The organism is Streptomyces sp. NPDC001606 (assembly GCF_053596835.1).
Genome location: NZ_JBSFHC010000012.1, coordinates 1 through 57,671 on the forward strand (window position 1 = coordinate 1; position 57,671 = coordinate 57,671).

37 protein-coding genes (1 of these 37 running past the window's edge) are annotated in these 57,671 nt (G+C 73.5%); 26 read left to right on the forward strand and 11 right to left on the reverse strand.

Annotated features, from left to right (window positions below):
- Positions 1-89 precede the first annotated feature (89 nt).
- From ACWCV9_RS21840 to ACWCV9_RS21870, 7 genes are read right to left on the reverse strand one after another with little or no spacing between them, the layout of a single operon-like run.
- Entirely contained in the window at positions 90-860 is a 771-nt protein-coding gene (locus ACWCV9_RS21840; protein ID WP_450788769.1) for a 2,3-dihydro-2,3-dihydroxybenzoate dehydrogenase, read from the reverse strand.
- Positions 861-886: 26 nt separating this feature from the next.
- Positions 887-2,071 carry a 3-deoxy-7-phosphoheptulonate synthase gene (locus ACWCV9_RS21845; RefSeq protein WP_450789107.1) on the reverse strand — a complete coding sequence of 395 codons (1,185 nt, stop codon included), beginning with the start codon at positions 2,069-2,071 and terminating at the stop codon, positions 887-889.
- Positions 2,072-2,120: 49 nt separating this feature from the next.
- Positions 2,121-2,903 carry a 3-oxoacyl-[acyl-carrier-protein] reductase gene (fabG, locus tag ACWCV9_RS21850; protein ID WP_450788770.1) on the reverse strand — a complete coding sequence of 261 codons (783 nt, stop codon included), beginning with the start codon at positions 2,901-2,903 and terminating at the stop codon, positions 2,121-2,123.
- Positions 2,900-3,160: an acyl carrier protein gene (locus tag ACWCV9_RS21855; RefSeq protein ID WP_450788771.1), complete on the reverse strand. Its 261-nt coding sequence runs from the start codon at positions 3,158-3,160 to the stop codon at positions 2,900-2,902. The genes fabG and ACWCV9_RS21855 overlap by 4 nt, the downstream gene beginning before the upstream one ends.
- 31 nt (positions 3,161-3,191) lie before the next feature.
- Entirely contained in the window at positions 3,192-4,163 is a 972-nt protein-coding gene (locus ACWCV9_RS21860; RefSeq protein WP_450788773.1) for a beta-ketoacyl synthase N-terminal-like domain-containing protein, read from the reverse strand.
- 31 nt (positions 4,164-4,194) lie between these two features.
- On the reverse strand, positions 4,195-5,322 hold the full coding sequence (locus ACWCV9_RS21865; protein ID WP_385842235.1) for a beta-ketoacyl synthase N-terminal-like domain-containing protein: 1,128 nt from the start codon (positions 5,320-5,322) through the stop codon (positions 4,195-4,197).
- Entirely contained in the window at positions 5,319-7,091 is a 1,773-nt protein-coding gene (locus tag ACWCV9_RS21870; protein ID WP_450788774.1) for an AMP-binding protein, read from the reverse strand. The genes ACWCV9_RS21865 and ACWCV9_RS21870 overlap by 4 nt, the downstream gene beginning before the upstream one ends.
- Positions 7,092-7,424: 333 nt before the next feature.
- Between ACWCV9_RS21870 and ACWCV9_RS21875 the strand changes: the two genes are divergently transcribed.
- The 7 genes from ACWCV9_RS21875 (at position 7,425) to ACWCV9_RS21905 (ending at position 16,521) form a co-directional block, all read left to right on the forward strand.
- A complete protein-coding gene (locus ACWCV9_RS21875) occupies positions 7,425-8,981 on the forward strand; it encodes a class I adenylate-forming enzyme family protein (RefSeq protein WP_450788776.1) in 1,557 nt (518 codons plus the stop codon).
- Positions 8,978-9,439: a PaaI family thioesterase gene (locus tag ACWCV9_RS21880; RefSeq protein ID WP_450788777.1), complete on the forward strand. Its 462-nt coding sequence runs from the start codon at positions 8,978-8,980 to the stop codon at positions 9,437-9,439. The genes ACWCV9_RS21875 and ACWCV9_RS21880 overlap by 4 nt, the downstream gene beginning before the upstream one ends.
- Positions 9,436-10,911 (forward strand): MFS transporter, encoded by a 1,476-nt coding sequence (locus ACWCV9_RS21885; RefSeq protein ID WP_450788778.1) that lies wholly within the window; start codon positions 9,436-9,438, stop codon positions 10,909-10,911. The genes ACWCV9_RS21880 and ACWCV9_RS21885 overlap by 4 nt, the downstream gene beginning before the upstream one ends.
- A gap of 270 nt (positions 10,912-11,181) precedes the next feature.
- The gene (locus ACWCV9_RS21890; protein WP_450788780.1) at positions 11,182-12,993 is read left to right on the forward strand and encodes a LuxR C-terminal-related transcriptional regulator; all 1,812 of its coding nucleotides are present in this window, start codon (positions 11,182-11,184) and stop codon (positions 12,991-12,993) included.
- A 230-nt stretch (positions 12,994-13,223) separates the two neighbouring features.
- A complete protein-coding gene (locus ACWCV9_RS21895; protein ID WP_450788782.1) occupies positions 13,224-14,144 on the forward strand; it encodes an AfsR/SARP family transcriptional regulator in 921 nt (306 codons plus the stop codon).
- A 68-nt stretch (positions 14,145-14,212) separates the two neighbouring features.
- Positions 14,213-16,333 carry a carbon starvation CstA family protein gene (locus ACWCV9_RS21900; RefSeq protein WP_450788783.1) on the forward strand — a complete coding sequence of 707 codons (2,121 nt, stop codon included), beginning with the start codon at positions 14,213-14,215 and terminating at the stop codon, positions 16,331-16,333.
- Positions 16,330-16,521, forward strand: a complete 192-nt coding sequence (locus ACWCV9_RS21905; protein WP_450788785.1) for a hypothetical protein — start codon at positions 16,330-16,332, stop codon at positions 16,519-16,521. The genes ACWCV9_RS21900 and ACWCV9_RS21905 overlap by 4 nt, the downstream gene beginning before the upstream one ends.
- 47 nt (positions 16,522-16,568) lie before the next feature.
- Here ACWCV9_RS21905 and ACWCV9_RS21910 read toward each other — a convergent pair whose 3' ends face one another.
- A complete protein-coding gene (locus tag ACWCV9_RS21910; RefSeq protein ID WP_450788786.1) occupies positions 16,569-17,339 on the reverse strand; it encodes a thioesterase II family protein in 771 nt (256 codons plus the stop codon).
- A 794-nt stretch (positions 17,340-18,133) separates the two neighbouring features.
- On the opposite strand from ACWCV9_RS21910, the gene ACWCV9_RS21915 reads away from it, so the two are divergent.
- From ACWCV9_RS21915 to ACWCV9_RS21970, 12 genes are all read left to right on the forward strand, one after another.
- A complete protein-coding gene (locus tag ACWCV9_RS21915; RefSeq protein ID WP_450788788.1) occupies positions 18,134-19,360 on the forward strand; it encodes an MFS transporter in 1,227 nt (408 codons plus the stop codon).
- Positions 19,361-19,533: 173 nt separating this feature from the next.
- Positions 19,534-26,082, forward strand: coding sequence for an amino acid adenylation domain-containing protein (locus ACWCV9_RS21920; RefSeq protein ID WP_450788790.1), 6,549 nt, complete (start codon positions 19,534-19,536; stop codon positions 26,080-26,082).
- Positions 26,082-26,807, forward strand: coding sequence for a thioesterase II family protein (locus ACWCV9_RS21925; protein ID WP_450788792.1), 726 nt, complete (start codon positions 26,082-26,084; stop codon positions 26,805-26,807). Before ACWCV9_RS21920 ends, ACWCV9_RS21925 begins: the two co-directional genes overlap by 1 nt.
- A complete protein-coding gene (locus ACWCV9_RS21930) occupies positions 26,804-28,471 on the forward strand; it encodes an acyl-CoA dehydrogenase family protein (RefSeq protein WP_450788793.1) in 1,668 nt (555 codons plus the stop codon). Before ACWCV9_RS21925 ends, ACWCV9_RS21930 begins: the two co-directional genes overlap by 4 nt.
- 35 nt (positions 28,472-28,506) lie before the next feature.
- On the forward strand, positions 28,507-29,841 hold the full coding sequence (ccrA, locus tag ACWCV9_RS21935) for a crotonyl-CoA carboxylase/reductase (protein WP_450788794.1): 1,335 nt from the start codon (positions 28,507-28,509) through the stop codon (positions 29,839-29,841).
- Positions 29,842-29,861: 20 nt separating this feature from the next.
- The gene (gene ccrA, locus ACWCV9_RS21940) at positions 29,862-31,208 is read left to right on the forward strand and encodes a crotonyl-CoA carboxylase/reductase (RefSeq protein ID WP_450789109.1); all 1,347 of its coding nucleotides are present in this window, start codon (positions 29,862-29,864) and stop codon (positions 31,206-31,208) included.
- 107 nt (positions 31,209-31,315) lie between these two features.
- Positions 31,316-32,185 (forward strand): hypothetical protein, encoded by an 870-nt coding sequence (locus tag ACWCV9_RS21945; RefSeq protein WP_450788796.1) that lies wholly within the window; start codon positions 31,316-31,318, stop codon positions 32,183-32,185.
- A gap of 142 nt (positions 32,186-32,327) precedes the next feature.
- Complete coding sequence (locus ACWCV9_RS21950) at positions 32,328-32,792, forward strand: acyl-CoA thioesterase (protein WP_450788798.1); 465 nt, start codon at positions 32,328-32,330, stop codon at positions 32,790-32,792.
- A 21-nt stretch (positions 32,793-32,813) separates the two neighbouring features.
- Entirely contained in the window at positions 32,814-34,367 is a 1,554-nt protein-coding gene (locus ACWCV9_RS21955) for a class I adenylate-forming enzyme family protein (protein WP_450788800.1), read from the forward strand.
- 107 nt (positions 34,368-34,474) lie between these two features.
- Positions 34,475-35,692, forward strand: a complete 1,218-nt coding sequence (locus tag ACWCV9_RS21960) for an MFS transporter (RefSeq protein ID WP_450788802.1) — start codon at positions 34,475-34,477, stop codon at positions 35,690-35,692.
- A 44-nt stretch (positions 35,693-35,736) separates the two neighbouring features.
- Entirely contained in the window at positions 35,737-36,372 is a 636-nt protein-coding gene (locus tag ACWCV9_RS21965; protein WP_450788803.1) for a mycothiol-dependent nitroreductase Rv2466c family protein, read from the forward strand.
- Between the two features lie 353 nt (positions 36,373-36,725).
- Positions 36,726-37,727 carry a LysR family transcriptional regulator gene (locus ACWCV9_RS21970; protein ID WP_450788804.1) on the forward strand — a complete coding sequence of 334 codons (1,002 nt, stop codon included), beginning with the start codon at positions 36,726-36,728 and terminating at the stop codon, positions 37,725-37,727.
- A 29-nt stretch (positions 37,728-37,756) separates the two neighbouring features.
- Here ACWCV9_RS21970 and ACWCV9_RS21975 read toward each other — a convergent pair whose 3' ends face one another.
- Together ACWCV9_RS21975 and ACWCV9_RS21980 are read right to left on the reverse strand one after the other, a co-directional pair.
- Complete coding sequence (locus tag ACWCV9_RS21975; protein WP_450788806.1) at positions 37,757-38,248, reverse strand: flavin reductase family protein; 492 nt, start codon at positions 38,246-38,248, stop codon at positions 37,757-37,759.
- A gap of 78 nt (positions 38,249-38,326) precedes the next feature.
- Positions 38,327-39,397: an LLM class flavin-dependent oxidoreductase gene (locus ACWCV9_RS21980; protein ID WP_450788807.1), complete on the reverse strand. Its 1,071-nt coding sequence runs from the start codon at positions 39,395-39,397 to the stop codon at positions 38,327-38,329.
- A 319-nt stretch (positions 39,398-39,716) separates the two neighbouring features.
- Here ACWCV9_RS21980 and nadC point away from each other — a divergent pair, with 319 nt between their 5' ends.
- From nadC to ACWCV9_RS22005, 5 genes are all read left to right on the forward strand, one after another.
- Positions 39,717-40,640, forward strand: coding sequence for a carboxylating nicotinate-nucleotide diphosphorylase (nadC, locus tag ACWCV9_RS21985; protein WP_450788808.1), 924 nt, complete (start codon positions 39,717-39,719; stop codon positions 40,638-40,640).
- Between the two features lie 201 nt (positions 40,641-40,841).
- Positions 40,842-42,470 carry an AMP-binding protein gene (locus tag ACWCV9_RS21990; protein WP_450788810.1) on the forward strand — a complete coding sequence of 543 codons (1,629 nt, stop codon included), beginning with the start codon at positions 40,842-40,844 and terminating at the stop codon, positions 42,468-42,470.
- Positions 42,471-42,555: 85 nt separating this feature from the next.
- Positions 42,556-44,787, forward strand: coding sequence for an anthranilate synthase component I (locus tag ACWCV9_RS21995; RefSeq protein ID WP_450788812.1), 2,232 nt, complete (start codon positions 42,556-42,558; stop codon positions 44,785-44,787).
- A gap of 205 nt (positions 44,788-44,992) precedes the next feature.
- Entirely contained in the window at positions 44,993-46,000 is a 1,008-nt protein-coding gene (locus ACWCV9_RS22000) for a 3-deoxy-7-phosphoheptulonate synthase (RefSeq protein WP_450788814.1), read from the forward strand.
- Positions 46,001-46,039: 39 nt separating this feature from the next.
- On the forward strand, positions 46,040-46,459 hold the full coding sequence (locus tag ACWCV9_RS22005) for a MarR family winged helix-turn-helix transcriptional regulator (protein ID WP_450788816.1): 420 nt from the start codon (positions 46,040-46,042) through the stop codon (positions 46,457-46,459).
- 12 nt (positions 46,460-46,471) lie between these two features.
- On the opposite strand, the gene ACWCV9_RS22010 is transcribed toward ACWCV9_RS22005, so the two are convergent.
- On the reverse strand, positions 46,472-47,299 hold the full coding sequence (locus ACWCV9_RS22010; protein ID WP_450788817.1) for a methyltransferase domain-containing protein: 828 nt from the start codon (positions 47,297-47,299) through the stop codon (positions 46,472-46,474).
- A 393-nt stretch (positions 47,300-47,692) separates the two neighbouring features.
- Here ACWCV9_RS22010 and ACWCV9_RS22015 point away from each other — a divergent pair, with 393 nt between their 5' ends.
- Together ACWCV9_RS22015 and ACWCV9_RS22020 are read left to right on the forward strand one after the other, a co-directional pair.
- On the forward strand, positions 47,693-55,477 hold the full coding sequence (locus ACWCV9_RS22015; RefSeq protein WP_450788819.1) for a type I polyketide synthase: 7,785 nt from the start codon (positions 47,693-47,695) through the stop codon (positions 55,475-55,477).
- An 83-nt stretch (positions 55,478-55,560) separates the two neighbouring features.
- On the forward strand, positions 55,561-57,671 hold the 5' portion of the coding sequence (locus ACWCV9_RS22020; protein WP_450789111.1) for an SDR family NAD(P)-dependent oxidoreductase. The gene runs 9,691 nt beyond the window's last position; the window shows 2,111 of its 11,802 coding nt (coding positions 1-2,111); its start codon is at positions 55,561-55,563; its stop codon lies beyond the right edge, outside the window.

Below are 57,671 nucleotides of genomic sequence, written 5' to 3' on the forward strand. Positions count from 1 at the left end.
CCTCCGCCTTGCATCTGCACGCACCAGAGCCCGCTCGGGGTGGCCAGAAGGCGCCGGCGCCGCAGCCGACCTGATCCGAAAGAAAGGCCCTAGGCGCCGAGGCTGGCTCCGCCGTCGACCGTCAGGTCGTGCAGCGTGATGTGCGCGGCGGCGTCGGACAGCAGGAACAGCACGGCGTCGGCGATGTTCTCGGGCCGGGCGATGCGGCCCAGCGGGATGCCGAGTCGGTAGGTCTCCGGGCGGCCGCGCAGGGTGGCCTCGCGGTCCGACTCGTCCCGCCACATCGAGGTGAGCATCGGCGTGTCGGTGGAGCCCGGGCCCACCACGTTGCAGCGGATGCCGTACGGCGCCAGCTCGACGCCGAGCGACTTGGTGAAGTGGGCGGCGGCCGCCTTGGAGGCGGCGTAGGCGGCCATCTCGGCGCGCGGGGTGCGGGCCGCGTTGGAGGCCACGGTCACGATCGCGCCCGAGCGGCGGGGCACCATCCGCTCGGCCACCGTACGGGACATGAGGAAGACACCGGTGGCGTTCACGGCGAACGTGCGGGCCCACTCCTCGTCGCCGTATCCGACGACGGGTCCCAGGTGCAGCACCCCGGCGGCGTTGACGAGGAAGTCCACGGCGCCCAGGGTGCGTTCGACGGCGTCGACCAGGTCGCGGACGGCGCCGGAATCGGTGACGTCCGCGGGGTACGGCGTGACCGTGCCCGGTCCCCCGGTCACCTCGTCGGCGCACTTGCGCAGCCGGTCGGCCTCGCGGTCGACGGCGGCGACACGGACGCCGGCCCGGACCAGGGCGGCGACGACCGCGCCGCCGATCCCGCCCGCGGCTCCGGTGACGATGGCTGTCTTGTCCTGCATGCTCTTCCTTTCGCTGCCGGGATGTCTCAGGGCCGCCAGGCGGCCACGACTTCCAGCGCCTGGGCGGGGTTGAGCCGGGGGTCGCACAGGCTGGTGTACGGGCCGCGGGCCGGCGCGCCGGGGGCGGTGTACGGGCCGCCGGGCAGGCATTCCAGGACGTCGTCCGGGGTGGTCTCCAGGTGCAGCCCGCCGGCCACACCGCCCGCCTCGCGCACGGCCGTCTGGAACGCCTCGATCTCCCGCCGGATGGTGTCCGTGTGCCGCCGTTTGCGCCCGTCGGGGCCGGTGACGGTGTTGCCGTGCATGGGGTCGGTGAGCCAGATCGCCGGGTGCCCCTCGGCCCGGACGGCGGCGACCAGGCGGGGCAGCACGGCCGCGGCCCGGTCGGCGCCGGTGCGGGCGATGAGGGTGAGCCGGCCCGGCTGGCGCAGCGGGTCGAGCCGCTCGCACAGGGCGACCAGCTCGTCGGGGGTCATGCCCGGACCGACCTTGCAGGCCACCGGGTTGACCACTTCGGCGAGCAGGGCGACATGGGCGCCGTCGAGCCCGCGGGTGCGTTCGCCGATCCACGGGAAGTGCGTGGAGGCGAGCAGCAGGGCGCCGTCCTCGGTGCGGCGCAGCAGGGGCAGTTCGTAGTCGAGCAGCAGCGCCTCGTGGCTGGTCCACACCACGGCCTCGGCGCCGCCGGCCGGCCGCGGGCCCGCCGTCCAGCCGAGGTGCCCCATGATGTCGGCGGCGGCCATGTACCCGGTGAGCAGGCGCAGCGGATCCGGGCGGCGGCTCTCCGGGTCGGGTTCCGGTCCGTTGACCAAGTGACCCCGGTACACGGGCAGTTCCCGTCCGGCGACGATCTCGGTGGGCTGCGAGCGGGGCTTGGCGAACTGTCCCGCCAGCCGCCCCACCCGGATCACGGGCCGGCCGGTGGTGAGTTTCAGCGCACCGGCCAGCAGATCGAGGACGGCGCTCTTGCGGGCGACGTGCCGGGCCGTGCAGTCGTCGGGGTCCTCGGCGCAGTCGCCGGCCTGGACGACCTCGGCCTTGCCCGCGGCGACGTCGGCGAGCAGCCCGCGCAGGACGGCGACGTCCTCGGCGCGGACCAGGGCGGGGCGCTGGGCGAGGGCCCGGCGCACCCGCGCCAGCTGGGCCAGGTCCTCCCAGGGCGGCTGCTGCCGGGCCTCCTGGTGACGGAGGTCGAGCAGGGCGTTGTCCACTGATGTCTCTCCCATGCGAGGTGCGGGCGTACGACGGTCGGGGGGCCGGTCACACGACCAGTCCGCCGTCGACGCCGAGGACCTGGCCGGTGATGTACGCGGCGCGGTCGGAGGCGAGGAAGGCGACGAGGTGGGCGACGTCGTCGGGCCGGCCGAACCGGGCGAGCGGGATCCGCTCCCGGAGCCGCTCGCGCACCGTGTCCGTCAGCGCCGCGGTCATGTCGGTGTCGATGAAGCCCGGCGCCACGACGTTGGCGCGGACGCCGTAGGGGCCGCACTCCTTGGCCAGGGCCCGGGTGAAGCCGATGATCCCGGCCTTCGACGCCGAGTAGTTGGTCTGGTGGGCGTTGCCGTGGACCCCGGCGACCGAGGACAGCGTGATGACGCAGCCGGCCTTGCGGCGCATCATCCGGGTGATCACGGCGCGGCAGACCGCGTAGGTGCCGTCCAGGTTGGTGGACAGCACGTCGTGCCACTCGTCGTCGGACATGAGGGCGAGGGGCCGGTCCCGGGTGATGCCGGCGGCGCTGACGAGCGTGCGCACCGGGCCGAGTTCGCGTTCGGTCTCGGTCACGAACCGCCGGACCTGCTCGGGGTCGGCGATATCGACGGTGCGGTGCAGCACGCGGGCGCCGGCCTCGGCCGCGGCGTCCGCCGCCTCCTTCGCGGCGGACTCGTTGGAGCGGTGGCAGAAGGCCACGTCGTGTCCCTCCCGGGCGAGCCGTGCCACGACGGCGCGCCCGATGCCGCGGGAGCCGCCGGTGACCAGGGCGACGGGCCGGCCGGTGCCCTCCGGGGCGGCCGGGGAGGTGGGGGTGGTCGGCGCGCTCATGCGGCGGCGAGTTTCTGCCGGACCAGCTCGTGCACGCCGGCCAGGGTGTTGATGGTCTTCAGCTCGTCGTCGGTGACGTCGATGCCGTAGCGGTCCTCGAGCCGGGTGGCGATCTCCAGCGTGATGAGGGAGTCCATGCCCAGGTCCTGGGTGAAGTGGGCGTCGTCGGTGACCTCCTCGGGCGACAGCTCGAAGGTGACGGCCATCAGGGCGCGCAGCTCTTCCAGGTCGACGGAGACGGAGGTGGTGTCGGGCACGGTCGTGTTCCTTTCTCGGGATGCTGTGGGGTCACAGGGCGGTGCGGGCCGCCGCCGGGGGCGGCAGGAGGGCCACCGCGGCGGACGCGTCCGTGCCGTGGGCCGTGGCCAGCACCAGGCCGTCGCCGCCGCCGTCGTAGTAGGCGACCGCGGCGGCGCACTGGAGCACGCCGAGGGCTCCGCCGCACTCCCCCAACCGGTCGGCCAGGCAGGCGAGCCTGGCCCGTTCGGGCAGGTGCGGCCGGTCTTCCTGGGGGGCTCCGGTCAGCCACAGGCCGATCGGCTCGGCCCGCAGGTCGGCCGCGGCGCGCAGCACCTCCGCGTGGTCGTGCCCGCGGTCGTATCCCCGCCACCGGGCGCGGACCCGGGCGCCCCGCCCGGCCGCGTGCGCGGCGGACTCCAGGACGACCGTGGCGGCGCCGTCCACGGGGTCGGCGCCCAGCAGCTTGGCCACGACCTCGTTGGCCGGTTCGACGCCGGTCACGACGACGGTGTCGGCGCGGCCCGCGGCGATCAGGTTGCGGCCCCAGTGCAGGGCGTCGAGTCCGCTCGTCGCTCCGTTGCACAGGGTGACCGCGGGCCCGCGCAGCCCGTAGCCGGCCGCGATCCAGCCCGCGATGGCGCTGGTGGACGTCTGCGGCAGTCCGGTCGCGCTGATGGCCCGCGAGGTGTGCCGGGCGGCGGTGTCGACGTAGTCGCAGACGCTGTCGTAGTTGCCGGTGTTGGAGCTGACGACGGTGGCGGTGCGGGCGCCGTCGAGGTCCGGGCCGTCCGGGCCGTACAGCCCGGCGTCGCGCAGCGCCGGTTCGACGGCGCGCAGCGCGAGACGGGTGGCGCGGTCCTTGTGCCGCAGATCTCGGCCCTTCAGACCGGTCTCCGGGTCGAACGGCGTGCCGCCGCGGTCGCGGTGCAGGAGGTCCGCGGGTCCCGCGAGGCCGGGCACGGCGAGCCCGGCTCCGGTGACCACCACCGCGGACGGGTGTGCCGTCGGTTCGCTGTTCACGCCTGTTCCACCCCCGCTGTCGGTTCGCTGTTCACGCCTTCTCCACCACCGCGACGGCGTTGATCCCGCCGAACCCGAACGCGTTGACCTGGGCGAGGGCGATCGGGGCGGGTGCCGCGGCGCCCTGCACCAGGCGCAGTCCCGCCGCCTCCTCGATGGGGTCGGTCAGTCCGATGACCGGCGGTACGGCGCCGTGCCGCATGCTCAGCACGGCCGTCACCAGGCTCAGCAGCCCGGAGCCGCCCAGCGTGTGCCCGACGCCCGACTTGACGGCCGTCATGAGCGGGCCCGGGGCGTCGGTGAAGAGCCGGGACATGACCGCCGCCTCGGTCTCGTCGTTGCGGGCGGTGCCCGTGCCGTGCAGCATCACGAGGTCGATGTCGCCGGGGCGCACCCCGGCCCGCTGGTGGGCGTCGCGGATTCCGGCCTCCACGCCCGCCGGGTCCGGGGCCGTGGGGTGGCCCGCGTCGCAGTTGAGGCCGACGGCGCGCAGCCGGGCCGCGACGCCCGTCCGCCGCGCTCCGGCCCGGGTGAGGACCACGGCCACGGCGCCCTCGCCCATGACCATGCCCTTGTGGCCGCGGTCGAAGGGGCGTGCGGCGTCCGGCACCAGGGTCTGTGCCCGGTCCATGGCGGCGAAGGTGGACTCCGCGATGGAGTCGGCGCCGGCCACGACCACGGTGTCCGCCTGGCCGAGGGAGATCAGGTCGGCGGCCATGCCGAGGGCGTACAGGGAGGCGGCGCAGGCGTTGGCGAAGGTGTAGCTGGTGCGTGCGTGGAAGCGGCGGCGCAGCGCGCTGCCGAAGTGCAGCTCGTCGGTGGCCACTCGGGCACCCTCGCGCCACCACAGCTCCACGCTGCGCTGCTCGCGCAGGGTGGTGCCGACGAGCACGGGGACCTCGCTGAGGTCGTCGTCGAGTCCGGCGTCGGCGAGGGCCTGCTCGACCGCCGTGAGGAGCCAGCCGGTGGCGCGCAGCGGGCGGTCGCCGCCGGGGCCGCGGTCGTCGATCTCGTAGGCGTGCCGGGCCTGGTAGAAGGCCGGGTCGAAGACGCGGACCGGGGCGCGGCCGTCGCGGCCGGCGCACAGCGCGTCGTAGGTGGCGCGAGCGTCGGCGCCGACGCTGCTGACGGCGCCCAGGCCGATGATGTCCCAGGTCATGCCTCGGCCACCCGGGTGCGCAGGGTGTGGGCCGCGGTCTTGCCGCTGACGGTCGTCGGCAGCTCGGGGAACAGCTCCACCCGGGAGGGCCGCTTGTGCGCGGGCAGTCCGCGCCGCGCGGCGCTGATCACGGCGCGGCGCACCCTGGCCGGGTCGGCGCCGTCCGCCGGCTGGACGCAGGCCACCGCCTGCTCCAGGCCGTTGGCGTCGCGGCCGGCGACGACCGCGCAGGCCGCGACGCCCTCGACGGTGCGCAGGACGCCCTCGATCTCGGCCGGGACCACCTTGTAGCCGCCGATGTTGAGGATGTCGTCGGCCCGGCACAGGTAGGCGAAGGAGCCGTCCGGGGCGCGCCGTACCAGATCGCCGGTGTAGGCGCCGCCGTCGGCGAAGGCGGCCCGGTCGGCCTCGGCCCGGTTGACGTAGCCGAGGGCGACGGTGGGGCCGGCGATGTGCAGCCGGCCCTCCTGCCCGTCGGGCAGTTCGGTGCCGTCGGCGTCGCGGACGGTGGCCCGGACCCCGGGGACGGGGAAGCCGAGCGCGCCCTCGGGTGTGCGGTCGGCCGGTGCGACCAGGGCGACGTGCATCAGTTCGGTGGCGCCGAAGCAGTTCACGAGCGGGGCGCCGAAGGCCGCCCGGATGCGCTCGGCGAGCGCCGGCGGGCAGTTCTCGCCGGCCGTGGTGCACAGCCGTACGGCGTCGTAGCCGGCGCTGTCCTGTCCGGGCAGCTGGGTCAGGGCGGCGTAGAGCCGGGGTACGGAGCAGAAGACGGTGGGCCGGTGGGTGGCGAGGGCCTCGGCCGCGGTGTACGGGTCGACCGCGCCGCGGATCAGGGCCGCGCTCGCGCCGGCCGCGAGGACGCAGAGCACCGCGTTGCCGAAGCCGTAGCCGAAGGAGAGGCGGGCGGTGGTCAGCAGCGTGTCGTCGGGGCGCAGCCCCAGGACGCCGCCGAAGCCGTCGATCATGGCCAGCAGGCCGGCCGCCGAGTGCCGTACGCCCTTGGGGGTGCCGGTGCTGCCGGAGGTGTACTGCACGAGGGCCTCGGCGTCGGCGGGCCCGGTGTGCGGCGGCGGGGTGTCGTCGGCGGGCGCGCGGCCTTCCGTCATCCTGCGGCGGGTGTCCTCGCCGTCGAGGCGCGGGAGGTGCGCGAGCGTTTCGTGCAGGGCGGCGCGCTTGGCGTCGGAGCCGTCGACGTGCACCACGCGGGCCCCGCAGTCCTCGACCGCGAAGGCGATGTCGGCGTCGTCGAGGAGCGGGCTCACCACGACCGGCACGGAGCCGAGCCACCAGTGGCCGAGGACCGCCGCCACCGTGGCCACGGAGTCCTCGGCGATCACCACGCCGCGCTCCCCGGGCCGGACGCCCGCCGCACGCAGCTCGGCGGCGTAGTCACGGGCCGCGGCGTAGAGCCCGGCGTACGACACCCGGCCCACGTCGGGGTCGGTGTAGGCCGTCCGGTCGCCCTCTTCGGCGTCGATCCGGTGCCGCACCAGGCGCCCGACCAGGTCGGCCTGGCCGGCCGCGGCGTCCGCCGGGGCGAGGACGGCGAGCGCGTCGGCCACCGAGCCGATCGCCGCCGCCTGCCGCGGTGTCAGGGCGGTTCCGAAGTTCTCCTGAATGCGGGTGATGGCCTCGACCTTTTCGAGGGAGGTCATGCCGAGTTCATCCACCCAGGGGTCGGACTCGCCCACGTCGGACGGTTCCAGTTCCAGAACTGTCGCCACGATCTCGCGCAGCTTTTCGCTTGCGAGCTTTCTCTGCGTGGTCACTGGTGGATTCCCTTCTGCCGATGGCCGAAAAGCTAGCCCGGCAGTCGGTGCCCGCACACCGCGCGAACGAGTAGGCACCCCACCGACTCACCTACTCGTTCGAGTAGTTACGGCCGCCACGGGTCGGCGTCTACCGTCGTCACCGACGTGGCGCGCCCCCTCGCCGCGCATCTCCCTGCACCCGACCAAGGCCAGGTGAACATGCCGCTCACGACGCGATCCATGCTCGATCAGGACGCCCGCCGGCGCATTTACGAAGACACGTCCGTGGGCGGCGGGAATGCGTGGAGAAAGGCGCTCGAACTCAGTCCGCATCCGGATCTGACCTGCCTTGTGGCCGATCGCCCGGTCATGAATGTCGACGGTGTGCCTCAGTCGGAATTCAATCTGCGGCAGCTCGACGAACTGGCCGAGTCCTGGGCGTCGTTCTACTGGGACCGCGGGGTGCGGCGCAGCGACCGGGTCGCGGTCTACATCGAGGACTCCTTCGACGACCAGGTCCAGCTGGCGGCCCTGGCCCGGATCGGCGCGATACCGCTGCTCGTCAACGGGCGCATGGAACCGGACCTCGCCCTCGGTCTGATGGCGCGCACCGACCCGGTCGGGCTGTTCACCGACGCGGCCCACCTGGCCCTGCTGGACGGCCGCCAGGAGAAGCTGGCGACGCTGCGCTGGACCGTCACCGCCGACGACGCGCGGGTCCTCGGCCGGCGGAGCCTGCCCGACCGGGCGCTGTACCGGCACGGCGACGACGACCCGGTGTTCCTGTGCCACTCCTCCGGCACCACCGGCACCCCGAAGCCGGTCATCTGGGCGCACCGGCAGAGCCTGTACGGTCCGGGCTGGCGGCTGTCCGTGCCGGAGGACCCGACGGTGATGCTGTCGGCGGCGCCCCAGTCGCACTCGTCGGCGATCGCGTACACCTTCTACTCGCTGCTGTGCGGCCTGCCGCTGATCTCCTTCTCCGACCAGTCCGGGCCCGGGGTGGCGCGCGGCGCCCGGGAGCACCGGCCGACCCGCATCCTGGCGTTCAACCAGACGTACTCGGAGCTGGCCTCCATGGAGCTGGACCCGGAGGACTTCACCTCGGTCCGGGAGTGGCAGAACACCGGTGACTCGGCGCACGACGCGCACATCCGCAAGCTGATCCGGTACGGCCACCACGTGGTGGACGGCGAGCGCCGGCCGGGCTCGGTCTTCAGCGACGGCCTCGGCTCCTCGGAACTGGGCTGGGCGACGCTGCGCCGCTATATCTCCCAGGACACCCCGCCGCGCCCCCGCTTCCTGGGCAACCCGGTGCCGGCCGGCGAGGTGGCGGTGCTGCGCGAGGACGGCACCCCGGCCGCCGACGGCGAGGTCGGCCTGTTCGGGCTGCGCAGCAAGTCCGTCATCCCGGGGTACTGGAACGACGCCGACACCTACTACCGCAGCAAGCTGGCCGGTTACTGGCTGTCGGGCGATCTCGCCTACCGGGAGGGCGAGGACTTCTTCCATGTGGACCGCGCGGTGGACACGATCCACACCCCCGAGGGCCCCGGCTACTCGGTGCTGATGGAGGAGATCCTGCTGCTCGCCCTGGAGGAGGCGGCGGACTGCGCGGTGGCCGCGGGACGCCGCGCGGGCGTCCCGGCGCCGGTGGCCGTGGTCCGGGCGCCCGCCGACGCGGACCCGGCGGAGCTGCTGGCACGGGCCAACGCGGCGCTGCGCGAGGCCGGCCAGCCGCCGCTGGCGCTGCTGGAGACGACCGTCGACGAGGCCGCCATCCCGACCGGCCCCACCGGCAAGGTGCTCAAGCGCAGGCTGCGGGAGAAGTACGCGGACCTCGACGCCTACACGGCCTCGGCCACCGGCCGGTTCGCCACCGAGACGAAGGACGCGGCGGCCCGATGACCGAGTCCTCCGCCGCCGGGCCGGAGGAGAGCGCCGACCTGTCGGCGTGGATCAGCCGGCCCGGCGGCCCCGAGACCCTCGCCGCGCGCATGGGCATCGAGCTGGTCGAGGCGTCGCCCGAACGGCTCGTCGGCACCATGCCGGTGAACGGCAACAAGCAGTTGTACGGCATGCTGCACGGGGGCGCGTCCGTGGTGCTCGCCGAGACCCTCGGGTCCATCGGCGCGGCCATGCACGCGGGCGGCGGCCATATCGCCCTCGGGGTCGATGTCAACGCCACGCACCACCGGCCGGTGCGCAGCGGTGTGGTGACCGCGGTGGCGACTGCACTCTCCCTCGGTCCGACCCTTGCCTCGTACGATGTTGTGATCACCGATGAGGCGGGCCGGCGTACGTGCACCGCGCGGATCACCGTTGCCCCCAACACCGCTCAGCGCATGCAACGAGGAAAAAGATGACCGAAGCGGCTTCTTCCACCCCTGCGCACACCCGCTCGGCCGACGGGACGTCCCCGCGCAGACCGTCCATCGCGGCCGTGCTCACCGTTCTGCTGGCGGGCACCTTCGTCACCCAGTTCGACTTCTTCGTCGTGAACGTGGCGGCGCCGTCGTTAGAGAGCGACCTCGGGGCCGGTGCCACGGCCCTCGAACTCATCGTGGGCGGCTATGCGTTCGCCCTCGCCAGCGGCATGGTCACCGGCGGCCGGCTCGGTGACCTGTACGGCCACCGGCGGCTGTTCACGATCGGCATGGCCGGGTTCGGCCTCGCCTCGCTGCTGTGCGGCATCGCCGTGAGCCCGGGGCAGCTCATCGCGGCCCGGCTGCTCCAGGGACTGACCGCGGCGCTGATGGCGCCCCAGGTGCTGGCGACCATCACGGCGACGTTCGCCCCGGCGGAGCGGCCCCGGGCGATCGCCGCCTACGGGGTGACGGCGGGCATCGGCTCGATCGCCGGGCAGCTCCTCGGCGGGCTGCTGCTCAACGCCGACATCGCGGGACTGGGCTGGCGCGTGATCTTCCTGGTGAACGTGCCGGTGTGCACACTGGTCGCGCTGTGCGCCCCGCGGGTGCTGCCCCCGGCCCACTCCGGCCGGGGCGCCGGCATCGACCCGGTGGGCGCGGCCGGCCTCAGCGCCTCCCTCGCCCTGCTTCTGGTGCCGCTGGCGCTCGGCCACTCCTCGGGCTGGCCGGTGTGGACCTGGCTGTCCATGGCGGGCGGTGTGCTGCTCGGCGCGCTGACCCTGTGGTGGGAGCGGACGCTGGGGGCGCGCGGCGGCTCCCCCGTACTCGACCTGACGCTGTTCCACGGCTCGTCGTTCCGGGCCGGCATCATCGCGAGCGCGGCCTTCTACATCTACTTCGGCAGCTTCATCTTCACGCTGACGCTGCTGCTCCAGGGCGGCCTCTCGCTCAGCCCGGTCGAAGCCGGTCTGACGTTCACGCCGATGGGTGTGAGCTACATGGTGTCGTCGCTGGTGGGCAAGCGCCTGACGGCCCGTTTCGGCATGAACGCCCTGATCGGGGGTTCGGCGGTGACCGCTCTGGGGCTGCTGGCGCTGCTGCTGCGGGTGCGGGCGGCCGGTGCGGACACCGAGGTCGCCTGGATCTGCGGGTGCCTGTGCCTGGTCGGCCTCGGCAACGGTGTCGTGCTGCCCTCGCTGATCGGCGCGGCCCTGCTGCGGGTGCCGCCGCAGAAGGCGGGCATGGCGTCGGGTGCGCTCACCACGGCGCAGCAGTTCTCGAGTTCGGCCGGCGTCGCGGCCGTCGGTGCGGTGTTCTTCGCCGTCGCGGGGGACGGGCGGCCGGGTTCCGCCTACCCGCACGCGATGGTGGCGGCCACCTCCGTGTGTCTGGCGATGGTGCTGGTCGTGATGGGCATGATGGGGGTCTTCCGGCGGATCGCCGCTCAGGAGAAGACCGCCGAGGCGTGAGACGGGCTCCTCCGTCCGTCCGTTCGCCTGTCGATCCGTTCGTCCGTTCGTCTACGACCCTGCGGGCCACCGTGTTCTCCCCGTGCTGCCAACACCGGGGGGACCGCGGTGGCCCGGTGACGATCGCGTATCCGCCGTGTATCACGGGCGTATCACCGCGGCATCCGCGGCGCCCGGTACGGCGGTTCCGGCTTGTCCGGCTTCCCCGCCGGCCCGCAGACTCTCGGGACGACCCAGGAGTTCGGCCGAGCGAAGCTGATGGAAACCCGCATGCTGGACCACGCAGTCCCCCACGAAGCACCACTCGACGCGGCCCCGGTCTACGGTGAACTGTCCGAGTCCGCCTGGCAGTTCGCCCAGGCGGCCGCGCTCGTCGGCGATGTGTTCACCTTGCAGGAGATCGCCCGGGTGCAGTCGGTGACAACCTTGTCGATGCTGCCCGCCCTGGAGGAGACGGTCGAGGCCGGGCTCATCCGGTTCACCGGTGACCGCCTCGCCTTCCGGTCCCCCGACGTCCGCCGGGCGCTGCACGCCCGGATCCCGGCACCGGTGCGCCGGACTCTGCTGCGCGGGGCGCCGGCCGCCCGGCCGGCGGGGCAGCCGGCCGCGGAGGCGCACGCGACCCCGGACGCCCTGGTGTCCGCCCTGTTCCTGTCGCACGACAACCCGAGCGGCCCGCTGGACCCGCGGACCGCGGAGGCGGCCCACCTGGCGCTGGCCGAGACCCTCTCCCCCACCGGTGACCCCGCGTCCGCGCAGGCCGAGGCGTCCCGGGTCCTCTCGCTGTTCGGCCCGGACGAGCAGGGGCGGCGGGAGCGTGCCCGGGCCATGGTCCGGGCGGGCGGACCGGGGGCCGTCCCGGTCGTCGCGGCCGTGGTGCTGTCCAACCTGGAGTGGGCGGCGGGACATCTCGACGAGGCGCTCCGCTGCGGCCGCGAGGCGCTGGCCGCGGACCACGCCGTCCTGCCGCCCGGCTGGCGGCCGTACCCCTCGCTCGCGCTGGCCGTGAAGCTGACCCAGCTCGGCCGGTTCGCCGAGGCCAAGGCCGCGTTGACGCGGACGAGCGAGCTGGCCGAGCGCCTGGGGCACCAGCGGGCCCGGGCCGAGGCGGCGATCGTACGGGGCCGGCTGCTGCTCGGGGCGGGCCGCACCGAGTCCGCGGAGGCCGAGATCTCCTCCGGGGTCTCGCTCGCCCAGCGCACCCACGCCCGGCTGCCCGCCTCGCAGGGCCTGTCCCTGCTGTCGCTGCTGTCGCTGGCCCGTGGCCAGCGGGGCGAGGCCGCCGACCAGGTGTGGCGGGCCCGGATGGAACTCGTCGCCCAGCCCGGTTCGTTCCTCTCCCTGCGGCACACCTGGGCCGACTTCCAGGTGGCCACGGCCGGCATGGACGCGCGCGCCGCCGTCGGCCTGCTGGTGGAGCGCTACCCCGATCTGCTGGCCAGGCCGTCGCTGTTCGTGCGCGACCCGGCAGCCGCGGCCCGGCTGGTGCGGCTGAGCCTGGCCGCGGAGGAGAACTCCCTGGCCGCCGCGGTCACCCGGCGCGTCGAGCGGCTCGCGGAGCGGAACCCCGCGCACCCGGGCCTGGCCGCCGCCGCGACCCATGCACGGGGGCTGCTGTACGAGGACCCCGACGCCCTGGAGCACGCGGCGGCCGAGCACCGGGCGCCCTGGGCCGCCGCCGCGGCGAGCGAGGACCTGGGGACGCTGCTGCTCGGCCGGCCCGGCAGCGACACCGGCACGGCGCGCCGCCATCTGCGGGCCGCGGCCGAGCGGTACCACGCGATCGGCGCGCACGCCGCCGTGGCCCGCCTGGAAGCGCTGCTCCGGGAGAGCGCGCAGGGCCGGCAGCGGCCCGCCGACGCCGAGCCCGCGGCCCGCCCGGAGCAGGCCGGCGCACCGGCCGGGAGCGCGCTGACGGCGGCCGAGCAGCGGATCGCGCGGCTGGTCGCGCAGGGTCTGACCAACAAGCAGGTGGCGACGCGGGTGTCGTGCTCGCCGCACACCGTCAACTACCACCTGCGGCAGATCTTCCGGAAGCTGGGCGTGGCCTCCCGGGTCGAGCTGGCCCGGCTGCTGGGCTGAGCCGCGGCCGGGCACCTCTTCCGAACCGGCACACTTTCTCCACAGAACACGGATTCCGATAACCGGTGCATTGCTCTTCCTGCACCTCACCCGACTTCACGTTGCCCGACCCACCCATCCGGTTTACCGTGCCACGCAACTTTCTTTCGTGGCGCTCGTCACAGGCTGTTACCGGCCGGTACGGAGGTAGCGTTGCGTCGCCCAAAGCATCGCCAAGGAGGGGGAGTTGAATGCGACTGGACATCGCTGACGGCACGTTTTCCTTCAATATCCTTGGCCCATTGGAAATCATTGCGGCAGGCGCGGAGATCACTGTCGCGGGGGCCCGCCAGCAGACACTCCTGACGCTGCTCCTGCTGGACGTCGGCAAGACGATCACCGGTGCGCGGCTGATCGACGGCATCTGGGGCGGCCGGGCTCCGCAGACCGCGGAGGTACAGCTGAGGATCTGCGTCTCCCGGCTGCGGCGCGTGCTGGCCGAGGGCGGGCTGCCGGATGTGATCAGCACCGAGAGCCAGGGCTACCGCCTGACCGTGCCCGAAGACCGCGTCGACGTGCGGCGTTTCACGGCCCTGGTGGACCGGGCCGCCCGGGCCGAGGCCGCGGGGGACGACGCGGAGGCGGTACGGCTGCTGCGCTCGGCGCTCGGCCTGTGGCGCGGTCCCGCCGCCGAGGGGCTCACCGGGCCGCTCGTCCGGGCGGCCGCGGCCCGGCTCGACGAGGAGCGCATGAGCGCCCTGGAGCGCTGCTTCGGACTGGAGCTGCGACTGGGCCGGCACCATCGCATCATTCCGGAGCTGATGGCGAGCGCCGCCGAGCACCCTTTCCGGGAGACGCTCCAGTCCCAGCTCATGAGGGCGCTTTACCACGCGGGCCGGCAGGCGGACGCGCTGAATGTCTACCGGGATGTGAAACGGCGCTTCGCCGAAGAACTCGGAATAGACCCGTCGCAGCGCCTTCGGGCCCTGGAACAGAGAATTCTGGAACAGCATCCGGAACTCGGCGGCCACAAAACCGCGCTGCCGCAGGACGCCCACATCCGGCTGGCCGCGCTGGAACGCGAGAACGCCTCACTGCGTGCGGAACGGAAGCAGATCGACCACCTCATGGTGCGTCTCATGCGGCGGCACGACCTCCGCGTCCGCTCCTGAGCACACCGGCGGCACACCGGCACGTACCACCGCGGCGTCCGCCGCGCATCCGAAGAAAGAGTGCATGCATGATCTCCCAGGGTCGGCGCCCGAGCGGCAGCCCTGTACGCCGTACCGTGCTGTGGACCGGCGTGGTGATCGCCGGGACCGCGGGCTGGGCGGTGCTCGCCCTCTCCCGCGGTGAACACATCAGCGCCGCATGGCTGTTGCTGGCCGCGCTGTGCACATACGCGATCGGCCACCGCTTCTACGCCCGCTGGATCGCCCGTACGGTGCTCGGCACGGACGACGAGCGCGTCACCCCGGCCGAACGCCTTGAGGACGGCGTCGACTTCGTGCCGACGGACCGCCGGGTGCTGTTCGGCCACCACTTCGCGGCAATCGCCGGGGCGGGACCGCTGGTGGGGCCGGTACTCGCGGCGCAGATGGGGTATCTGCCCGGCACCCTGTGGATCGTGGTCGGCGCCGTCCTCGCCGGTGCCGTGCAGGACATGGTCACGCTGTTCCTGTCCCTGCGGCGCGACGGCCGCAGCCTCGGCCAGCTGGCGCGGGCGGAGATCGGCCCGGTCGGCGGGGCCGCGGCGCTGCTCGCCGTGTTCGCCATCATGATCATCCTGCTCGCGGTGCTCGCCCTGGTCGTCGTCAACGCGCTCGCGGACTCCCCCTGGGGCACCTTCTCCCTCGCGATGACCCTGCCCATCGCCGTCTTCATGGGCATCTGGCTGCGGGTCGTACGCCCCGGCAAGGTGTTGGAGACCAGCGCGCTCGGCGCCGTCCTGCTGCTGCTCGCGATCGTCGGCGGCGACTGGGTCGGCCGCACCCCCGCCCTGGCGCGGGCGTTCACCCTGGACCCGGGCACGCTGGTGTGGATCCTCATCGGCTACGGGTTCGTGGCGAGCGTTCTTCCGGTGTGGCTGCTGCTCGCACCGCGCGACTACCTCTCCACCTTCATGAAGGTCGGGGTGATCGGGCTGATGGCCGTGGGCGCGATGCTGACGCTGCCCCGGATGCAGGCGGACCCGGTCACCCGGTTCGCCCATGAGGGCGCCGGCCCCGTCTTCTCCGGTGGCCTCTTCCCGTTCCTGTTCATCACCATCGCCTGCGGCGCGCTCTCCGGCTTCCACGCGCTGATCTCCTCCGGGACCACACCCAAGCTGGTGCGGCGCGAGTCGGACGTGCGGCTCGTCGGGTACGGGGCGATGCTGACGGAGTCGTTCGTCGCGCTGATGGCGCTGATCGCCGCGTGCGTTCTCGATCCCGGTCTCTACTACGCCGTCAACTCCCCCGCTGCGCTGCTCGGTCCGACGGCGGAGTCGGCGGCGCGGGCGGTGCAGCACCTCGGTTTCACGCTCACGCCCGAGACCCTGCGCCAGGTCGCGTCGGCGGTCGGTGAGCACTCCGTGGTGGCCCGGACCGGTGGCGCCCCGACCTTCGCGCTCGGCCTGTCGCACATCCTCTCCGAGGCGTTCGGCGGCGAGGCGATGCGGGCCTTCTGGTACCACTTCGCGATCATGTTCGAGGCGCTGTTCATCCTGACCACGGTGGACGCCGGGACCCGGGTGGGCCGGTTCATGCTCCAGGACACCCTCGGCAACGTCTGGCGGCCGCTGCGGGACATCAGCTGGAAGCCCGGTATCTGGGTGTGCAGCGCGGCGGTGGTGGCGGCCTGGGGCTACTTCCTGCGGGCCGGTGTCGCCGATCCGCTCGGCGGCATCAACCAGCTCTTCCCCCTGTTCGGCATCGCCAACCAGCTGCTCGCCGCGGTCGCCCTGTGCGTGTGCACGACCGTACTGATCAAGCAGGGGCGGGTCCGCTGGGCCTGGGTCACGGCGCTCCCGCTGGCCTGGGACGTGGTCGTGACCCTGACCGCCGCCTGGCAGAAGGTCTTCTCCGCCGACCCGGCCATCGGCTTCTTCGCGCAGCGCGAGCGGTACGCCGACGCCCTGGACCGGGGCCGGCTGCTCGCCCCCGCGCACGACACGGACTCGATGCGGCAGATCGTCACCAACTCCACGCTGGACGGCACGCTCACGGCGGTGCTCGCCGTGCTGGTGATCGTCGTGGTGGCGGACGCGGCGCGGGTCTGGTACCGGGCGCTGAGGTCGCCCGAGCCGCTGCCGACCGCGGAGACCCCCAAGGTCGCGCGCACCGCGGACGGCCCGGTCCCGGTCCCGGAGCGTGTGGCATGACCCGGCTCACCGGGGCGCGGGCCGTGTTCCGCACGGTGTCGGCGTATCTGCGCGAGGTCTTTGGAGAGGCGGCCTTCGAACGGCACTGCCGGGCCCACTCGGCGGCGCCCCTCTCCCGGGCCGAGCGCAGCCGGCTGTGGCGCGAGCACACCCGCCGTACGGTCCGGGAGAGGGAACGCTGTTGCTGATCCGCAGCCGGGTTCACGGCGGCGCCCCGGGCCAGGGGCCCCAGTCACTACGACCGGGACGCGCCGGTGGCGGACAGCAGCCGGCCGGAGACCTCGCGGGCGACCGCGTCGGTGTGCCGGGTCAGGTAGAAGTGGCCGCCGCCGTAGACCTTCAGGGCGAAGTCCCCGGTGGTGTGGGCGGTCCAGGACCGGGCCTCGTCGAGCGTCACCCGGGGGTCCTCGTCGCCGATGAGGACGGTGACCGGGCAGCTCAGGTCGGGGCCGGGGACATAGCGGTAGGTCTCGATCGCCTTGTAGTCGCTGCGGAGCGCCGGCAGGACCATGTCCAGCAGCTCGGGATCGGCCAGCAACCGCGCGTCCGTGCCGCTGAGTTCCCGGACGTCGCGGACCAGGACGTCGTCGCCCTGCTGATGCAGGAACTCCTCCCGGTGCTCGGAGGGGGCCCGCCGCCCGGAGGCGAACAGCGCGGCCGGGACGACGCCGTGCTCGTTCTCCAGGAGCCGGGCGACCTCGAAGCCGAGCGAGGCGCCCATGCTGTGTCCGAACACCGCGAACGGACGGTCGGTCAGCGGCAGCAGCTCGGGGACGAGCCGGCGGGCCAGCTCGGAAAGGGAGTCGATACAGGGCTCCCGGTGGCGGTCCTGGTGGCCGGGATACTGGACGGCCAGGGCCTCGACGTCCGGGGCCAGAGCCGCCGAGAGCGGGTGGTAATAGGTGGCGCCGCCGCCTGCGTGCGGCAGGCAGACCAGCCGGATGCGGGCCTCGGGGGACGGGTGGAAGCGCCGTATCCACGGGCTGTTGTGCTCGGGGGTGTTCAACGTCCGCCACTCCTTTGCTTCTTCGCTTCGCCGCACCGGTTCGGATCGGCCGGGCGCGGACGGGGTGCGGAGAACGGCGTACGCCGCCGCGTCGTGGAGTGTACATTCCGCGCAGGAGATCCGCTCGGCATTTATTGGGGACACGGGCATGGCCGTCACGCGTCCCTGCGCCCCCCGGAGGACCCGACTGCAAACAATTGCACATCGCCCCCGGCCGTTTTAGCGGCGCGACCGCGTGCGAGGTGAAACTTTTTGCAGATCATCCCGATGTGCAATTTCCTGCACCTCCCGGATCGCCGCCCCACGCCTCGTCTCCGCAGCTCAAGTGGGCGATGCAGGCACTGAGTTCCGCGTCACAATGCGGTCATCCGCCCCAAGCTTGACTCTCTTAGTGAGCCGAGGCTAACTTCAGTGCTGCCGCAAACCGGCATCATCTTGCGGGGTTTACGGGGGAGTGAAACGGGGGTGGGACAGAGATGAGCCGCAGAGTATCGGCCGAGTCCGCGTAACCTTGAATTCACGTGCCATCGGGTTTACCGACGGCGCTTATCGCCGGTCACGGATATCCCTTTTCGGTCCGTTTCCGGATCATGTACAGACCTGTTCCGCAAACAGCCGGGCGGCGCCGCCGTTCGGCCGCCCGCGCGCGCTCCCGCCCGGCTCCTGCCCCTGCTGCCGTCCCCCCACCTCAGCCAGCCACCAGCCCGATGGGATCCGAAAGAACATGCCCCCCAGAGTCCTCACCGGCATCGGCCCGCAGCATCGCCCGTCAGCAGAAGAGAGGATCTAGCCAGATGCCGAACCGGATTCTGCTGCTGGCGCTGAGCCTCGGTGCGTTCAGCATCGGCACCGACGGCTTCGTGATCAGCGGCCTGCTCGACCGCATCGCGCGGGACTTCGACGTCACCACGTCCGTGGCCGGACAGCTGGTCACGGTCTTCGCCCTGCTCTACGCGATCAGCGCGCCGATCCTCGCGGCCATGACCGCCCGGGTGCGGCGCAAGCAGCTGCTGGTGGCCGCCCTGATCGCCTTCGTGGTCTCCAACGTGCTGGGCGCCGTCGCCCCCACCTACGAAGTCCTCATGCTCGCGCGGGTGCTGGCCGCCTTCGGCGCCGCCCTGTACATCCCCTGCGGCATCGCGGTCACCGTCAGCGTCACCACGGAGGAGTGGCGCGGCCGGGCGATCGCCCTGGTGGCGGGCGGTATGTCCGCCGCCACCGCGCTCGGTGTCCCGATCGGCACGCTGGTCGGCGCCATCGGCAGCTGGCGGATCACCCTGGTCCTGGTAGCGGCGATGGCGCTGCTGGCGACGATCGTCCTGATGGTGGCCCTGCCGGAGGTGCCGACCCCGCCGTCGGTCACCATCCGGGAGCGGCTCGGGGTGGCCGCGCACCCGCGGGTGCTGGCCGCCCTGCTGTCCAACGCGCTCGCCTGCGCCGGTGTGTTCACCATGTTCACCTACATCGCGCCGCTGGCGATGAAGACCACGAAGGTCGACTCCACCGGAGTCAGCGTCTTCCTGCTGGTGTGGGGCGTCGCCGCGGTCGCCGGCAGCGCGGTGGGCGGCCGGGCCGCCGACCGCTGGGGTGGCGACCGCGCCTACTTCGGGTCCGCCGCGGTGCTGTCCGTCGGGCTGCTGGTGCTCGCCCTGTTCACGCTTCCCACGCCGAGCGGCTCCTGGGTCGGCCGCGGACTGTTCGGGCTGATCCTCGCCGTCATCAGCGTCTCCTGCTGGTCGCTGCCCACCGGGCAGAACCACCGCATCGCGAGCCTGGACATCCCGGCGCCCACCGTCGCCCTCTCCCTCAACAGCTCCTCCACCTACCTGGGCATCGCCGCCGGCGGCGCCCTGGGCGGTGTGGCGACGGGCGGCGGTTCGATGACCGCGCTGACGCTGACCGCCACCGGCATCGAGGTGCTGGCGGTCATCGTGCTCGCGGTGGCCGCGGCCCTGTTCGCCCGCCGGCGCGCCGCCGCCGGCCCGAAGAGCGCGCAACGCGACCTGTCCGCCACCAACTGACCGCCGTGACCCGGCGGTCACGCCGAGCCACCCACCGGCCACCGACACCCCCGGCGGCCGTACCACCCACGCGACGACCGCCGGTCACCCCGGCGGTCGTCACCACCGCGCGCTCCCCCGGCACCCCGCGCGGCACCCGTTCCGACGTCCGACCGTGATCCGGAGTTACCACTGTGCGTTCCGCCGAGCAAAGCCCCGGCAGCCGGCAAGACCCCACCGCCGGCACATCCCTTCCCTACGACCCGGCGTCCGGCAAGGAGACGCTGGGCTCGATCTGGCGCGAGGTGCTCCAGATCGAGCGGTTCGACCCCCAGGAGAGCTTCTTCGAGCTGGGCGGCGACTCCCTGCTCGCCGCGCAGATCGTGGTGCGCGTCCGGGAACGGCTCGGTGTCGAGATCCCGGTGCGCGACATCTTCGTCCACCCCACGCTGGACGAACTCGCCGATGCCGTGGCCGCCGCCGCGGCGACCGGCGAAGCCGCCGTCACGTCCACTCCGGCCGAGGGCCGCCCCGGGCGCGGTGCGGCCGAGGACGGCACCGCACCGCGGGTGATGTCCGCCAACCAGGAACAGATGTGGTTCCTGCACAAGCTCACCCCGGACGACCCCGTCTACAACGGCTCCCGGAGCATCCGGGTGCGCGGCGCGCTGGACCTCGACGTCCTGGAGTGGGCCCTCACCGAGGTCTACCGGCGCCACGAGGCGCTGCGCACCAGCTACCGGGAGGAGAACGGCACCCCGGTGCCGGTCGTCCACGAGCCGCGCCCGGTGCGCATCGAGCGGGCGGACCTGTCCGGACTCCCCGAGGACGAACGGGAGTCCGCCCGCGCCCGCCGGGTCTCGGCGGAGCTGGCCCGGCCGTTCTCCCTCGCGGACTACCCGCTGGAGCGCTGGCTGGCGATACGCCTGGGCCCCGACGAGCACGAACTGCTGGTCGTGGCCCATCACATCCTGCACGACGGCTGGTCCTTCGCCGTCGAGCTGCGCGAGGTCGAGACCCTGTACAACGCCCGCGCGGCCGGCCGGGACGCCGGTCTGCCGACCCCGGCGCTCCAGCACGGCGCCTACGCCCGGCAGCAGCGCGAGGAGCAGGACGGCCCCGCGATGCAGGGCCATCTCGCCTACTGGCAGCAGCAGTTGGCCGACTACTCCGGTGTGCTGAGCATGCCGACCGACCGGCCCCGGCCGCCGGTCCAGACGACCCGGGGCCGCCGGGTGTACAGCGAGGTCCCGGCCTCTCTCCTGAACGGCCTCGGCAGGCTGCGCCGCAGCGACGGGGTCAGCCCCTTCATGGCGCTGTTCGCGTGCTTCACCGCCGTCCTGCACCGCTACAGCGGTGACACCGACATCTGCGTCGGCACCCCCCTGGCCAACCGCCGCAGCCCGGCGGAAGAAGAGATGGTCGGGATGGTGATGAACAGCGCCGCGCTGCGCACCCGGGTCTCGGCCGAGCTGCCGTTCAGCCGGCTGCTGAAGCAGGTGCGGGACACGGTCCTGGACGCCGCGGCGCACCAGGCGTGCCCGCTGCCGGTCGTCATCGACGCCCTCGGCGTCCCCCGCACCCCGGCGCACCCCCCGCTGTTCCAGACCATGGTCACCGCGCACGACCACACCGAGGCCGCGCCGCGGTTCGGGGACTGCGAGTCGTCCATCACCGAGCCGTTCAACGACACGGTGAAGATGGACCTGCACCTCATCGTGGTGCCCCAGGACAAGAAGCACGCCTCCGGTGAGCGGGCCGGCGACGAGGGCATCGCGCTGATCTGGGAGTACAACGCGGACCTCTTCGACGCCGGGACGGTGGAGTCGATCGCCGCGGCCTTCCAGGAACTGCTGGCCCACGCGCTGGAGGCCCCGGACACCCCCGTCGGCGAGCTGCGGCTGCTGGACGAGGGCCGGGCCGCGGAGCGGCTGCGCGCGTGGAGCGCCCCGCAGCCCGTGGACCCGGCCGCGCACGAACTGCCGGTGCACCACCGGGTGCAGCGGCAGGCGCAGGCACAGCCCGGCAAGGCCGCCGTGGTGGAGGCCGGCCGGACCATGACCTACGGCGAGCTGGACGAGGGCGCCGAGCGCCTGGCCGCCCGGCTGAAGGAGGCCGGGGCCGGCCGGGGCACGGTGATCGCCGTCTGCCTGCCGATCGGCGCCGACCTGGTCCTCGCGGAGCTGGCGGTGCTCAAGTCGGGCGCCACGTTCCTGCCAGTCGACCCCGGCCAGCCGCAGGCGCGGATGGACGGCATGCTTCAGGACGCCGACGCGCTCGCCGTGATCACGAGCGAGGAGCTGCGGGACCGGTTCCCGGCCCGGCGGTGCCTGACGGTACGGGACGGCCGCGCGGAGGACGGCCGGACCGGGGACACCGTCGCGGACGAGGCCGGGCCCGACGACATCGCGTACATCATCTTCACGTCCGGTTCCACCGGCCGCCCCAAGGGCGTCGAGGTGCCGCACCGCGGGCTCGGCCATCTGGCCTCCTGGTACGTCCGGGAGTACGACGTCACCCCCGAGGACGCGGCCACCCTGCTGATCTCCCCCGGGTTCGACGTGTCCCAGCTGGAGATCTGGCCGGCCCTGGCGGCCGGCGCGACCCTGCACTGCCCGGACCGGGCCACGGTGCTCGTCGCCGCCGACTACCAGGCGTGGCTGCGGGAGAACTCCATCACCCTCACCATCCTGCCGACCGCCCTGGCCGCGCCGCTGCTGGACCGGGAGTGGGGCACGGACACCACGCTGCGCATGATGCTGGTCGCCGGTGAGCGGCTGACCGCACGGCCCCGCCCCGGCACCCCGTTCCGCTTCGTCAACGCCTACGGCCCGACCGAGGCCACCGTGCTGAGCACGGCCGGTACGGTCCGCACCCGCGAGGACGAGCCGGGGGACCCGCCCATCGGCCGGCCGCTGCCGGGCTGGACGGTCCGGGTGCTGGACCGCGCGCTGCGGCCGGTGCCGCCCGGCGTGATCGGCGAGCTGTACATCGGCGGCGTGGGCGTGGCGCGGGGCTACCGCAACCGCCCGGAGCTGACCGAGGAACGCTTCGTGGCCGACCCGTTCGCCGCGGACCCCGGCGCCCGGATGTACCGCACCGGGGACCTGGCCCGGCTCCGTGCCGACGGTGAGATCGAGTTCATCGGGCGCATGGACGAGCAGGTCAAGCTGCGCGGGTACCGCATCGAGCTGGGCGAGATCACGGCCGCGCTGCGCACCCACCCGCAGGTCGGCGACGCCCATGTGCTGGTGCGCGCGGCGGGTGACACCCCGTCCGACGACCCCGCCGACCGGCAGCTGGTGGCGTACGTGGTGCCCGCGGACCCGGACACCGAGCCGGCCGCGGCCGAGCTGCGCGAACATCTGTCCCGCGCGGTGCCCGAGTACATGGTCCCGGCCGCGTTCGTCACGCTGACCCATCTGCCGCTCAACCCGAGCGGCAAGGTCGACGCCAAGCGGCTTCCGGCGCCCGTCCGGCAGGCGGCGGCCGCGGTCCGGCCGCCCGCCGGTGAGCTGGAGCGGCGGATCGCCGGCATCTGGCAGGAGGTGCTCGGGGTCGAGGGCGTCGGCTCGCACCAGAGTTTCTTCGACCTGGGCGGGCACTCGCTGCTGCTGACCCGGGTGCAGCACCGGCTGGAGACCGATCTGGGCATCAAGGCACCGCTGATGACCCTGTTCGAGTTCCCCACGGTGCACTCCCTGGCCGCGCATCTCAGCGGGGAGGCGGCGGAGCCGCTCGTCGCACCCGTCCAGCGCGGCGGCGGCACGGGCGGTCCCGAGCCGGTCGCCGTGGTCGGCATGGCCGGGCGCTTCCCCGGGGCGGCCGATGTCGGCGCGTTCTGGGAGAACCTGTGCGACGGCGTCGAGTCGATCACCTATCTGGGCCCGGTCGAGCCCGACGGGGAGGGGCTCACCGCGTTCGGACTGCTGGACTCCCCCGCGGAGTTCGACGCGGCCTTCTTCGGCTACTCGCCGCGTGAGGCCCTGCTGATCGACCCCCAGCAGCGCGTCTTCCTGGAGGTTGCCCACAGCGCCCTGGAGAACGCCGGTCTGGTGCCGGAGCCGGACGGGCCGTCCGTCGGCATCTTCGCCGGCGGCAGCATGACGACGTACTACTCCACGCTCCAGTCGCAGCGCGGCAAGCTGCCGTTCGCCGACGACTGGCAGTTCCGGATCTCCACCGCGCCCGACTACCTGACCAGCCGCGCCGCCCACAAGCTGGGGCTGAACGGCCCCGCGGTGACGGTGGCGACCGCCTGCTCCACCTCTCTGACGGCGATCCACCTGGCCGCGCAGGCGCTGGCGTCCGGGGACTGCGACGTCGCGCTGGCCGGCGGTGCCGGGGTGCGGGTGCCGCTGCTGCCGGTGCGGTACACCGAGGGCGGCCCGTTCGCGGTGGACGGCCACGTCCGGGCGTTCGACGCGGACGCCGACGGGATCGTCGGAGGCAGCGCCGCCGCGGTGGTGGTGCTCAAGCGGCTGTCGGACGCGGTCGCCGCCGGTGACCACATCCACGCGGTGCTGCGCGGGTCGGCCGTCAACAACGACGCGGGCGAGAAGATCGGCTTCACCGCGCCCAGCATCGACGGCCAGGCCAAGGTCATCCGCGCCGCGCACCTGGCCGCCGGGATCGAGCCCGACTCGATCGGCTATGTCGAGGCGCACGGCACCGGCACCCGGCTCGGCGACCCCATCGAGGTGGCCGCGCTCACCAAGGCGTTCCGGGCCGGGACCGACCGCTCGGGGTTCTGCTGGCTCGGCTCGGTCAAGACCAACATCGGGCACACCGACGCCGCCGCCGGTGTCGTCGGGTTCATCAAGGCCGTCCTGGCGGTGGAGAAGGGCGTCATCCCGCCGAGCCTGAACTTCGAACGCCCGAACCCGGAGATCGACTTCGAGACGAGCCCGTTCCGGGTCAACACCGAGCTGCGCCCGTGGCAGCCGTCCGCGGGCCCGCGGCGGGCCGGTGTCAGCGCGCTGGGCATCGGCGGCACCAACGCCCATGTCGTCGTCGAACAGCCGCCGGCGCGCGAGCCCGTCCGGCCCACCGACACCCCGCAGCTGCTGCCGCTGTCGGCCGCCTCCGAGGCGGCGCTGGACCGGCTGACCGAGGACCTCGCCGAGCGTCTCGCCGGGGAGCCCCAACTGCCGCTCGCCGACGTGGCGTTCACCCTCCAGCGGGGCCGGCGCACCTATCCCTTCCGCCGGTTCGTGGTGGGTCAGGACACCGCGGAGGTTGCGCGGGCCCTGACCTCCGGGAACACCCGCCGGGTGCCGACGTCCGCCGGTGCGCCCGCCGAGCGGCCGGTGGCCTTCATGTTCCCCGGTCAGGGCGGCCAGCACGTCGGCATGGCGCGGGACCTGTACGAGCACAACGCCGTGTTCCGCCGCCATGTCGACGAGGCCTTCGACGCGGCGCACGAGCGCCTCGGCCTGGACCTGCGCAGCATCGTCTACCCCGACCCGCGGGACGCGGAGGCGGTGGCGGAGGCCGGGCGCCGGATCAACACCATCACCGTCGCCCAGCCCGCGGTGTTCATCCTGGAGTACGCGCTGGGCCGGCTCTGGCAGCACTGGGGCATCACGCCGAGCGCCCTGGTCGGCCACAGCCTCGGGGCGTACGCCGCGGCCTGCACCGCGGGGGTGTTCTCGCTCGCGGACGGCATCTCCCTGGTCGGTCTGCGCGGGCAGCTGCTGTCCACGGTCGAGGCCGGGGCCATGCTCGCCGTCAAGCGGCCCGAGGCGGAGGTGCTGCCGCTGCTGCCCGACTCCGTCACGGTGGGGGCGGTGAACGGCCCCGGGCAGGTGACCGTGTCGGGCCGCGAGGCCGACATCGACCTGCTGGCCGCGCAGCTGACCGAGAAGGGGATCGACTTCCGCAAGCTGAAGATCTCCGGTGCCGGTCACTCGCCGCTGGTGGAGCCGGTCCTGGACAAGTTCGGGGCCGCGGTGGCCGCGATCGAGCTGCACGAGCCCACCGTGCCCTTCGTGTCCGACATGACGGGCACCTGGGCAGAGCCGGGACAGCTGACCGACCCGGCCTACTGGATGGCGCACATGCGCAACGCGGTCCGGTTCGGGGACGCGGTCTCCACCCTGCTCGCGGACCCGGAGCGGATCCTGCTGGAGGTCGGGCCGGGCATGACGCTGACCACGCTGTCGCGTCAGCACCCCGAGCTGAGCGACCACCAGCTGGTGCTCCAGTCCCAGCCGCACCCCACCGATCCGGCCTCCGCGCTGTCCGTCGCCCTGGAGGCGCTCGGCAGGCTCTGGCTGACCGGCGCCCCGGTCGACTTCGGCCGGGTGCAGGACGCGGCGGGCCGGCGCCGGGCCAAGCTGCCCGGCCACCCGCTGGACCGGCGCCACTTCCTGGTGGAGCCGGCCGATCCCGGCACCGCCGGGGGGACCGCGCAGGCCACCCCGGACGCGTGGCTGGGCCGTACGCCGGGCGCCGCCTCCCCCGCCGCCCGGCCGCAGACCGAGGCCGCGGCGGCCGGGCCGGGCACCGAGACCGAGGAGCGGATCGCGGAGACCTTCCGGCAGCTCCTCGGCCTGGACGAGGTCGACCCGGACGACAGCCTCTTCGACCTGGGCGGTGACTCCGTCCTGGTCACCCGGCTGGCCGCCTGGCTGCGGGACACCTACGGCATCCCGCTGGAGGCCCGGGAGATCTTCACCACCCCGACCGTGGCGGGCCTCGCCGAACTGACCGACCGCCGGCTGAAGGAGAGCGAGCACTGATGGCCGACAAGTCACCGTGGCTGGTGCGCCGACGGCGGCGCCCGGAGGCGTCCCTGCGCCTGTACTGCTTCCCGCACAGCGGCGGTTCGCCGGGCGAGTACGTGCGCTGGGCGGACGAGCTGCCGGACGTGGAGGTCTGGGGCATCCAGCCGCCCGGGCGCGGCACCCGGGTCATGGAGACCCCGCTGGACTCCATCGACACCTTCGTCCAGAGCCTCGTCGAGTCCGTCGACTTCGCCGGTCCGTTCGTGTTCTTCGGGCACAGCCTCGGCGGGCTGACCGCCTTCGAGACGGCCCGCGCGCTGCGCGCGGCGGGCCGTCCGCTGCCCGAGCGGCTGGTGCTGTCCGCCTACCCGGCGCCGCACCTGCCGCACCCGCGCAGCCCGCTGCACACCCTGGGCGACGACGAGCTGCTCGCCGCCGTCAACGAGCGCTACGGCGGGCTGCCCGCGCCGCTGCTCGCGGACCCGGAGCTGGTGCGGCTCGTGCTGCCCGCCTACCGGGCCGACTTCACCATCTTCGAGACCTACCAGCACGTCCGCCAGGAGCCGTTGGACATCCCGATCTCGGTGCTGGGCGGGGAGAGCGACCTGGCGTCGCCGTATCTGCCCCAGTGGCGGGAGCACACCACGGCCGAGTGCACCGTGGAGCTGTTCCCCGGCGGACATTTCTACCTCCGGGAACATCCGGAGGCGTTCATGCAGGCGCTGAGGAAGCTGATATGACCGTGAGTGTCCTTCAGGAGATGAGCCGGGGCGGGTTCCCCTGGGACCGGCTGCGCTCCTTCCCCCGGCAGTCCGAGGCGGACCGGCGGGCCGGGGACGAGGCGGTCCGGGCGATGACGCGGGTGCTGGACACCCATGTCCCGGACGGCCTGGACGGCCGGAGCGAGCTGCCCGGCGGGCTGCTCGACGCGCTCCACGAGGCCGGTTTCCTGGCCATGCTGCTGCCCCGCGAGGACGGCGGCCTGGCGCTGTCGGACTACAACGGCTTCCGGGTGCTGGAGACGGCCGCCGAGCGCGCCCCGGCCCTCAGCATGCTGCTGTCCGCGCACAACGCCCTCGGCCCGATCGCCTTCCTGCCCGCGGTGCCCGACGGCGAACTGCGCGAGCTGCTCGCCAAGCACGTGGCCGCCGGCACCGTGGGCGCGCTGGCCAGCACCGAGCCCGAGGGCGCGGGCAACACGGGCCGGTCCACGGTGGCCCGGCCCACCGCGGACGGGTCCGGGTACCTGCTCACCGGCGAGAAGATGTTCATCACCAACGGAGCCGCGGCCGGCCTGGTCGCGGTGACCGCGGCCGTCGAGGGCGGCGGGGACGGCGACCAGGTGGGCCTGTTCTTCGTCGAGCTGCCCGCCGAGGGCTTCGAGGTGGTCGCCCATCACGCGTTCATGGGCCTGCACGCCACCCCGATCTCGCATCTGCGGCTGACCGAGGTGTTCGTCCCGGCCGGGCACACGCTGCCCGCGCAGGCCGAGTGGCGCAGGGCCTCGCCGTACGCGGAGATCCACGCGCTGGCCCGGGTCTATGTGACCAGCGCGCCGTCGATGGCGCTCGCCCGGCGCTGCCTGGAGTGGTCCCGCTCCTTCGTCGCCGAGCGGGCCGTGGACGGCCGGGAGCTGGCGTCGTACGAGGCGATCCGGCAGCTGCTCGCCGAGTCCGTCGCGGACGTCTACGCCATGGACAGCGCGGTCCGCTGGGCCATGCTGCACACCGACGCCACCGCCCTGAACTGGGAGCGGGACGCGCTGAAGAACCTCACCTCGATGACGGCGTGGCGGGTGGTGGACCGTACGGTGTCGCTGCTGGGCGCGCGGGGGTACGAGACCGCGGACAGCAAGGCGGCGCGCGGTCTGGCCCCGCACCCCGTGGAGCAGGCGCAGCGGGAGATCCGCGGCATGCGGGTCGCCGGCGGCGTCGACTTCAACCTCGACCGGTATCTGGCCGCGCGGATGCTCGCCGGCTACTACCGGGACGGCGGCCAGGAGCTGCCCGGCACCGACGGCGCCCTGGATCCGGGTGCCCTGTCGTCCGGCAACCGCGCCCACCTCCAGGCGGTGCGCGAGGACGTCGGGCGGCTGGGCCGGATCTGCCGCGAGCTGACCGGCGCCCAGCCGGCCGCCGAGCTGCTGGAGCGGCAGCAGACGCTGATCGCCGTCAACCGCATCGCCACCGAACTGTTCACGATGGCCGTCGTCCTGGCGCGGGCCGCCCAGGCCGGCGCGCAGGACGAGCCGAACGCCCAGGATCTCGCGGCCGTCGTCTGCGACGGCGCGCGGGCGCGGCTGGCCCCGCTGTGGGAGCAGGTGGCGAAGGAGCCGCCGGCGGCCTGCGCACGGCTGGCCCGCGCCCTGCTGGACGGCGCGCCCGACCATCTCCTCCACCCGTGATCCCCGACCGACCCCACGAGCACCGAAGGAAGACCATGACGACCCTGACCGAAGCCGTCACGACGGGGAGCAGCGCCGAGGAGCTGCTGCGGCACCCGGTTCCCGAGCAGTACCGGGCCGCGTTCGTCCGCGCCGAGGACACGGAGCTGTTCGTCGGTGTCGAGGACAAGGACGTACGCAAGTCCCTGCACGTCGGCGATGTGCCCATGCCCGAACTGGCGCCGGACGAGGTGCTGGTCGGGGTCATGGCCAGCGCCATCAACTACAACACCGTCTGGTCGGCGATGTTCGAGCCGCTGCCGACCTTCGGGTTCCTCAAGCACCTTGCGTCCCAGGGCGGTTGGCACGCCCGGCACGACCAGCCGTACCACGTCCTCGGCTCCGACGCGGCCGGTGTGGTGGTGCGCGTCGGCTCCGCCGTCCAGCACTGGAAGCCCGGCGACCACGTCGTGATCGCCACGGCCCATGTCAACGACCAGGAGCCGGCCAGCCACGCCGACAGCATGCTCGGCGAGGACCAGCGCGCCTGGGGCTTCGAGACCAACTTCGGCGGCCTCGCGGACTACACGGTGGTGCGCGCCAGCCAGCTGCTGCCCAAGGCCGCGCATCTGTCCTGGGAGGAGGCGGCCGTCAACCCGCTGTGCGCAGCCACCGCCTACCGCATGCTGGTCAGTGACCGGGGCGCCCGGATGAAGCAGGGCGACGTGGTGCTCATCTGGGGCGCGAGCGGTGGTCTCGGGTCCTACGCCGTGCAGTTCGTGCGCAACGGCGGCGGCACGTCCATCGGTGTGGTCAGCTCCCCGGAGAAGGCCGAGATCCTGGCCGGCCTGGGCTGCGACGTCGTCATCGACCGCACCGAGATCGAGCAGGGCGACCCCGGCAGCCTCCAGCGGCCGGAGGGCTGGAAGCGCCTGGGCAAGGCGATCCGCAAGGCGGTCGGCGAGGACCCGCACATCGTCTTCGAGCACGTTGGCAAGGCGACCTTCGCGGCGTCGGTGTTCCTCGCCCGGCGCGGTGGCACGGTCGTCACCTGCGGTTCCAGCACCGGCTACCAGCACCAGTTCGACAACCGCTACCTGTGGATGAAGCTGAAGCGCATCATCGGCAGCCACGGCGCCAACCTCCAGGAGCAGTGGGAGACCAACCGGCTGATCCAGCAGGGCCGGATCGTCCCCGCCCTGTCGGCCGTGTACCGGCTGGACGAGGTGGCCGAGGCCGCGCGCAGCATCCAGACCAACCGCCACATCGGCAAGGTCGGTGTGCTGTGCCTGGCTCCCGAGCCGGGGCTCGGCATCACCGACCCCGCCACCCGGGCGCGGATCGGCGAGGACCGGCTGCACGCCTTCCGCAGCGCGGACGGTGGCAGGTGAGGGAGCAGCTGACGGCGGTCCTGGCGGAGTCCGGCGAGTCCGGACGCCCCAGGCTGTCCGCGCAGGAGGTGGCCGCGCTGCCGGTGCCCGAGTCCTACCGGGCGGCCGTGCTGCTGCGCGAGGAGACGGAGATGTTCGCCGGGATGAGCAGCGCGGACAAGGACCCGCGCAAGTCCCTGCACGTCCAGGAGGTGCCCACCCCGGAACTCGGCCCGGGCGAGGCGCTGGTGGCGGTCATGGCCAGCTCCGTCAACTACAACACCGTCTGGTCGTCGATCTTCGAACCGGTACCGACCTTCGCGTTCCTGGAGCGGTACGGCCGTACCTCGCCGCTCGCCGCGCGGCACGACCTGCCGTACCACGTGATCGGTTCGGACCTGGCCGGTGTGGTGCTGCGCACCGGCCCGGGGGTCAACGCCTGGAAGCCCGGTGACGAGGTCGTCGCGCACTGTCTGTCCGTGGAGCTGGAGTCCCCGGACGGGCACGACGACACGCTGCTCGACCCGGAGCAGCGGATCTGGGGGTTCGAGACCAACTTCGGCGGCCTCGCCGAGCTGGCCCTGGTCAAGTCCAACCAGCTGATGCCCAAGCCCGGCCACCTCACCTGGGAGGAGGCCGCCGCCCCCGGGCTGGTGAACTCCACCGCCTACCGGCAGCTGGTCTCCCGCAACGGGGCGGGCATGAAGGTCGGCGACAACGTGCTGATCTGGGGCGCGAGCGGCGGGCTCGGCAGCTATGCGACCCAGCTCGCGCTGGTCGGCGGCGCCACCCCGATCTGTGTGGTCTCCAGCGAGCAGAAGGCGGAGATCTGCCGGCGGATGGGCGCCGAGGCGATCATCGACCGCAGTGCCGAGGGCTACCGGTTCTGGAAGGACGAGCACACCCAGGACCCGAAGGAGTGGCGCCGGTTCGGCTCCCGGATCCGTGAGCTGACCGGTGGCGAGGACGTCGACATCGTCTTCGAGCACCCGGGCCGGGAGACCTTCGGCGCCTCGGTCTACGCGGCGCGCAAGGGTGGCACGATCGTCACCTGCGCGTCGACCTCCGGTTACCAGCACCAGTTCGACAACCGCTACCTGTGGATGTCGCTGAAGCGCATCATCGGCTCGCACTTCGCGAACTACCGCGAGGCGTGGCAGGCCAACCGGCTGATCGGCAAGGGGCGGGTCCATCCGACCCTGTCGCGGGTGTACCCGCTGGGGGAGGTCGGGCAGGCCGCCTACGACGTCCACCGCAATCTCCACCACGGCAAGGTCGGCGTCCTGGCACTCGCCCCGCACGAAGGGCTGGGGGTGCGGGACGCGGAGCTGCGCGCCCGCCACCTGAGCGCCATCAACCGCTTCCGCACCGGGACCGGCCCCGTATGAGCCGGCCCCACCGCGGTTCGCTCGACTGAACAGGACCGCCGCCCGCCGGACCCGCCGGCGGGCGGCACGGAACGGTTCGATCCGCGCACGGTGAAGAGAGGTGTCCAGTGACAGGCACACAGCAGGTCGAGGAGTTACTGCGTCGGGTCGACGGCCGCGCCGGTCCGCGTGTCGTCCGGGTTCCGGCGCAGCCCGCCCGAGGAGAGATCGCGGACCAGCACGCCGTCGAGTACTTCGAGTTGACGGAGAGCCTGCTGCGGACGGTGCGCAGGGAAGTGCTCTTCGTCAACTGCCAGATGAACGGATACGGCCGGGAGGAGATCGAGCGGGCCCGGGAGAGCATCACCGCCCTGGGCGGCCGGTCGGTCACGACGTCCGTGATCTGTCCCCCGGACGAGCTGGACGGCCACGGCCGGCTGGAGTTCCTGGAGCGGATCAGCCGGGAGAACGGGGCCCGGGTCCGGATCAGCACCGTGGATCTGCACGGGATGGTGGTCTTCGACCGCAAGCGGATCCTGATGTGGCAGCCCGGGCGGAGCCGCCGCTGTGTCCTGGTGCACTCCCCCGTCGTGGTCGAGCCGCTGGTCGCCCTGCTCGACGCGGCCTGGGACGGGGCCTGCGACCTGGACCGGTTCCTCCACTACCAGCGCAACGTCCTGGACGAGAAGACCCCGCAGATCCTGCGGCTGCTCGGCTCGGGCCGCAAGGACGAGGTCGCCGCCCGCCAGCTCGGCATCTCCGTGCGCACCTACCGGCGGTGCGTGGCGAGCCTGATGGAGGTGCTGGGGGCGGAGTCCCGGTTCGAGGCCGGGGTGAAGGCGGCCGCGCTGGGGCTGATCGACGTCCACGCGGACGTCGACCTCGACCACGAGCCCGTCGAGCGGCAGCCCCGCGGGTCCGGTTCCTTCGGGCTGGGGCGGTCGCTGCGCGGTACCGCGGCTACGGCCCCGTGGGCGCCCCGCTGGTGCCCGAGGTGACCGCGGCCCGTCCCGTCCCCGCCCCCGGTTTGGCAGCTTGCTGACTCGCGGGCCGGGGCGGGACGGGCCGCCCCCTACGCTTCCGGCGAGGCGTCCCCGACAGGGCACAGCCCCACGACGCGACGGAAGAGACCCGGGAACCGTGCACACCACAGCTGCTGACGACGCGACACCGATCTTCGCGCGGGACAAGCGCATCTGGTTCCACCACTGCGACCCGGCCGGCATCGTGTTCTACCCGCAGTATCTGCTGCTCATGAACGAGCTGCTCCAGGAGTGGTTCGAGACCGGACTGCGGACGGACTACGCGGGGCTCTTCGCCGAGCGGCGCCTCGGCATCCCCACCGTGCGGCTGGAGTGCGACTTCCACGCCCCGAGCCGGCTGGGCGACACCGTGCGCTTCGCGCTCTCGGTGCCGCGGATCGGCACCAGCTCGTTCCATCTCCGCTTCTCGTGCACCGGCCCGGACCCGTCCGACGTCCGGGTGCAGATCAAGGCCGTCCTGGTGTGCATGTCCCTCGACGAACACCGCCCGGTCCCGATTCCCGGCGACATCCGTGACGCGATGCAGGAGTGGCTGGCCCCGGCGGCCGACGCGACGACGTGACAGCGGAAGGACGAGACCGAGATGGCAGACGAACTGATGCTCGTCGACGGACTGGGCGCGGGCAACTTCTTCCGCACCGCGGCCGCCGTCGGCGGCACCGCCGCAGCGAGCGTCATCGAGCTGGACAAGGAGTACCGGCACCCCGAGGGGCACACGGTACGGGAGTTGGGGCTCGCCGAACTGGACGAGCTGACCGACCGGGTGGCCGCCGGGTACCAGCGTGACGGCATCGAGTCCAAGGACCCGGTGGCGGTCTTCCTGGACGAGAGCGTCCGCTATCTGATCCACTACATCGCCCTGACGAAGATCGGCGCCATTCCGGTCTTCCTCAACAGCGGGCTCCGGCCGGACATCGCGGCCGCGTTCGTCTCCCGGGTCGGCGCGGTCGCCGTGGTCAGCGACGGCAGGCTGGAGCGTACGGCGCTGGACCTGCCGTACTACGACGCCGAGCCCTACGCCACCGGCCCCTACACGGCGTTCACCCACGCGGACGACGACCCCGTCCTCATCGCGCACACCTCCGGCACCACCGGCGTCCCGAAGGCCGTCCAGTTCAACCACATGGGCTTCTTCTTCGGCATCCGGCAGCAGATCGGGGCCGACCTCGGCCGGCGCGTGCTGTCCGCGCTGCCGCAGAGCCATGCCTCGGCGATCTCGGTGCTGATGTCCTGCGTGGCCCGGGGCAGCCGGGTGCTGCTGGTCACCGCGCGCGAGGGCGAGCAACTGGCGCGGGGCATCGAGGAGTTCGGGCCCGAGCTGGTCGCCGCCTTCCCGAAGGTCTTCGTCGATCTGTGCCGGCTCGACCTGGACCGCTACGACTTCGGCTCGGTCGCCCGCTGGATGTCCACCGGTGACGCCAACCACGAGCGGCACATCCGGAAGCTCGTCCAGCTCGGCAAACACCGCGACCGCAGCGGGCGGCCGGCCCCCGGGTCGCTGTTCATCGACAACTTCGGCTCGTCCGAGTTCGGCTTCGCCATGTTCCGCAATGTCCACTCCCCCACCACCAACCGCTACGGACGGTGCATAGGGCGGCCCTTCGACTGGATCGACGCCCAGGTCTTCGACGACAAGGACGAGCCGGCGGCGCCCGGCACGGTGGGCCGGCTGGCGCTGAAGTCCCCCACGGTGACCGCCGGTTACTGGAACAACTCGCTGCTGAGCGAGAAGAACCGGGTGCGGGGCTACTGGCTCACCGGCGACCTCGCCTACCGCGACGAGGAGGGCCGCTTCTACCACGTCGACCGCACCACCGACAGCATCGACACCCCGCACGGCACCATCTACAGCTGCGAGATCGAGGAGTTGATCATGCGGCAGGTGCCGGAGGTGTTCGACTGCTCGCTGGTCCACTCCCGGCCGGCCCCCGAGGCCGCGCAGCGGCTGGTCCTCACCGTCGACCTGCCGTCGGCCGGCACCGATCTGGCGGACCTGCGCTCCCGGATCAACGCCGTGCTGACCCAGCGGGAACTCCCGGTGATCGACCGGCTCGTGGTCAAGGCGCCCGACGAACACGTCGGCCTCACCGGCAAGGCGCTCAAGCGCACCATGCGGGACGCCTACCAGAGCGTGTGACGCCTTCCCCCTCCTCTCCTCCCCCGGATCACCCGGGCGTGCCGATCCCCCCCGACGGCACGCCCGGGTCACCTCTTCCGGTACGTCAGTCAAAGAAAGAACAGCTCATGCCGACACCCAGGCTGCACATGCCGGCGGCCAGCACACCCGCCCGGCCCGAACGCCGGACGGCGGCGGTCCGGACGGTCACCTACATCGTGTTCACGCTACTGCTCGGGGGGACGGTGCCCACCCCGATGTACTCGCTGTACGCCCAGCGGCTCGCTCTCACCCCGGTCGTGGTCTCGGCCGTGTTCGCCGCCTTCGCGGTCGGCGCGCTGTGTGCCCTGATGCTCTTCGGCTCGTTGTCCGACCAGATCGGGCGGCGGGCGACGATCGTCCCGGCGGTCTGTCTCGCCCTGGCCAGCTGTGCGGTGTTCGCCGGCTTCCACACCCTGCCCGGCATCATCGCCGGCCGGCTGCTGACCGGCCTGTCGGTGGGGCTGGCCAACGGCGCGGCCACCGCCTATCTCGGCGAGCTGTTCCAGGACCGCGGCCGGGCCGCGCTGACCTCCTCGGTCGCCAATATGCTGGGCCTGGGGACGGGGGCGCTGCTGTCCGGCGTGCTGGTGCAGTACGTGTCCGCTCCGCTGACGCTGTCGTACCTGGTGCTGGGTGCCCTGCTGCTGCCCGGGCTCGGGCTGCTGCTGATGCCCGAGACGGTACGCCGGGAGGGGCCGGCGCGCTTCCGGCCGCAGCGGCTCGGGGTTCCGGCGCAGATGCGGACGGTGTTCACCGCGATGGCGGTCGCGGTCTTCGGCTCCTTCGCCCTGCTCGGCCTGCTCGCGGCGCTCGCGGGCAAGTTCCTGGTCAGCGGTCTGCACATCACCAGCCATCTGATGGTGGGCGTCGTCGCGTTCTGCGCGTTCGGCTCCGCGGCGGCCGCACAGCTGGTGGGCGCCCGGCTGGCGCCCCGGGTGGGCTCGGTGGCCGGCATGGTGGCGGTGCCGGTCGGGCTCGGCCTGTTCGTGGCCGCGCTGCCGGCCAGCTCGCTGGCGCTCTTCCTGGTCGGGTCGGTGATCGGCGGCGCGGGCAGCGGGCTCGCCTTCCGCGCGGGCCTCGCCATGGTGTCCCACCAGGCACCGCCGGACCGGGTCGGCCAGGTCGTCTCCAGCTACTTCGCCTCGGCCTATCTGGGCCTGACCGTGCCCGTGCTCGGCATCGGGGTGATGGTCATGGAACTGCCGCTGCTCACCTCGGCCCTCGTCTTCGCCGTCATCATCAGCCTGCTCGCCGCCCTCAGCATCACGGTCACCGTGGCGACCCGGCCGCGGGCGGCGGCCTGAAGGACCGGACCGGCTGGCAGCCGGCCGAGGAAAGGAGTTCGGCCATGCCGGACAGCGGCGCGACCGCAGTGGATTTCTGGTTCGACCCCATCTGCCCCTGGGCGTGGATGACGTCCCGCTGGATGCTGGAGGTGGAGAGACAGCGGCCGGTGCGGGTGCGCTGGCATGTGATGAGCCTGTCGGTGCTCAACGAGCACCGGCTCGACGATCTCCCGGAGCGCTACCGGGAGATCGTCCGCACCGGCTGGGGCCCGGTGCGCGTGTGCACCGCCGCCGAGCGGGAGTTCGGCGCCGAGGCCCTGGGCCCGCTGTACACCGCGCTGGGCACCCGGCTGCACCCGCAGGGGCTGCCGCGGGACCGGGCCACCCTGACCGCCGCGCTGGCGGAGGCGGGGCTGCCCGAGCGGCTGGCGGACGCCGCGGACACCGACGCCTTCGACGCGGCGCTGCGCGCCTCCCACCGGGAGGGCATCGAGCTGGTGGGCGAGGAGGTGGGCACCCCGGTGATCGCGCTGCCCGGCGCGGACGGCGGACGCATCGCGTTCTTCGGGCCGGTGGTCACCCCGGCGCCCAAGGGCGAGGCGGCGGCCCGGCTGTGGGACGGAACCCTGCTGGTCGCCTCGACGCCCGGCTTCTACGAGATCAAGCGGAGCCGGGAGACCGGGCCGGTCTTCGACTGACCCGGGACGGCATTTCGCCTGTAGGCGGCAGCTTCTTGCCATGTTCCCCCGGGAACGGCAACAAGCTGCCGCCCGTCGCTGTCCTCGCGCCCTCAGCACGCACAGTGGGTTCGTTAAGCACTTGACGATCCCAGGGAGGGGCGCATGACCGTCACGACCTCCGGCCGGCCGGCCGCCGGACCACCCGTCGCGGAGCGGACCGGCGCCGCCGCCCCGCGGATCACCTGATGCGCCCGGCTCCACGGTCCGACCGCGCGCCGGGCACCGGTCCGATGCCGTAGCAGCCCCTGGGGCCGTGTGGCCCCCGGTACTCACCCCCCACCGTCCGCCCGGCTGAACACAGGGAGTTCCACATGCCCTCAGCACGCGTCACGACCACGGACCGCCGCCGCGCCCCGGAGCCGCACACACACCGCCACGCGGCGGCCGCGGCCTGCAAAGAGGAGACCGGGCCGCTGAACCCGGCCCTGTTACGGACCTTCGTCGAGGTCTACCGCACCGGCTCCTTCGGCAAGGCCGCCCAGCGGCTGCGCATCTCCCAGCCCGCCGTCACCCAGCAGATCCGGATGCTCGAGGAACGGGTGGGCGTGCCGCTGTTCGTCCGGCACGCCACCGGCTCCCGGCCCACCCCGGCCGCCGAGTCGCTGGCCAGGGACGCCGAAGGCGCGGTCGACGCCCTGGACTTCGTGCTCCAGCGCTACTTCGGCACCGACGGTCCGGCCCGCCCGGTGCGGCTGGGCGCGCCCAGCGACCTGATCGGCGAGCGGATCCTGCCCGCCCTCGCCGACATGCTCGGGGACGGCCTCCAGCTGCGCACCACCCTCGCCCTGTCCGACGCCCTGCTGCCCCAGCTGGCCGCGGGTGAACTCGATGTCGTCGTCGTCCGGGTCCGGCCCCGGCTGACGGGTATCACCGCACTGCCGCTGTACGACGAGGAGTGCAGCCTGGTCGCCTCGCCCGAGCTGGCCCGCGTGCTGCGGCCCGAGCTGGTGGCCGGCGGTGCGCCGGAGGTGCTGGCCGACCGGCCGCTGGTCGCCTACGCCGAGTCCGTGCCGCTGATCGACCACTACTGGTGGTCGGTCTTCCACCGGCCGGCGCCCAGCGCGCCCGATGTGGTGGTGCCGGACCACCGGGCGGTGCTGGCCGCGCTCCGGGCGTCGATCGGCATCGCCGTGGTCCCGACGTACCTGTGCGCCGACGACTTCGCCCGCGGCACGCTCGTCCCGCTGCTCGCCCCGGAGATACCGCCGATCACCACCATGTATCTGGCGACCCGCGAGGGGGACGCGGTGTCCCGTCCGCAGGTCGCCGCCGCCCAGAGCAGGCTCCTCGCCTGCGGCCGCGGCTGGAACTGACGCGCCGGACCGGCGCACCCGGCCGGGCATCAGGGGCGGTCGGGGGCGGTCAGCCGCCAGTCGAGGGCGCGCCGGAAGTAGACGAGCGGTTCGCCCGGCGCGGCCTCGCAGCGGGTCACGTCCCCGATCAGGACCGCGTGGTCGCCGTGCTCGACCACCCGGGCCCGCAGGCAGCGCAGGTACACCAGCGCGTCGGCCAGCCGGGGCACCGGTCCGTCCCAGGACCACTGCTGCCCGGCGAACTTGTGGTCGGCGCGGCTCGCGAAGGCCGCCGCGGCCGCGCCCTGTCCGGCGTGCAGCAGATGGACGCCGAACTCCTCGGCCGCGAGCAGCGGTGTGTAGGAGCGTGACCGCCGGTCGACCGCCAGCAGCACCGACGGCGGCGACGCGCTGTAGGAGCACAGCGAGGACACCAGCAGTCCGCACGGGCCGCCCTCGCGGTCGGCGGCGGTCACCACGGCGACGCCGGACGCCAGGCTGCTCATCGCGTCGCGGAACGTCTCGGGTTCCACCGCGGACATCCGCGCCTCCAGCACGGTCCACCTCGCATTCGTCGACGGGATGAGCCCCTGGCGGCCCGGCGGCTTCTTCGGGGGCGGTCAGCGAGCGGCGGGGCGGAACCGGGGGGCCACCTGCTCGGCGAACAGGCGCAGCGTCCGCTCCGACTCCCGGAAGTCGGTGTAGCCGGAGTTGACCTGGATGCTGACGCACAGGTCGTCGCCGTACTTCTCCCGGGTGGTGTCCAGCTGGCGCACCACGTCGTCCGTGTTGCCGGCCAGGATCCGGCCGTCGCTGAGCGCCTTGCCGAAGTCGTACTCGCGCGCCTTGTCGACGAGCTTGTCGTACCCCTTGTACTGGTCCGAGCTCTTGCGCAGCCAGCCCTCGGCGGCCTGCGACATCAGCACGACGTGGTTGTTCTCCATCTCCTCGCCGCGGCGGAGCGCCTCGTCGCGGTCGTCGGAGAGGTAGCAGTTGTACTTGAGCTGGATGCGCGCCGCGCCCGCCCGGTGGCCGGCGTCCGCCCAGGCCTTGCGGTAGGCGGTGAGCATCTCCACCACGGTCTCGGGGCTGACGATCGTCGGCACGATCTGGAGGTGGTAGCCGGCCTGGCCGGCCGCGGCGCAGGACTCGGGGCTGGAGGCGGAGGCCACGAACACCGGGGGGCCGGACTGCTGGTACGGGCGGGGCGACAGCGTGACCGGTCCGAAGGAGTGGAACTCGCCCTCGAAGACGACGTTCTCCTCGGTCCACAGCCGGCGGCAGGCCTCGATGCCCTCGCTGAAGCGGCGGCGGCTTTCGTCGATGGACACGCCCAGCCACTCGAACTCCTGCGGCAGCCAGGCCCGGCCGAAGCCGACGTCCAGGCGCCCCTCGGAGATGTTGTCGAGCATCGCGAGCTTGCTGGCGAGCTGGAGGGGGTGGGAGAAGGCCGGGATGACCGCGCCGGTGGCGACCCGGATGGTCTTGGTGCGGGCGGCGATCGCGGAGAGCAGGGTCACCGGGTCCGGGCTGTAGCCGCCGTACGGGGTGCCGTAGTGCTCCACGGTCTGTACGTGGTCGAAGCCGTACTCCTCCGCGATCTGACTGAGCGCGATGGCCTCGCGGTAGAACTGCGAGGCGGGCTTGTGATCAGGTGTGAAGACCGGGAAAAAGTTCAGACCGAAGTCCACGGGACTCTCCTGAGGGAAGGTTGTGCCGTCGTGGGCAGAGGGTGAGGCGACGAGGCGGCCCAGCGGTCTCACCGTGCGGCGGCAATCGGCTCCGAAGGGGTCCGCGAGGCACCGCGGAACCCGCCGCTCAAGCCAGGCAACTGTGGCAACCGGCCGCGAGGGCCGTCAAATAAGGTGCGCTATCACCTCGATAAGGGATCTGATCCCCCTCGTGTCCCCTCCCCCGCCTTCGCGCCAATTCGTGTACAGGGCAAGGGAATTGGTGCCGACCGGCGGTAACGTCGGGGCGTCCCGTCGGCGTCCTTCCGAAGCGGTGGTCATGAACACTTCCGTCCTCGCCTGTACCGACCGCCGGCCCGCGTGCGGGCTGGACCCCGATCTCGCGGCGCTGCTCGCGCGGTCCGGTCTCGTCCCCGAGCACGTCGAGGAGGTCGCGCGCCGGGTGGTCGGGGAGGAGACCGGCACCGGGGTGGACCGGGCCACGGCCATCCTGGTGCCCGAAAGCGCCGTCCTGGTGGGTGACTTCACCGCCCGGCAGGACGGCGTGGTGGCGGGGCTGCGGGTCGTGGAGGCCGTGCTCTCCGTCGCCTGCGCCGAGGGGTTCACGGTGCGGCGCCGGGCCGAGGAGGGAGCGCGGGTCGAGGCCGGGCAGGTGCTGCTGAGCGTCACCGCTCCCGCCCGTGCGCTGCTCACCGCCGGGAACGGCGCGCTGAACCTGCTGTGCCGGCTGTCCGGGATCGCGACCGCGACCCGCCGCTGGGCCGACGTCCTGGACGGTACGCGGGCCAGGGTCCGCGACACCCGCAAGACCACGGCGGGGCTGCGGGCGCTGGAGAAGTACGCGGTGCGGTGCGGCGGCGGCGTCAACCACCGGATGTCGCTGTCCGACGCGGCCCTGGTCAAGGACAACCATGTCGTCGCGGCCGGCGGGGTCGCCCAGGCGTTCCGGGCCGTGCGCCGGCGCTTTCCCGAGCTGGCGATCGAGGTCGAGGTGGACACCCTGCCGCAGGTGCACGAGGTGCTCGACGCGGGCGCCGACCTGATCCTGCTGGACAACTTCACCCCGGCCGCGACCGCCGAGGCCGTGGCCGTCGTCGCAGGCCGTGCCCTGCTGGAGTCCTCCGGCCGGCTCACCCTGGACACCGCCCGCGCCTACGCCGAGACCGGCGTCGACTACCTCTCGGTGGGCTCGCTCACCCACTCCGCGCCGGCGCTCGACATCGCGCTGCGGCTGCGCGACTGAGCCGGGGCGCCTCCGCGCGGGCCTGTACTCCGCCGGGGCGGCCGAGGGCCACCCCGCTGCCCGAAGGTGCAGGAAGGTGCCACGGCCAGGGCGCAAGGGACGGTGCGCCCCCAGCATGGGCTCACCGGAAGCCCCGGCACGTGGAGCCCAGACAGAGAAACGGCATGTCTCCGCGGCGGGGCCCCTGACGGAGGAGCGACGTTGCAACCACTGGCACCGTCCGCGCATCTGGACACCTTCCCCCGCGACAGCCTGCCGCCGCGGCGGGAGTGGCCCGAGCTGGTCTTCGACCTGCCGGAGCTGCACTATCCCGGGCGGCTCAACTGCGCGGAGGAGCTGCTGGACGCGACCATCGCCCGGTTCGGCGCGCAGCGGCCCGCCCTGCGCGACGGGTCAGGCCAGGTCTGGTCGTACGGGCTGCTGCGGGAGCATGTCGACCGGATCGCCCGGGTGCTGACCGAGGACCAGGGCCTGGTGCCGGGCAACCGCGTACTGCTGCGCGGGCCCAACTCGCCCTGGCTTGCCGCCTGTTGGCTGGCGGTGCTGAAGGCGGGCGGGGTGGCGGTGACGACCATGGCGCTGCTGCGCGCCACGGAGCTGCGCGAGATCGCCACCAAGGCCCGCATCGGCCTCGCCCTGTGCCACAGCGGCTACACCGACGAGCTGGAGCGGGCCGGGCTGCCGGGGCTGCGGGTCATGGAGTACGGGGACGCCGGGAGCGAGCTGAACCGGCGTGCCGAGAGCAAGCCCGCACAGTTCGCGGCGGTGCCGACGGCCGCGGACGACGTCGCCCTGATCGCGTTCACCTCGGGCACCAGCGGGCTGCCCAAGGCGACGATGCACTTCCACCGCGACGTCCTGGCCATCGCGGACACCTTCTCGGCGCGGGTGCTGCGGCCCCGGCCGGACGACCTGTTCGGTGGCAGCCCGCCGCTCGCCTTCACCTTCGGCCTGGGCGGACTGCTGGTGTTCCCGCTGCGCGCGGGCGCGTCGGCGCTGCTGCTGGAGAAGGCCGCCCCGGAGGAGCTGTTCACCGCGGTGGGCCGGCACGGCGTCACCGTGCTGTTCACCGCGCCCACCGCCTACCGGACGGCGCTGCGCCGGATCGACACCTACGATCTGCGGTCCCTGCGGCGCTGTGTGTCGGCCGGGGAGGCGCTGCCGGCCGACACCTGGCACGCCTTCGAGCGGGCCACCGGTCATCGGATCATCGAGGGCATCGGCTCCACGGAGATGCTGCACGTCTTCATCTCGGCCGCCGACGACGACATCCGGCCGGGCTGCACCGGGCGGCCGGTGCCCGGTTTCCGGGCCCGGGTGATCGACGAGCACGGCGCCGTGGTGCCGGACGGCGTGCCGGGTCGGCTCGCGGTCCAGGGGCCGACCGGCTGCCGCTACCTCAGCGACGACCGGCAGCGCGCCCAGGTGCAGGACGGCTGGAACATCACCGGCGACATCTACGTCCGCGACGCCGACGGCTACTTCCGTTACCAGGCCCGCGCCGACGACATGATCGTCACCGCCGGCTACAACGTGGCCGCCCCCGAGGTCGAACAGGCGGTGCTGCGCCATCCGGCCGTCCTCGACTGCGGGGTGGTCGGCGTGCCCGACGCGGAGCGCGGCTCGGTCGTCAAGAGCTTCGTGGTGCCGGCGCCCGGGGTCGAGCCGAGCGAGCAACTCGCGCGGGACATCCAGGAGTTCGTCAAGTCGGAGATAGCCCCGTACAAGTATCCGCGGCTCGTGGAGTTTGTCGCCGCGCTGCCGATCGGCGCCACCGGGAAGCTCCAGCGCCATGTGCTGCGCGCGGGCGCGCCGGCGGACCGTCCCTGACCGGCCCGGCAGCCGCGCATCCGGTCCGCCGGCCGCGCGCCGTCTCCCCTTATCTTTTCCGGTTCTTTCAGGCAGGTGAGTTCACATGTCGCTGACGGACGCCGTCGGCACCCCATGGCCCGACCGGCGCACGGCACGCTGGACCACGCCCGCCGGGGTGGGCGTGCACCGCTCGGTGCGGCCGGCCGGTCCGGCCCGGCTCGCGCGCGCCCGGCTGGAGAACACGCTCGACCAACGGCGCGGCATGCTGCGGTACTGCGGTGACGACCTGGTCGTCGGCTATGCCGATCCGCCGGTCGAGGTGAGCGTGCGCGGTGACCGGGTGGCCGTCCGGGCGCTCAACTCCCGGGGCCGGGTGCTGCTTCCCGCGCTGCGGGCGGCGCTGGAGCCGGTGCTGACCGAGTGGTCGGCCGACGCCGACGAGGTCGTGGGACGGGCGCCGGGGCCGGGCGGGGTCTTCGCGGAGGAGGACCGTACCGTGCACGCCGGGGTGTTCCAGGCGGTGCGCGCGCTGCTCGCGGCCATGGCGGGACCGGACGACCATCTGCTGGGCCTGTACGGCGCGTTCGGCTACGACCTGCTGTTCCAGGTGGAGCCCGTCGAGCTGCACCAGGTCCGTGACCCGGACGACCGTGACCTGGTGCTGCATCTGCCGGACGAGATCTACGAGCTGGATCTGCGCCGGGACGAGGCGCTGCGGTACGTCTACGAGTTCAGCGCCGAGGGCACGAGCACCGAGGGGCTGGAGCGCACCACCGAGACCGTGCCGTTCGCTCCCGGCTCCCCCGGCCGGCTGCGCGACCACGCGCCCGGTGAGTACGCCGAGGTGGTCGAGCGGGCCAAGGAGCTGTTCCGGTCCGGCGACCTGTTCGAGGTGGTGCCCGGCCAGGTGTTCCGCCGAGCCTGCGCCGAGCCGCCCTCCGTGCTCTTCAGACGGCTGCGCGAGACCAACCCCGCTCCGCACAGCCTGCTGGCCAACCTCGGGCAGGGCGAGTATCTGATCGGCGCCTCCCCGGAGATGTTCGTCCGGGTACGGCGCGAGGGCGATCCGGCCGGGCTCGGCGACCGGCTGGTGGTGGAGTCCGCGCCGATCAGCGGGACCGTCCGCCGGGGACGCGACGCCCTGGAGGACGCCGAACGCGTGCGGGAACTGCTCGGCTCCGCAAAGGAGGAGTCGGAGCTGACCATGTGCACGGATGTCGACCGCAACGACAAGGCGCGGGTCTGTGTGCCGGGTTCGGTGCAGGTCACGGCGCGGCGGCGGATCGAGACGTACGCGACGCTCATCCACACCGTGGACCGGGTGCGCGGGGTGCTCGCACCGGGCCGGGACGCCCTGGACGGCTTTCTCGCCCATCTGTGGGCGGTGACCGTCACCGGGGCGCCCAAGCTGGCGGCGGTCGAGTTCATCGAGCGGGTGGAGCGCTCGCCGCGCCGCTGGTACGCGGGCGCGGTGGGCTGCCTCGCCTTCGACGGCACGCTGGACACGGTGCTGACGCTGCGCACCATCCAGGTGCGGGACGGGGTGGCGACGGTGCGGGCGGGGGCGACCCTGCTGTACGACTCCTCGCCGCAGGCGGAGGAGGCCGAGACCGAGCTGAAGGCGCGGGCGCTGCTCGATGTGCTCACCGTGCCGTTGCCGCACTCCGGTCCGGGGCCGCTGACCGTGGGCCCGGACCGGCCGGGCGAGGGGCTGCGGATCCTGATGGTGGATCACCGGGACTCGTTCGCGCACTGCCTGGCGGACTATCTGCGGCAGACCGGCGCGAGCGTGACGACGTACCGCAGCCCCGGGCATCTGCCGGTGCTGGCGCGGGAACGGCCCGATCTGCTGGTGCTCTCGCCGGGGCCGGGCCGCCCCGCCGACTTCGGGCTGGGCGCGACGCTCGCCGAGGCGGAGCGGCTGGACCTGCCGGTGTTCGGGGTCTGCCTGGGACTGCAAGGGCTCGTCGAGTACTTCGGCGGCACCCTCGGGGTGCTGGACCGGCCGGTGCACGGCAAGTCGTCCCGGGTCCGGGTGACCGCGCAGGACAGCCGGCTGCTGGCGGGGCTGCCCCGGGAGTTCACGGTGGGCCGGTACCACTCGCTGTACGCCAGCGCGGCGCAGATGCCGGCGGAGCTGCGGGTGACCGCGGAGACCTGGGACGGCGTGGTGATGGCGGTCGAGCACCGCGAACGGCCGCTGGCCGCGGTGCAGTTCCACCCCGAGTCGATCATGTCGGCGGGCGGCCGGAGCGGCCATCTGGTGGTCGCGGGCGCCGTGACCTCCCTCGCCCGCGGCCGCACGGCCGCCTCGGTGACCGGACCCCTCTCGTGACCACCCCACCCGGCCCCTGCACAGCAACAACCACCCGTCCCCCCGCCGGAAGACACCCGACCACGCCCCCGGCACCCCGGCCGAGCACGGCACGCCCGCCGGGTGGGCCGCTGGGCCCGGGCACGAACCCGGCGCTCCTCGGCGGCACGTCCTCCGGCACCGGGCCGGGTCCCTTGCGCGGTGGCGTGGGTGAGGGGGGTGGCTGATGGGTGGGGTCGATGGCGCGCTCGCCGAGCTGACGGGGTGTCCGCCGCTGTTGTTGCCCGGTGAGTGCGACCGGTTGCGGGCGCGGCTCGCCGCCGTCGCGCGGGGCGAGGCGTTCCTGCTGGCCGCGGACGACGTCGCGGGCGGGCAGGTCGCCGAGGCGTTCGGGACGCTGCTGCGGATGGCCGTCGTCCTGTCCTACGCGGGTGCGCGTCCGGTCGTGAAGGTGGTCGGACCGCTCGGCGACGGGGCACCGGCGCGCGAGACGTACCAGGCCACGGCCGCGGCCCTGAACCTGCTGCGCGGGCTCACCGCCGGACACCACACCGACGTACGGCGGGTGCACGGGGAGATCCAGGACTTCGTGGCGCGCTCCCCCGCGCGTGCCCGGCACACCCGCCTGACCCGGCGGATCGCCGTGGCGATCCGCTTCATGGAGGCCTGCGGGGCGACGCCGGAGGCACTGCGCAGGGCGGAGTTCTTCACCGGTCACGAGGCGCGGGACATGGCGTACGAGAGGGCGCTGACCCGGACCGCCGAGCGCGGCGGCCGGTACGGTCTGTCCGGGCATCTGCTCTGGCTCGACGGGCGCACCCGTCGGCCCGACGGCCCGCAGGTGTCGTACGCCGCGGGCATCCGCAACCCGCTCGGGGTGCGGCTGGGGCCGGCCACGACGGCCGACGAGGTGCCGGCGCTGATCGACCGCCTCGATCCGGGGCGCGAGCCGGGACGGCTGACGTTCCTCGTCCGGATGGGCGCGACGGCGGTGCGCGACCGGCTGCCCGGGCTGGTGGCGAAGGCCACCGCGAGCGGCGCCCCGGTGGGGTGGGTGTGCGACCCGGTGCCCGACGGGACGCCCGCCCGGGTGCTGGACGAGATCGGCGGCTTCTTCGAGGTGCTCCGCGGCCTCGGCGGCCATCCGGGCGGAGTGCGCCTGGAGTTGGCCGGTTCCCGCCTCGGTCCTGAGCAGGCACTGGATCTGGCCTTTGCGTTGGCCGAACTGTACTGACTCCGGACAGTCCGTCACCTGCATGGTTAAGCTGGTGAAATGACGTTAGCCAGGTCCCCGCTGACCCTGGAGGTCATCGACCTCATCGGCACGATGGTGTCCCGTTTCTACGGCGAGTACGAGGCGGCCGCGGCCGTGCACGGACTCTCCGGCTCCCAGGCGCGGTTGCTCGCCCTGCTGTCGCACGGCCCGCTGCCGATGCGCAGAATCGCCGAGCAGCTCAAGTGCGAACCGTCCAATGTGACCGGGCTGGTGGACCGGTTGGAGGCCCGCGGTCTGGTGCAGCGCCGGCCCGACCCCGCCGACCGCCGGGTCAAGCTGGTCGTCGCCACGGACGCGGGCCGGTCCACCGCCGGGCAGGTGCACGCCTCGCTGGACTTCGCCCGCGAACCGCTGGCCGCGCTGCCGGAACAGGACCGGGCGCTGCTGCGGGATCTGCTGCGCCGGATCCTGTCCTGACCGCTCTGTGCGTCAGAGCTTGCGGGCGACGATGATGCCGTAGCCGACCTGCGGCAGGTCCCCGAAGCGCTCGATGATGTCGGCGGCCTCGGTGAGCTGCTCGGTGAACGCGTCGTCGAAGGTCTCGGTGGCCTGCCGGATGGCGGCCGCGGCCAGCGTGTGGCTGCGCCGCACGTTCTCGCCGATGTCCAGCACCTCGACGACCTTCAGGCCCGCGTTCTCCATGTGGGCGACATAGGTGTCGGCGTCACCGAGCGGCGGGATCTGGAAGAGCCGGCGGTTCGCCGCGACGATCTCGGCCTCCCGCTCGTCCAGTTCACCCTGCTGGTACGGGTTGGCCGTGACCAGCGTGCCCCCGGGGCGCAGCACCCGCGCCGCCTCGGCGATGGCCTTGCCGCGGTCGGACATGTGCAGGAAGGACTCGATGGCGTAGACGCCGTCGAACTGCGCGTCGCCGAAGGGCAGGGCCATGCCGTCGCCCTGCTGGAAAGCCACCTGGCCGCTGTTCTCGCCGACCTCGGGCCGGGCAGCGGCCGTCTCCGCCTGCTGGGCGCTGATGGTGATGCCGGTGACGTGTACGTCCCACCGGCCGGCGATCCGGACGGCGGGCTTGCCGCTGCCGCAGCCGACGTCCAGCACCCTGAGGCCCGAGGAGAGTCCCAGCCGCTCGGCGACCATGTCGGTCAGGGTGTCGGTGGCCTGCTCGACCGACGCGTGGTCCTCGTCACTGTGCCAGTAACCGAGGTGGATATTCCCCCCCATCACTTCGGAGAGAAGGTCCGTCGACTGGTCGTACATGCTGCCGACATCCGCCGCCGTGGGAATTTGCTGTTCGGCCATCCCTGATATGCCCTTCCTTATTTCCCCGACCGGTGCACGCGCACCGCCGCTCGGACGCTACAAACAGTGAACTCCGTTTGTCAACGCGCTACTCGGCCCACCTGGAGTCTCTATTCCACGCTATTTCCGAGTCGTTTCCACCGTGTTGAACACGCCCCTCATAAGACGGGTTATCGATGCCATGGGCGATGTTATTGGACAGCCCACGGAGCGTCGGGGTCTACTGACTGTGCCTGATGCGATCAGGCAGTCTGCACCGGCGGACGGACACCCTCCGCCACCATGAGCGGCCGCGCACCACCAGGACGCGGCCCGGTATCCCGGTCCCTTCCTCCGTCCCTTCTTCCGCTCTCTTCCAGCCAAATTCTCGGTCGTCGGACTTTCGGGAGATTCATGCGCACCGCCCGGCCATTCGCAGCTGACCGCACCAGCGTGACCGGCGAACCCGTCGCCATTGTCGGACTGTCCTGCCGATTCCCTGGCGCACCGAACCCCGAGGCCTTCTGGACACTGCTGCGCGAGGGCACCGACGCCGTATCGCAGGCCCCGGCCGGACGTGGGCTCGATGCCGGTGCCGGTGCATTCCTGGACCAGGTCGACCAGTTCGACCCGGAATTCTTCGGCATATCGCCCCGGGAAGCCGCCGCCATGGATCCGCAGCAGCGGCTGATGCTGGAACTGAGCTGGGAGGCGCTGGAGGACGCCGGTGTCGTCCCGGCAGAGCTGAGCGGCAGCAGAACCGGTGTCTTCGTGGGCGTCATGTGGGACGACTACGCCACCGCGGTGCGGCGCGACGGCACGGCCGCGACCGGCCGGCACAGCATGACCGGCCTGCACCGCAGCATCATCGCCAACCGGGTGTCGTACACCCTGGATCTGCGCGGGCCGAGCATGGCGCTGGACACCGGGCAGTCGTCCTCGCTGGTCGCGGTGCACCTGGCCTGCGAGAGTCTGCGGCGCGGCGAGGCGGAGCTGGCGCTCGCGGGCGGGGTGAACCTCAACCTCGCGCCGGAGAGCACCCGGCACTCCGAGACGTTCGGCGGGCTCTCCCCGGACGGCCGCTGCTTCACCTTCGACGCGCGCGCCAACGGGTATGTGCGGGGCGAGGGCGCCGGTCTGGTCGTCCTCAAGCCGCTCTCCCGCGCGCTCGCCGACCGCGACCGGATCTACTGCGTGATCGACGGCACGGCGATGAACAACGACGGGGCGAGCGAGGGGCTCACCGTCCCCAGCGCCCGGGCGCAGGAGGAGGTGCTGCGCGAGGCGTACCAGCGGGCCGGTGTCGACCCGGCCGAGGTGAGCTACGTCGAGCTGCACGGCACCGGGACGAAGAAGGGCGACCCGCTGGAGTCGGCCGCGCTGGGCGCGGTGTTCTGCCCCGGGCGGGAGTCGGACGCACCGCTGCTGGTCGGCTCGGTGAAGACCAACATCGGGCATCTGGAGGCCGCGGCCGGCGTCGCCGGGCTCATCAAGACGGCGCTCGGCATCAGCCGCCGGGAGCTGCCCCCGAGCCTCAACTTCCGTACCCCCAACCCGCGGATCCCCTTCGAGGAGCTGCGGCTGCGGGTGCAGACGGAGCTGACCGGCTGGCCGCGCGAGGAGGCCCCGCTGCGGGCCGGTGTCAGCTCGTTCGGCATGGGCGGCACCAACTGCCATGTGGTGCTCTCCGAGGCCGTGCCGGTGGCCGAGCCGGCGCCCGCGCGGACGCCGGGGGCCTTCTCGCCGCTGCCGTGGGTGGTCTCCGGGCGCTCGGCCGCCGCGGTGCGCGCCCAGGCGGAGCGGCTGCACACGCACGTCGCCGGCCGCCCGGAACTGAGCCCGGCCGGCGTCGGGTTCACGCTCGCCGCCCGGCGCACCGCGTTCGAGGAACGCGCCGTCGTGCTGGGCGACGGCACCGGTGAGCTGCTGGACGGCCTGGCGGCGCTCGCCCGCGGGGTGCCCGCGCCGAACGTGGTGCGCGGCACGGCCCGGGGCGCGGGCCGTACGGCGTTCCTGTTCAGCGGGCAGGGCAGCCAGCGGCCCGGGATGGGACGCCGGCTGTACGCCACGGTCCCGGTGTTCGCCGCCGCCCTGGACGAGGTGTGCACGGAACTGGACCCCCATCTGCCGCGTCCCTTGCGGGAGTTGCTCTTCGCCGACCCAGGCACGCCCGAGGCGGAGCTGCTCGACGAGACCCGCTACACCCAGGCCGCGCTGTTCGCTCTGGAAGTCGCGCTGTTCCGGCTGGTGGAGCGGTGCGGGGTGCGCCCCGACGTCCTCCTCGGCCACTCCATCGGCGAGCTGGCCGCCGCGCATGTCGCCGGGGTGTTCTCCCTCGCCGACGCCTGCACCCTGGTCGCGGCGCGCGGACGGCTGATGCAGCAGGCCACCGAAGGCGGCGCGATGATCGCCATCGAGGCCGACGAGCGGGAGGTACGGGCCGCACTGCCCGACGACGAGCGGCTGGTGTCGATCGCCGCCCTCAACGGCCCCCGGACCACGGTCGTCTCCGGCGACCGGGACGCCGCCACGGCCGTCGCCGCCCGGTTCGCGGCCGACGGCCGCAGGACCAAGCGGCTGCGGGTCAGCCATGCCTTCCACTCGCCGCACATGGACGGCGTGCTGGACGAGTTCCGCGAGGTGGCCGCGGGGCTGGACTACTCCGCGCCGCGGATCCCGGTGATCTCCGACGTCACCGGCCGCATCGCCACCGCCGCCGAGCTGGGCTCACCCGACTACTGGGCCCGGCACATCCGGGCCTGCGTGCGCTACCTCGACGGCGTCCGCCTGCTGCGCGCCGAGGGCGTCACCTGCTGTCTGGAACTGGGGCCCGGCGGGCTGACCGCGATGACCCGGGAAGGCCTGGCCGCCGAGGACGGGCTGCCGGGCGCCTCGGTCGCGCCCCTGCTGCGGGACGGCCGGCCCGAGGAGCACACGGTCGTCGCGGCGCTGGCCGAGGCGTTCGTCCGCGGGGCGACCGTGGACTGGACGCCGCTCACCGGCTGGGCCGAGGAACGGGTCGACCTGCCCACGTACGCCTTCCAGCGCGCGTCGTACTGGTTCGACGCGGCGGGCGGCCCCGGGCCGCTCCCGGCCGAGGCCCCGGCCGCGCCGGACCGGGCGCTCCGGGAACCGGCCGATGTCCCGACCGCGCCCCGGCAGATCCCGGCGGGCACCGCTCCGGCGGCGGACCTGCCGGAGCTGGTGCGGGCGAGTGTGGCGACGGTGCTCGGACACTTCTCGACCGACACCGTGGACACCGGACGGACCTTCAAGGAGCTGGGGTTCGACTCGCTGACGGCGGTCGAGTTCCGGGACCGGGTGGCCGAGGCGACCGGTCTGACCGACCTGCCCCCCACCCTCATCTACAACTACCCGACACCGGACGAGCTGGTGCGCTTCCTGCGCGCCCGGTCGACGGGCGAGCAGCCGGCGGACGACACCCCGCAGGCGGCGGCCGCGGACGACGAGCCCATCGCGATCGTCGGCATGGGCTGCCGGTTCCCCGGCGGGGTGCGCTCGCCCGAGGACCTCTGGCAGCTCGTCGCCGCCGGCAAGGACGCGATCTCCGGCTTCCCCACCGACCGCGGCTGGCCCCGCACCGAACTGCACGACCCGGAGAACCCGGACGTCCGCTACGCCCGGGAGGGCGGGTTCCTCTACGACGCGGCCGCGTTCGACGCGGGCTTCTTCGGGATCAGCCCGCGGGAAGCACTCGCCATGGATCCGCAGCAGCGGCTGCTGCTGGAGACGGCGTGGGAGGCGCTGGAGCGGGCGGGGGTCGACCCCACCGCGCTGCGCGGCACCCGGGTCGGGGTGTTCGCGGGCGCGACCGCGCAGGACTACGGCCCCCGGCTGGGCGAGCCGGCCGAGGGCGGGCAGGGCTATGTGCTGACCGGCACCACGGCCAGCGTCATCTCCGGGCGGGTGGCCTACAGCCTCGGCCTGGAGGGTCCCGCGGTCACCGTGGACACCGCCTGCTCCTCCTCCCTGACCGCGCTGCACATGGCGAGCCGCGCCCTGCAACAGGGCGAGTGCACCATGGCGCTGGCCGGCGGGGTGACGGTGCTGGCGACGCCGGGCATGTTCGTGGAGTTCGCCCAGCAGCGCGGGCTGGCGCCGGACGGCCGCTGCAAGCCGTTCGCCGCCGCGGCCGACGGCACCGGCTGGAGCGAGGGCGTCGGCATGGTGGTGCTGGAGCGGCTGTCGGACGCCCGGCGCCAGGGGCACCGGGTGCTCGCGCTGCTGCGCGGCTCGGCGGTCAACCAGGACGGCGCCAGCAACGGTCTGACCGCCCCGAACGGGCCGTCGCAGGAGCGGGTGATCCGGCAGGCGCTGGCGAACGCCCGGCTGACCCCGCGGGACGTCGACGTGGTCGAGGCGCACGGCACGGGCACCCGGCTCGGCGACCCGATCGAGGCGCAGGCGCTGGTGGCCACGTACGGCCGGGACCGCGCCGGTGACCAGCCGCTGTGGCTGGGCTCGGTGAAGTCCAACATCGGGCACACCCAGGCCGCCGCGGGCATCGCCGGGGTGATCAAGATGGTGATGGCGCTGCACCACGGGCGGCTGCCCGCCAGCCTGCACATCGACGCGCCGACCCCGCATGTCGACTGGTCCGCGGGCGCGGTGGCGCTGCTCACCGACACGGTGCCCTGGCCGCGCGGCACCCGGCCGCGCCGGGCGGGCATCTCCTCGTTCGGGATCAGCGGCACCAACGTCCACGCCATCCTGGAGGAGGCGCCCGAGGACCACCCGGCTGCCGCGGCGCTGCCGGACCCCGAGGCGCCCACGGAGGCCGTGGACGCCCCGGCCGGCCCGGTGCTGTGGCCGCTGTCCGCGAAGACCCCGCAGGCGCTGCGCGCGCAGGCGGCCGCCCTGCGCGCCCATCTCGACGGGCGGACCGCACCCGGCGCCGCCGACGTGGGCCTCTCCCTGGCCACCACCCGGGCCGCCTTCGCGCACCGCGCCGTGCTGATCGGCGACGACCGGCCCGCGCTGGAGGCCGCCCTGGACACGCTGGCGCGCAACGCCCCGGCGGAGACGGTCGTCCAGGGCCGGGCCGCCGGCGACGCGGAGCGGGTGTTCGTCTTCCCGGGCCAGGGTGCGCAGTGGGCGGGCATGGCGGTGGAACTGCTGGACTCCTCCCCGGTGTTCCGGGAGCGGATGCACGAGTGCGCGGCGGCGCTCGACGCCGTCACCGACTGGTCGCTGCTGGACGTGCTGCGCGAGGTGCCGGGCGCGCCGGGTCTGGACCGGGTCGACGTCGTACAGCCGGTGCTGTTCGCGATGATGGTGTCGCTGGCGCGGCTGTGGGAGTCGTACGGCGTGCGGCCGACCGCGGTGGTCGGACACAGCCAGGGCGAGATCGCGGCGGCCTGTGTCGCGGGCGGACTCTCGCTGCCGGACGCGGCCCGGATCGTGGCCCTGCGCAGCCAGGCGCTGACCGCGATCTCCGGCCTCGGCGGGATGGTCTCGGTGGCACTGTCGGCGGAGGGGGTGCGCGCCCTGCCCTGCTGGGACGAGCGCCTGGACCTCGCGGTGGTCAACGGGCCCTCCTCGGTGGTGGTCTCGGGTGAGCCCGCGGCGCTGGAGGAGCTGGTCGCCGTGTGCACCGCCCGGGACGTGCGGGCCAAGCGGATCCCGGTGAGCTACGCGGCGCACTCGGCCCAGGTCGAGGCCATCCGGGAACGCCTGCTGGAGGCGCTCGACGGGATCGAGCCGCGCGCGGGCGAGGTGCCGTTCTACTCGACGGTGACCGGGGAGCTGCTGGACACGCGCGAGCTGGACGCCGGGTACTGGTACCGCAACCTGCGCGAACCGGTGCAGTTCGAGCGGGCCATGGGCACGGTCCTCAAGCGGGGGCACACCCTGCTGTTCGAGATCAGCCCGCACCCCGTACTGAGCGTGGGCGCCCAGGAGGCGATCGACGCGCTCGGCGGGTCCGGTGCGGTCGTCGGCTCGCTGCGCCGCGGGGAGGGCGGGCCGCGGAGGTTCCTGACCTCGCTGGCGCAGGCGTACACGCTGGGGGCGCCGGTGGACTGGGCGGCGGTGTTCGCCGGTTCCGGCGCGACCCGGACGGACCTGCCCACCTACGCCTTCCAGCACGAGCGGTACTGGCTGACGGCGCCTGCTCCGGAGGCCGCCCCGGCACCGGAGAGCGCGGCGGACCGCCGGTTCTGGGACGTGGTGGAGCGCGGGGACGCGGAGGCGCTGGCCGCCGAGACGGGCATCGCGGAGGTGGCCGCCCTGCGGGCGCTGCTGCCGGCCCTGGCCGACTGGCGCCGGCGGCAGGACGAGCGGGAGCTGGTGGACTCCTGGCGGTACCGGATCTCCTGGCAGCCGCTGCCGCGGGCGCCGCTGGGCACCCTGTCCGGCCGGTGGCTGGTGGTCGTACCGGAGGCCTCTGATGCCGCGGCGGACACGCCGGACCGGCGGCCGGTGCCGGCCCTGCTGGACGCCCTCACCCGCGCCGGCGCCGACGCGGCCGTGCTGGCGGTGCCCGCGGGTCTCGGGCGGGCCGAGCTGGCGCAGCGGCTGCGCGCCGGGGCGCCGTCGGCCGGGGTGCTGTGGCTGCCGGCTCCGGTCTCGCCGGACCGTCTCGCGGAGTCCGGGAGCGAGGCCCTGACGCTGGTCCAGGCGCTCGCCGACGCCGGGACGGACGCACGGCTGTGGTGTGTGACGCAGGGCGCCGTGGCGGTCGGTGCCGGTGACCGGGTGACCGCACCGGCGCAGGCCGCGGTCTGGGGCCTCGGCCGGGTCGCCGCGGTGGAGTGGCCGGAGCGCTGGGGCGGGCTGGTGGATCTGCCGGACGAGCCGGACGGCGCGGTGCTCGGGCTGCTGCCCGCGGTGCTGGCCGGTGCGGGCGACGGCGAGAACCAGGTCGCGGTCCGCGACGCCGGGGTGTTCGTGCGCCGGCTGGTCCGCGCGCCGCGGCGGGACGGCGGTACCGGGCCGTCCTGGACACCGCGGGGCACCACGCTCGTCACGGGCGGCACCGGCGCGCTCGGCGCGCACGCCGCGCGCTGGCTGGCCGGGCAGGGCGCGGAGCATCTGGTGCTGGTCAGCCGCGGCGGACCCGCGGCACCGGGGGCCGACGCGCTGACCCGGGACCTGACCGCGCTCGGCACCCGGGTCACGGTCCGCGCCTGCGACGTCGCCGACCGGGCGGCGCTGGCCGGGCTGCTGGCCGAGTTGGAGGCGGAGGGCCACCCGGTGCGGGCGGTCGTCCACACGGCCGGTCTGATCGAGAACGTCCCGCTGGACGCGCTCACCCCGCAGCGCTTCGCGGAGGTGGTCCGGGCCAAGGCCGAGGGCGCGCTGCATCTGCACGAACTCACCCGGGACCTGGACGCGTTCGTACTGTTCTCGTCCGTCTCCGGGATGTGGGGCAGCGCGGGCAACGGCGGCTACGCGGCGGCCAACGCCTACCAGGACGCCCTCGCGGAGTACCGCAGGGCCCAGGGGCTGCCCGCCACCTCGGTGATCTGGGGTCCCTGGGCCGGCGACGGGATGATGGCCCGCGACGGCATGGACGCGGCCATCGTCCGGCGCGGGATACGGCTGCTGGACCCGGAGCGGGCGATCGGGGCGCTGGCACGGTGTCTGGACGACGACGCGGCCGCGCCGGTCGTCGCCGACGTGGACTGGACGTCGTTCCACGCGGCGTTCACCGCCAAGAGCCCGAGCCGGTTCTTCGACGAGGTGCCCGAAGTCCGGGAGGTGGTACGGCAGTCGGAGCCGGCGGATCCGGAAGGGGCCGGCGGCGAGGCCGGGGCCTGGGCGCGGCGGCTCGCGGAGCTGGAACCGGGGCGGCGCCGGGAGGAGGCCTCCCGGGTGGTCCGCGCCCAGGTGGCGAGCGTCCTCGGGTACGCCGACCCGGACGCGATCGGCGACCGCCAGCCGTTCAAGGAGCTGGGCGTCGACTCGGTGATCGCGGTGGAGCTGCGCAACCGGCTCCAGGAGGACACCGGTCTGCGGCTGCCGGTCACGGTGATCTTCGACCGGCCCTCGCTCGGGAAACTGGTGGATTTCCTGCTGGAAACGGCGCTCGCGGACGGTACGGAGACCCGCGAGCCGGAAGCGGAACCGGAAGACGAAAGGGCGCGGGAACGCGCGCAGGAACTGATGGCAGCAGAGCAGCGGATCAACGAGATGGACGCCGACGATCTGGTGCGGCTCATGCTCGGCGAAGAGTAGCAACGCACCGCGAAGAACGTCGTTCCAAGGCAACCGATCAGTGAGGGACCATGGCCACGTCGCCGGACAAAATCGTCGATGCCCTGCGCGCGTCAATGAAGGAGACGGAGCGGCTGCGGCAGGAGAACAAGGAGCTGCTCGCCGCCGCGCAGGAACCGATCGCCGTCGTCGGCATGGGCTGCCGGCTGCCGGGTGGCATCCGGACCCCGGAGGAGTTCTGGCAGCTCGTCGCCGCGGGCGGTGACGCGGTCTCCGGGTTCCCCACGGACCGGGGCTGGGACCTGGAGGCGCTGTACGACCCGGACGCGGACCGCCCGGGCACGGTGTACACGCGCCACGGCGGATTTCTCACCGACATCGCGGAGTTCGACGCGGAGTTCTTCGGTATATCGCCGCGCGAGGCGGTCGCGATGGACCCCCAGCAGCGGCTTCTGCTGGAGACCTCGTGGGAGACGCTGGAGCGGGCCGGAATCGACCCGACGACGCTGCACGGCAGCCGCACCGGTGTGTACATGGGCACCGCTTTCCAGGACTACGCCCGCGTCCCCCCGGCCGAACTCGGCGAGTACGAGGGGTATTTCCTGACCTCGGGTGCGGCGAGCGTGCTCTCCGGCCGGATCGCGTACACGCTCGGCCTGGAGGGCCCCGCGGTCACCATCGACACCGCCTGCTCGGCCTCGCTGGTGGCGATCCACGCCGCGTGCCAGGCGCTGCGCCGGGACGAGTGCTCGCTGGCGCTGGCCGGTGGCATCACCGTGATGACCACGCCGCACCAGTTGCAGGGCTTCAGCCGGCAGCGCGGGCTGTCCGCGGACGGGCGGTGCCGGTCCTTCGCCGCGGCGGCGGACGGCACCGGCCTCGCCGAGGGCGTCGGCGTGCTGGCGCTGGAGCGGCTGTCCGACGCGCGGCGGCTCGGGCACCGGGTGCTGGCCGTGGTGCGGGGCAGCGCCACCAACCAGGACGGGGCGAGCAACGGGCTGGCCGCGCCCAACGGCCCCGCGCAGGCGCGGGTGATCCGGCAGGCGCTGGCCGACGCCCGGCTGGCCCCCGGCGACGTCGACGCGGTGGAGGCCCATGGCACCGCCACCACCCTGGGCGACCCGATCGAGGCGCAGGCGCTGCTGGCCACCTACGGCCAGGACCGCACCGACCCGCTCTGGCTGGGCTCGGTGAAGTCCAACATCGGGCACACCCAGGCGGCGGCCGGCGTCGCCGGCGTCATCAAGATGGTGCTGGCGATGCAGCACGGCGTGCTGCCGGCCACCCTGCACGTGGACGAGCCGACGCCGCACGTGGACTGGTCGGTGGGCCGGGTGGAGCTGCTGACCGGGGCCACGCCGTGGCCGGAGACCGGCCGGCCGCGCCGCGCCGGGGTGTCGTCGTTCGGCATCAGCGGCACCAACGCCCATGTGGTGCTGGAGCAGGCACCCGAGCAGGAGGCCGCGGACACCGGTGCCGGCACCGCGCCGCGGGCGGTGCCCTGGCTGTTGTCGGCGCGCGGCCCGAAGGCCGTACGGGACCAGGCGCGCGCCCTGCTGGCCCGGCTGGACGCCGAGGACGCGCCGGACGCGGTGGCGGTCGGCCATGCGCTCGCGACCACCCGGACGGCGTTCGAGCACCGGGCCGCCGTCGTCGCGGAGAGCGGCGAGGAACTCGCCCGGGGCCTTGCGGCGCTGGCCGAGGACCGCCCCGACCCGCGGGTGACGCTCGGTCAGGCGGTGCGCGGCAAGCTCGGCTTCCTCTTCACCGGCCAGGGCAGCCAGCGCGTGGGCATGGGCCGCGAGCTGTACGGCGCCTCGCCGGTGTTCGCCGAGGCGTTCGACGAGGTCTGCGCGGAGCTGGACCGGCATCTGCGGCGGCCGCTGCGCGACGTGGTGTTCGGCGCCGACGGCACCGAGGGGCTGCTGGACCGGACCGAGTACACCCAGCCGGCGCTGTTCGCGCTGGAGGTCGCGCTGTTCCGGCTCGTCGCGCACCACGGGGTCCGCCCGGAGTATGTGACCGGGCACTCCATCGGCGAGGTGAGCGCCGCGCACGTGGCCGGGGTGCTGTCCCTGGCGGACGCGGCGGCCCTGGTGGCGGCGCGCGGCCGGCTGATGCAGGAGCTGCCGGAGGGCGGCGCCATGGTCGCCGTACAGGCGGCCGAGGAGGAGGTGCTGCCGCTGGTGGCCGAGCGGTCGGCACGGGTCGACCT

What these genes read in the sequence shown, in the direction of transcription:
- ACWCV9_RS21840 (WP_450788769.1), bottom strand. Translation starts at nt 860, where the DNA reads ATGCAGGACAAGACAGCCATCGTCACCGGAGCCGCGGGCGGGATCGGC.
- fabG (WP_450788770.1), bottom strand. Translation starts at nt 2,903, where the DNA reads ATGAGCGCGCCGACCACCCCCACCTCCCCGGCCGCCCCGGAGGGCACC.
- ACWCV9_RS21865 (WP_385842235.1), bottom strand. Translation starts at nt 5,322, where the DNA reads ATGACCTGGGACATCATCGGCCTGGGCGCCGTCAGCAGCGTCGGCGCC.
- ACWCV9_RS21880 (WP_450788777.1), top strand. Translation starts at nt 8,978, where the DNA reads ATGACCGAGTCCTCCGCCGCCGGGCCGGAGGAGAGCGCCGACCTGTCG.
- ACWCV9_RS21885 (WP_450788778.1), top strand. Translation starts at nt 9,436, where the DNA reads ATGACCGAAGCGGCTTCTTCCACCCCTGCGCACACCCGCTCGGCCGAC.
- ACWCV9_RS21890 (WP_450788780.1), top strand. Translation starts at nt 11,182, where the DNA reads ATGCTGGACCACGCAGTCCCCCACGAAGCACCACTCGACGCGGCCCCG.
- ACWCV9_RS21895 (WP_450788782.1), top strand. Translation starts at nt 13,224, where the DNA reads ATGCGACTGGACATCGCTGACGGCACGTTTTCCTTCAATATCCTTGGC.
- ACWCV9_RS21900 (WP_450788783.1), top strand. Translation starts at nt 14,213, where the DNA reads ATGATCTCCCAGGGTCGGCGCCCGAGCGGCAGCCCTGTACGCCGTACC.
- ACWCV9_RS21905 (WP_450788785.1), top strand. Translation starts at nt 16,330, where the DNA reads ATGACCCGGCTCACCGGGGCGCGGGCCGTGTTCCGCACGGTGTCGGCG.
- ACWCV9_RS21915 (WP_450788788.1), top strand. Translation starts at nt 18,134, where the DNA reads ATGCCGAACCGGATTCTGCTGCTGGCGCTGAGCCTCGGTGCGTTCAGC.
- ACWCV9_RS21925 (WP_450788792.1), top strand. Translation starts at nt 26,082, where the DNA reads ATGGCCGACAAGTCACCGTGGCTGGTGCGCCGACGGCGGCGCCCGGAG.
- ACWCV9_RS21930 (WP_450788793.1), top strand. Translation starts at nt 26,804, where the DNA reads ATGACCGTGAGTGTCCTTCAGGAGATGAGCCGGGGCGGGTTCCCCTGG.
- ccrA (WP_450788794.1), top strand. Translation starts at nt 28,507, where the DNA reads ATGACGACCCTGACCGAAGCCGTCACGACGGGGAGCAGCGCCGAGGAG.
- ACWCV9_RS21955 (WP_450788800.1), top strand. Translation starts at nt 32,814, where the DNA reads ATGGCAGACGAACTGATGCTCGTCGACGGACTGGGCGCGGGCAACTTC.
- ACWCV9_RS21960 (WP_450788802.1), top strand. Translation starts at nt 34,475, where the DNA reads ATGCCGACACCCAGGCTGCACATGCCGGCGGCCAGCACACCCGCCCGG.
- ACWCV9_RS21965 (WP_450788803.1), top strand. Translation starts at nt 35,737, where the DNA reads ATGCCGGACAGCGGCGCGACCGCAGTGGATTTCTGGTTCGACCCCATC.
- ACWCV9_RS21970 (WP_450788804.1), top strand. Translation starts at nt 36,726, where the DNA reads ATGCCCTCAGCACGCGTCACGACCACGGACCGCCGCCGCGCCCCGGAG.
- ACWCV9_RS21975 (WP_450788806.1), bottom strand. Translation starts at nt 38,248, where the DNA reads ATGTCCGCGGTGGAACCCGAGACGTTCCGCGACGCGATGAGCAGCCTG.
- nadC (WP_450788808.1), top strand. Translation starts at nt 39,717, where the DNA reads ATGAACACTTCCGTCCTCGCCTGTACCGACCGCCGGCCCGCGTGCGGG.
- ACWCV9_RS21995 (WP_450788812.1), top strand. Translation starts at nt 42,556, where the DNA reads ATGTCGCTGACGGACGCCGTCGGCACCCCATGGCCCGACCGGCGCACG.
- ACWCV9_RS22000 (WP_450788814.1), top strand. Translation starts at nt 44,993, where the DNA reads ATGGGTGGGGTCGATGGCGCGCTCGCCGAGCTGACGGGGTGTCCGCCG.
- ACWCV9_RS22005 (WP_450788816.1), top strand. Translation starts at nt 46,040, where the DNA reads ATGACGTTAGCCAGGTCCCCGCTGACCCTGGAGGTCATCGACCTCATC.
- ACWCV9_RS22010 (WP_450788817.1), bottom strand. Translation starts at nt 47,299, where the DNA reads ATGGCCGAACAGCAAATTCCCACGGCGGCGGATGTCGGCAGCATGTAC.
- ACWCV9_RS22015 (WP_450788819.1), top strand. Translation starts at nt 47,693, where the DNA reads ATGCGCACCGCCCGGCCATTCGCAGCTGACCGCACCAGCGTGACCGGC.